We start from the raw sequence: 57,671 nt of genomic DNA, 5'->3' as shown, positions 1-57,671 counted from the left end.
CGACTATGCCGTTTGGCAGCGACAGGTGCTGTCCGAAGGACGTCTGGAAGCTGTGGTGGAATGGTGGCGTGAAGAGCTGTCTGGAGTACCGGAAGCCATCACACTGCCTTTTGACCATCCGCGGCCAAAGACCATGGACTATCAAGGGAGCGTGGTAACATTTACTGTGCCAGAAGAGCTGAACTCGAAGCTCAAGCAAATGGGACAGTCCCATTCCGCTACCTTGTTCATGGTGCTGGAAACAGTGTTTGCAGTGTTGCTGGCCCGCCTTGGGGCGGGCAGGGATGTGGTGGTGGCCAGTCCAGAGGCCGGACGTTACCGGCCTGAGCTCGAAGGCTTGATCGGGTTCTTTGTTAACACCTTGACGCTGCGCAACCGTGTGGACTTAACCAGTTCCTTTGAAGAGCATCTGCAGCGGACACGGGAAGTGGTGTTATCTGCCTTTGCTCATGCCCAAATTCCGTTTGAAGCGGTGGTACAGGCTCTGGAACCAGTGCGTTCCATGCAGCATGCGCCGGTGGCACAGGTGGCTTTTATTTTACAAAATACTCCTGAGGTGGAGTTTGAACCCCATTTAGGAGAAGTCGAGATCTCTGGTTTTACGCAGGCCCCGCCCCCGGCAGCAAAGTTTGAACTGGCCTTTGAGTGTGTGGAAACCGATGGTGGTCTTGAGGGCAATGTATTTTATGCCACACAAGTGTTTGACCAGCAAACGGTGGAGCGTATTGCTGCTCAATACTGCCGATTACTACAGCAGGTCGTGCAGGCCCCACAAGCTTGTCTTTATGATCACTCGCTTTTGGGTGAGGATGAGTTTGAGCATCTTCTGCACGGCTTTAACGACACACACGTGAGTTACCCAGAGGATCAAACGGTTGTGGAGTTGTTCGAAGCGCAAGCCCGCCTACGGCCTGACGCTGTTGCGGTGGTGGATGGGGAACACCAGCTGAGCTATGGCGAATTGGATGCGGCCTCCAACCGTCTGGCCCGGTATCTGATCTGTCAAGGGGTGGGACCGGAACAGGTGGTGGGGGTGTGTCTGGAACGCTCCGCCCAGCTGATCATCACCTTGCTGGCCATTTGGAAAGCAGGCGGCGCCTACCTGCCGCTGGATCCAGACTATCCGCCAGAGCGCCTCGCCTTTATGCTGAAAGATGCCAGGGTAAGGGTAGTCTTCACACAATGTAGCGTGATGAAGGTTAGTGCCCTGGGTGAGAAAGCAGGTGGGGGACATCTGGTCGTTCTGGATGATGTCGATGTTAGGCAAGAGTTATTGGCGTTCAACGGTAAAACGCCTACGCTGGATGGCCAACTCAACGCAAGTAGCTTCAGCTCTTTTGCCTATGTGATCTACACTTCCGGTTCCACTGGCACCCCAAAAGGGGTGATGGTCTGTCATAAAGGGCTTAGTAACCGCTTGGCATGGATGCAAGAAATGGTGCCGTTGGGGCCTGAGGATGTGCTTTTACAAAAGACACCTTACACCTTTGATGTCTCGGTCTGGGAGCTGTTCTGGGGAGTAACCTGCGGTGCGCGGGTGGTAATATTGGCGCCAAATGCTCACCGGCAGGTTGACCTAGTATGTCAGGCCATAGTGGACAACGGAGTGAGTGTAATTCACTTCGTGCCAAGCCTGTTTGAGCCCTACGTGGCGTCTTTAGAAGCCGGAGAGGAGCTTGAGAGCCTAACCTCATTACAGACGATATTTACAAGCGGAGAGGCCCTCAGTGCAACGTGCGTGAGACGGTTCCATGCGGTCGTTGCTAAAGCGGGGAAAGAGGCCGAGCTGATCAACCTATATGGGCCAACAGAGGCTACCATTGAGGTTTTATGTTATCCAACAACTGGCAGCGAAACGGTGATCCCTATTGGTGCTCCTGTAGCCAACACGCAGGCTTATGTGGTGGACCCATGGGGGCAGCCGGTCCCGATCGGAGTTTCTGGCGAACTGCTGATTGGCGGGGTTCAGGTGAGCCGCGGCTACCTAAGGCGTTCCGGTTTAACTGCTGAGAAGTTCATCGCAGATCCGTTTTCCGGCAAAGCGGGGGCGCGGCTGTATCGCACCGGGGATCTGGCCCGCTGGCGATCTGATGGCACGCTGGAATTCCTTGGCCGTATGGATACTCAGGTCAAAATCCGCGGCATGCGGGTGGAGCTGGGGGAGATTGAGGCGGCGCTGCAAGCGCAAGCGGGCATTGTTCAGGCTGTTGTTGTGGCACGCAGTTTTGAAGGGACCTCAAGAGAGGATGTTTCTCTCGTGGCCTATGTGGTGCCGCAAGGTAGGACGGAAGATCTGGTGGCCTGTGCGCTTGACCATTCGGTTGAGAGTGATGGAGAGACGGACCATCAGGCCATGTATATTTTGAGACTGGAGAGCGTGCTGGATGCGGCGCAGGTGCGCTCGGGTCTGGCCTCTACCTTGCCCGGCCATATGATACCTTCCCAGTTTGTCGGGTTGTCGTGCCTGCCACTCACGCCGTCAGGAAAAGTGGACCGCAAAGGCCTGCCGGATGTAGCAGGAACAACCGTGCAAGTGGGCTTTGTGGCGCCGCGAACCCAGCATGAAGAGCTGATCTGCCAAATCATGCGCGATGTGGTTGCCCATGATCGCCGTTCTCTGGAGCGGGTGGGACTTGATGATAACTTCTTCGAGATCGGGGGGCATTCTATTTTTGCCGCCCAGTTGGCGCTGCGGCTGGAAAAAGCCCTTGGTATGCACGTGCCGGTACGTCTTGTGTTTGAAAGCCCCAGTGCCCGCCAGCTGGCTACACGGCTTGAGGAGCGTTTTGACAAGCCGTTACCAGCTGTGGAGCCGGTGGATCGCAAGGCGCCCATTTCCGCCTCGTTCGAGCAAGAACGCATGTGGCTGGCCAATGCCCGCTTTGAAGGGCAGCCGGTCTACAATGAGGGCCTGCCGTTGATCTTGCGCGGGGCTGTGGACACACAGGCCCTTCGTCAGGCGGTACAAGGGGTGTTGGAGCGCTATGAGGTGCTGCGCACCCGGCTGGTCAGCCGCGATACCCGCCTGTGGCAGGAGATTGATCCGCCCGAAAGTCTGCAGAACGTGTTTGAGGATTGGTCACAAGAGGGGCAGCCATTGGAGGCGTTGCAAGAACGGGTGAGCCTCCCCCAAAGAAGTGGTCCACGTTTATGATTAGGAAAACGGAGGACTCGATATGGGAATCAAGAGACCCAAACCAGAAGAGATTGTCGTTAAACTGCGGCAAGTTGAAGTCCTGACGGGGCAAGGAATGGCGCGCATGGATGCGATCCGCCAGATCGGCGTTACCGAGCAAACCTATTACCGTTGGAAGAAGCAGTATGGCGGAATGGGTACGGAGCAACTCAAGGAACTGAAGCGGCTGCAGAAAGAAAATGAACGTTTGCGCCGTGCGGTCTCGGATCTGACACTGGACAAGCTGATCCTTACGGAGGCTGCAAAGGGAAACTTCTGAGCCCTGCTCGTCGCAGAGCCTGCATTAACCATATACGCAGTCAGGTGAAGGTTTCCGAGCGGCGTGTTTGTCGTGTTCTTGGTCAGCATCGCTCCACACAGCGTCGCTTCCCCAAAGGGCGAGCGGATGAAGATCAGCTGGTTGCAGATATGATTGAGCTGGCACGCCAATATGGCCGTTACGGTTACCGTCGCATTGCCGCTTTGCTCCGAGAGGCTGGATGGCAAGTGAACGATAAACGTGTTGAACGTCTGTGGCGACGAGAGGGGCTGAAAGTTCCCATGAAGCAACCAAAAAAGGGGCGGCTCTGGCTCAATGATGGGTCTTGCATACGTCTCCGGCCACAGTATCGCAATCACGTGTGGTCCTATGACTTTGTCCATCATCGCACTGATGATGGCAGGGCATTCAGAACGTTGAATATTTTGGATGAGTATACGCGTGAATGCCTTGCTATTCGGGTGAAGCGAAAGCTGAATGCGAGCGAAGTCATCGATGCGCTGACGGACCTGTTTATCCTGCGCGGCATACCTGCCTATATTCGTTCAGATAACGGCCCGGAGTTCGTGGCGGAGGCGGTTCAAAAGTGGATCAAATCCGTCGGAGCCCAAACAGCCTACATTGAGCCAGGATCGCCTTGGGAAAACGGATATTGCGAAAGTTTCAATGGGCGAATGCGTGATGAATTATTGAATGGAGAAATCTTCTACTCGCTACATGAAGCTCAAATAATCATAGAACGCTGGAGGAAACACTACAATACCAAACGACCGCATAGTGCTCTGGGCTACCGCCCTCCAGTTCCGGAAGTCATTATTCCGATAGACCAAAGGCCAACCATGCACTAACTTTCAAAGCGGACCACTCAAACGGGGCTGCTCAATAACACTCTGCCTAAAAAAGGTCGTTCTAGACAAGAGCGGAGCCAACAAGTCTGGGCTAGGTAACATCAATCTATATTTGTTGCTAGTCGGTTGCTGGTTGTCATTCATCGACATCTTGCAGGGCAAATATCTTAACAATATCATTGAGCAAGACCACCGGTCTGTTAAGCGCCTGACCAGAGCAATGATGGGTTTCAAAGCCTTCCATTCTGCCGAAGCTACACTTGAGGGAATTGAAACTGCTCATATGATCAGAAAAGTCCAGATCGGACAGCAGGACATTCCAGCCTATCGTCAGTTCATGGCACTCGCCGGATAATTCTGTCTAGACCATAGATTGAATCTGTGTTCACACAAAATTTGCGACATGTATGGATGCCTTAGTCAATGCGAGAGTTACTCAGACGTAAAAACCATGGGATCAAGTGCGCACGTGTATCAGGCCTTTTTGCAAGATTTTGTCCTCGCGGGCCGTTATGGATAAGCGCCGATCAGGTCCAATATCATAACCACGAGCTCAAAGCTCCGTGTCGCAAACTGGTTTTCCTGATCCGATCTTAGTGATCCTGGGTCCTTAACTGTCAGATGTCCCTTGCAATCCCTCCCGGCTTACCGACGAAACAAGCCACGTTCACACAGCCATGCTTGCCGGATCTCGATAGGTTTCTCCCTTTGTTATCATTGCCCATACTGTTCGCGCCATTTTATTTGCCAGCGCCACAGCGGCCACCAGAGGAGCTTTTCTTGCCAGCAAGGCCTCAAGCCACGGATGCCGGGGCGCGCCTTTTTTGCGGGCCCACCAAATAACTGTTGTCGCGCCAATAATCAGCAGCCTGCGAATATCACGCTGGCCGGCTTTAGACGTCTTCCCAAGCCGCGTTTTGCCCCCCGTTGAGTGCTGCTTGGGAACCAGGCCCAGCCAAGCGGCGAAATCCCGCCCGCGCTTGAACGTGGCCATTGCGGGGGCAAAAGCCTCTATCGCTATCGCGGTGATTGGGCCGAGCCCGGGAATGGTTTGCAGAATTTTTGCCGTACCACTGTTTCTGGCCAATGTCTGAAGTTTTTTCTCAAGCACCTTAATCTTTTGCGTATGCTCGCCAATCTGTTCAAAGTACAACCTCGCCATTTCATGAACAATCTCAGGAAGATGTCCCCCATCCGCTTCAAGACGCTGCCTCAGCTTCTCAACATGGACCGCGCCATGAGGGACGACCAGTCCATGTTCGGCCAAATGCGCCCGCAGCGCGTTAATCATTTGGGTTCGCTGGCGCACCAGAATCTCACGGGTGCGGAACACCATCGAACGGGCCTGTTGAAGTTCGCTTTTGACCTCCACAAAGCGCATGGTGGGACGGGCGGCGGCTTCGGCAATGGCAAAAGCATCGTTGGCGTCGTTTTTCTGGCGCTTAACAAAGGGTTTGACGTAAATCGGCGCAATCAAGCGAACCTCGTGCCCCAGCTTTCCCACCTCTCTTCCCCAATAATGGGAACTCGCACAAGCCTCCATTGCGACAAGACAAGTTGGCAGCTTACCCAAAGCCTTCAAAAAACCCGCACGAGAAACCTTCTTTGAAAATACGACATGTCCGTCTGCAGCGGCTCCATGCAGTTGAAAAACGTTCTTTGATAAATCAACTCCAACAACGGCAAGGTTCTTCATGGTTGCGTCCCTCTTTTTCCAAAAGCTACACTCTGCTCAGTATTGCAGAAATGCGCCGGGAGAGGCATCCATTCCATCACTACCTCTCTGTCAGCCCAAAGTTCTTTGATGGTTACGTATAGTTGTTGGGATCAATCCTTTTTACACCTATAGGGCCGTGCTCACCATTAGAAGTCAGTGTTTTTCTTTCTGCCTGAACCTCTTACCTTTGGGTGCAGATGTTGAAAGGGCTTGTCACGTTGACTGATAAAAGTGATAGAGGGCATTCACATAAAGCACCAGTTGTCTTTTCCCAAAGTCTTGGCTTGGACAAAATACCAGAAACTTTTGGTCTGGCAGTTGTATGTGCTGTTCGAAACGAAGCCTTGAGACTCGCGGATTTTCTAAGACATTACCGCGCAATTGGTGCTGAACACTTCTTTATCATTGATAACGGCTCTACCGATGGTAGCCTTGCGCAGTTGATAAGTGCGAAAGATGTAAGTGTTTTTTGCAGTTCAGCAAGTTTTAAGAAAACGAAGGGACGATGGTTTAAGCAGATTGCAGATAAATATCTCAAGCATAAATGGGTCCTGTTTGTGGATGCAGATGAGCTTTTCGTTTATCCCGGTTTTCCTGATTTCAAACTTGGCGAACTTATCAAATACTGGGAGGCAAATGGGGTGCAGTCTGTCTATGCTCCCTTGGTGGATATGTATTCCAAAGAGCCGCCGCAATGCATGTCCTATAACTCAGAGGAATCGTTGCTAGCCACTTACCCGTATTTTGATGGAATGGGCTACAGAATTCATGAAAGAAAAAAGTGCCGCCCTGATCAGCATCCCCATTTTTACATGCGTGGTGGTGTTAGGGAGCGTTTTTTTTATAACTCCAATAAAATATTATCAAAAGTAGAAGTGCAGATTCAGCACTCGATATTCAAGCTTGAATCAAGAAAACTTCGCAGGTTCTTGATGTGGCCACTCCGTCTACTTTTTAAAAGAAAATGGCCTTGTTCCCCTATTCTCAGCAAGGTTCCACTCCACTATTGGCGCAAATCAATGTCTACTGGAGGAGGAAGTTTGCATAGCTGTAACGGGGAAACTGTTATGGCAGATGATTGGTGCTCACTTTTACATTTCAAGTTCTTACCCGACTTTGAACAAGTAGTTGCAAGGGCCATTGAGCGGGGAGAGTATTGGAAAGGTGCTTCTGAGTACAAAGTTTATCAAAAAAAACTGGGAGACCTGAAAAAGCATGGGCTTATGCATCCTTGGTCGCGTCAGCTAACGTCTATGCAGGACCTGAAAGAAGAAGGTTTGATGCGCACAAGCGCGGGACTTGAAGCCTACCTTGACACAAACTCTGCGTCTGGTTTGGCCTCAGAGCCTGATAAAATGGCGATCGTGTGAGCATTGCCATCTATGAACACGCCCTGGATTGCAAAAGAGCTAGAGGGACGTGTTGCATAATACCATCTTTTAAACCAGAGATGGCCGTTCCCTTTTCAGTTTAGTTTTATTTCATGTTTTTTAAACACAATGCTACCCGTAGCGACTAATTTTACTAAGCGTTCATTTGAGAAATGTCTTTTCAGGCAATTATTCGATAGATTCTAACGTGAAGTGCAACATTTCGATTTTACGCAAAGCTTAGCTTAACGTCTTTGCCGGTCTCTTTAAAGAGGGCTTGCAGGGGTGTTTGCCAGCCGAGATACTTTCGTGGTGTCAGGTTATAGCTCATGACAATATCCTGCATCTCCTCCTCTGACAGATTATCGATGTCACAGTTTCGCGGTAACCAACGTCGCAATCGGCCATTGGCATTTTCAACCCCGCCCTTTTGCCAGGAGGCATAGGCATCACAGAACCAGGTGCTCATGCCCAACTTGTCCCTGAGAAGAGTGTGCAAGGCAAATTCAGTGCCGTTATCGAAGGTGATTGACTTGCGCCAGCCCTTGTCAAACCTGGATAGGATTTGGAGCATGGCATCAGCCGTTTTGGTTGCCGATTTGGTTTGGAGCCGTACCGCCAGCGTGACCCGTGACTTTCGCTCATGCAGCACAAGGATAGGGCGCGTGCGTTTGCAGATCATCAGGTCTCCCTCCCAATGCCCTAATTCTTCTCTTGTTTCAATGGACTGCGGCCTTTCATGGATTGAGTGGCGGTCTTTAATCGTATCGCGTGAGGGGCGGGTTTTTAAGGGCCTGCGACGCTTGCGGCTGCGGGCTAGGACCTGTTTACATACTGCGAAACCATAACCTAACAGCAGCTATGTGTAGGAAGCCTAAGTAACTGCAAGCTGTTTTGTCATAGCGGGTGGCAACCCTTCGGGCTGTTTTAAGTTTGTTGAAGCAGCGTTCAACTTGATTTCGCAAAACGTAGATGAAATGGTCTATTTCTATGGGCTCCTTACGACTTCGTCGTCCGGGTATTACGGCTGTGCCGCCATTGGCTTGGCAATGCTCACGAATACGATCCCCGTCATAACCTCGATCCGCGATCAAAACCTTGGCGGTAGGTCCACCTGCGTCATAAAGGATGTCATATCCTTTATAATCGGAGACTTCGCCACCAGAAATTTCAAGACGTATCGGGAGTCCCATAATATTGGCGATCAGGTGGACTTTCGTCGTAAAGCCACCTTTTGAGCGGCCAAAACCCTGTTTTTGAGTCCCCCTTTTGCGCCCGCCGCCTGCTGGTGGGCACGGATGACAGTGCTATCAATCATATGAACACTGGAAGGGAGTGAAGTACTGTCATTCAACACGGACAGGATCAATTCCCAGAGCCCTGCTTGGCTCCATCGGCGGAATTGTTGGTACACACTGATCCATTTCCCAAACTCTTCGGGCAAATCGCGCCACTGTGCACCAGTTCTGGCAATCCAAAAGATCCCATCAAGAACACGGCGGTGATCCTTTGGTTTACGACCACCTCGTCCCCGTATGGCAGCGACAAACTGCTCAAAAAACGCCATTCATCATCACTCATCAAGTGCCGTGCCAAGGTAACCTCTCAAAAAGATACCTTGAATCACAAACTGATGGATTTGTGAATCCTATTTGTAAACAGGTCCTAGATACCGCCACAGCTCATTCACTTTCTGACTGGAGCGGTATATGAAACTGTAAATCGTCTCAGGGCAAAGGCTTTGATGGCGCTCATTTCCCGTCTTGAGCCATGCAGACACCTGCTCCGGTGACCAGCCCTCCGCCAGTTGCTGAACAACAAACGTTCGCAGCTGCTCATTCTCTTCAAGGATCCCCTCACGCTGTCGACGCAGGAGATAGGCCCCATCAGCATGACGCGCGCTGTAGCTGCCACGCGGTAAACAGTTGCGTTTCAGCTCTCGACTGATTGTGGATACACTCCGACCAATAGCCCGTGCAATTGCACTGAGCGACAGCCCTGCCGCCCTGAAAGTTGCAATTTGATCTCTTTCTTCACAGCTCAGATGTTTGTAAACTGACATGGCAACGTTCCTTGCTGGCATAAACACCAAGGCCATTATGATATGGCCAAGGGACGTTGCACTTCACGCTAGAACTCACGCCATAAAACAACCGGGTCATATCTTCTCTCGGGACTAAACACAAAACATTTTATGGAGTAGTGCAATCTACCTTAACAAGAAGATCATTACTGACAGTCAAGTTTACATTGCAAATTACAAGATCAGAAATACAAACTGGCCATGATACATAACCTATACACGCCAAGTTTGCCGACTCTACACGAAAGATAAAATTTTGGAGACGCCTTTACTTAGAACCTGCAACACAAAACACCAAGTTTGTTTTCATCTCGTCCATACTAACGTCAGGAAAATTCTTTCGTACCCTTTTTTCAATCTCGGGTGTTAGGCGGTCCAATACCCCTTTGGGAGAAAGGCGATTTTCCCACGCTTCAATTTTGAAAAACTTTTGTGTGAGTTTGTGCAGGTCATTCATGCGAATGAGATTAAGGTCTGTGTGGAAACAATGATCACGAGGCACATCTTCAACAATACTAATGTGTCTCCAGTCGCAATATTCTAGGTGTTCTGGATTGTTTTCATCTAGAACAGATAGACTATGTGGTGGCATATGATGCCCACTCCACCCATAAAAATTATGATGGAGGAATATAACTTGCCCATCTACTGATAACAGTTTTGAGATATCCTCAAATACTTGTTCAATATCCAGTAAGTGTTCCGTTACGTTGTGAAGACAAATAACGTCAAATTTTCTTGTACCAATCAACTCTCGTGTAGAACATTGATGGAGTTGTATATCTGGAATTGCTGCCATGATTTCGTGCCCTGATTTTGGCGCAGCTACCCACTCCCTTATTCGTTTATTGCGCATATCTTTGGTATTTAGAGGCATTGCAGGATCGATACCGGTGTAAGTGCGCACTCCCGCACACAAAAAGCCAATGGCGTATCCACCATAACCACAACCAACATCCAGAACATTACGCCCGTGAATATAAGATTGAATTTTTCTAGGCCAAGTACAGTAACCAAGCTCAACGGCACTATCAATAAGTTCAGAATCATAATTTTTAAACGCGCGTCGAACATCCTTGCTGTAGTAAAAAAAAGCAACCTTTGCCTGTGATTGGTGATTATCCCAGTCATCTACGGGGGAAATTTTTTTAAGACGCTTTGCGGCCTTCAATCTTGAAAAGCTAGAAATTACAGAATGAGATTGAGTTGAATCAAGTACCTCTATTGCACCACGAGCCAATTCTTCCTGTTGTAATATCTTTAACTTCTTAAGCGTTCTTGAAGCACGTGTATGCTGAGGATTACTGGCTAATGTAATATTTAGATCACTTTCAGCTTCACTGAAATTCCCCTTAGCTATGTGTAGAAGAGCGGATATTGTTCGCATACCAAGATGTTTAGGGTGTCGTGATAGAAAATTAGGGCAATACTCATCACAATTCTGTATTGAGCCTTTGGTTGATTCAATAAGACAAAGAAAAAAAACAGCAGGATGATGCGGGTTGAAATCAGCTATCGGTCTCAACAGCTCCCTTGCCATCTCCAGATCTCCGTCAATCGCCGCTTTCTTACCACGCTCGAATTCTCTCATACTATTAATTGTTAGGGGCGGCATATGTACTGCATCTCCCGAATTGAATTATAGTTATGATATACTTAATTTGATGAGTATAATGTATTACAAACTTACATAACCCAAAATATAAGTATATATCTAATTAAATAGATTGGATACAAAATATAAACGTTGAATTACATTATCAAGCTGCAATTTTATATTTGGAAAACTAGGTTTAATTTTGCATTGGTGAAAACTGTGAAAGTTATATTATTGGGTGGCGACGGTTTTTGCGGGTGGCCAACAGCATTACATTTATCAAAACTTGGCCACGATGTCGTTATCGTTGATAACTTTTCTCGTCGAGAAATTGATAGCGAGTTAAATACTCAATCCCTTACTCCAATTAGAGAACTAAAGGACCGTTTAGAAGTTTGGTTCGAACTAACAGGCTTGGTCATTCGTTCTGTTGAGTTAGACATCGCAAGTAACTTTAAGCAATTACGGGACCTTATTGAACAGGAAAAGCCTAAAAGTATAGTTCATTTCGCTGAACAAAGGGCAGCGCCTTACTCTATGAAAAGTTGTATTACAAAAAATTACACCGTTTATAATAATATTCTTGGCACACATAATATACTCAATGCAATCGTAGAATCGCAGTTTGATATTCATTTAGTACATTTGGGTACCATGGGAGTATATGGATATGGGCATGAAGAACCTATTCCAATTCCTGAAGGATACTTAGATATAAAACTAAATACTACAAACGGGCGCGAAATAGAGGATTCTATCGTCTATCCGCCAAACCCTGGCTCCGTATACCACATGACTAAAACTATGGATGCATTGATGTTCCAATACTATGCGAAAAACGACAAGCTTCGTGTTACAGATCTGCATCAGGGGATAGTTTGGGGAACACAAACAGAGCTAACTAGTCTAGATGAATGCCTGATCAACCGCTTTGACTATGATGGAGATTATGGGACAATTCTGAACCGATTTCTAATGCAAGCCTCTGTCAATTATCCCTTAACTATTCATGGTACAGGAGGCCAAACGAGAGCTTTTATTCATATTTCAGACACCTGTAAATGCATTGAGCAAGCACTTATGCACCCACCGGCAGTGGGCGAAAGGCCATTAATCCTGAATCAGATGGCTGAAACTCAGACATTGTGTGATCTAGCTAAACAAGTGCAACTACTTACCAGCTGTGAGATAGATTATTTGCCGAACCCACGTAATGAAGCTGAACGAAACGATTTGAATGTCCGCAATGACCTTTTGCGATCGTTTGGCTGGACGCCGACTTTAATACAAGATGGTCTACTTTTAGAAATTACTCAAATTACTGACCGGTATCGGGATCGCGCCGACCTTTCAAAGATTCCATGTGTTTCTTATTGGACGAGAGACAAAGGACTAACTGAACCAATCCTATAACTTTAAATTGTGTCTGGGTTTATGTTTAAACGTATTCTTATTACTGGCGGCTGTGGGTTTATCGGGGTAAATCTAATTAGTGCCCTCGTAGAGGCGAACATTTCGGAAGAAATTATAGTTCTCGACAATGAAATTACGGGAAAATCAAGCTCGTTGAGGGGAGTAACTCACCAATTTATCAAAGGTGATATTAGGGATCATCATAGTGTTGATGATGCTATGATTGGTGTGGACGCCGTAGTTCATCTTGCCGCAGACACACGTGTCATAGACTCTATTAAAAATCCCACCTATAATTTTGAGGTAAACGTCAAAGGCACCTTAAACATCTTGGAGGCGATGCGTAAGAATGGGGTTTCTCAACTTATTAATTCATCAACAGGCGGTGCAATTATAGGATGCGTTACGCCACCCGTGCATGAAAAAATGCCTGTAAACCCGGCTTCTGCTTACGGTGCTGCTAAGGCGGCAGCTGAGGCATATTGTTCAGCTTATTCTCAAAGTTATGGTCTTGCAGTAACGTCCCTTCGTTTCTCAAATGTTTACGGTCCTTGTTCGCTGCATAAGGGAAGTGTGATTGCGGCATTTATGAGGAATATACTAAGTGGCGAGCCCTGTAACGTTTATGGCAATGGAGACCAGACAAGGGATTTTATTTTTGTTAACGATCTCTGTTTTGGGATTATAAGTGCTCTGCGCTTAAAGCTTAGTGGAGTTTTTCAGCTTGGTAGCGGACATGCAACTTCTGTAAATGAGATCATCACTCTTCTCAAAACTGTCACTGGTGTCAAACATGATTTCGAAGTTCGATATCACGACTTCAGAGCAGGAGAAGTCAGAGACAATTTTGCCGACATTTCTAAAGCGGCAAAGGCATTGCGATTTCATCCGAAGACGAGCCTAGAGATTGGTATGGGTAAAACTTGGGAGTATTTTTGGAAAAATCGGGAAGTCTTCAGAAGGGTGCAGCGACATAAGGTAATGCAAGATGCAAATTGATAACTTTGTTGTTGAGCCTTTTCCGTGTCTAACTGAATTCACAGACTACAAATCCAGCGCTAAGATGAGAATTTGTATTGCTACAGAAGAAATCCTCGGACCAGTTCGTAATGGTGGTATTGCCTCAACTTACTATCATTTAGCAAAAGGGTTGGTAGCGCATGGTCATGAGGTTCATGTCCTCTACCTTAAAGGTGAGGTTGTTGAAAATGAAACACCTCAGCATTGGGTGGATCATTTTGCAAGCTTTGGAGTTTCCCTTCATTATTTGATCCATACAACAGCGAAGATTATTGGTCCTTCACAGCAATGGCAGCAACGATATGGCGCTGCTTACGCTTGGTTAAAGGAACAAGATCGCTTCGATATTATCCATTCATCGGAATGGCGAGGGGGGCTGATTTATGCGTTAATGGCTAAAAAACTTGGCTTAGCTTTTCAAGATACTCTTTTCATTATTAAAACATCTTCTCCGCATATATGGAACCGTCACTATCAGATGCAGCCCATTGCTAAAAAAGAGCTTCTGCCAGCCTGTTTTGCGGAGCAAAAGTGCGTTGAACTAGGTGACATGGTTATTGGGGGTAGCGCTCACTTACTTTGTTTCATGAAACATGTGGGATATAAGTTACCAAAAGCAACCTACGTTCAACCAAACATACTTGATTTTTCTGAAGTGCCCGTTACAGATCTGCGCCCGATCAGAAAGGCAGGCGACATTGTGTATTCTAAGGAAATCACGTTCTTTGGTCGCCTTGAGATGCGTAAGGGTATCGAACTGTTTTGTAACGCACTCGACCTTTTAGAGCGCGACGGAGTTCTCCCAAACACGGTCAACTTCTTGGGGAAATATGGAGAGGCGCTTCCTAACCAGAAAAATGAAAAGGTTGAAGCCTACATAAAGCGAAAAGCTGCGGCGTGGAGCTTCAAAGTCAACTACTTCACTAACTTCAATCAACCAGAAGCACTTTCATTTATGTGTTCACGCGACATGATCGCAATAATGCCATCACTTATTGAAAACTCGACCATGGCAGTTTATGAAACACTGGAATGTAATATTCCATTTATTGCGACAAATGTAGGTGGTACGCCTGAGCTTGTGGCCGAAGAAGATCGAGCATCGTGTCTTATTTCTCCCAATGCTCACGATCTCGCCGACCGCATAAAAAAAGCGCTCAACGATGGGCAGAAAATTGCACACCCCAGCTTTAACAATCAAGAGAATTTGAAGACCTGGTATGGATTCCATGCTTATATTGCCGAAATATTTGATAAGCAGTCAGGCCGTTCAGCTTTAAAAAAAATCTTAGGCCAACCAAGTTCAAGATTACAAGGCGAACATAAAGAAAAACCTCCTCTTTTGGAAGCCATCATCTTACTACGAGAAGAAGAGGGGGTGATGGCCTTTGTAAAATCTTTGCAGTCGGACCCTCCTGATACAGTAAAACTCCTCTTTACCGATCTGTCCTTAGAGAGGATCGCAAAACAGATGTCAGACGAGTTGCAAGCAGCAGGAATAAATACTCTTGCAATTGATTATGTAGGGTTCCCTGCAGGAAAAGCACTCAACAATACTCTAAATGAAAGCACTATGGATGCTTGCATCGTATGCGATGGCACAGTTACGCAATTTGCAGGGGGGTTTTGTCGTGATTTACGAACTGCTGTACAAGCCAGTCAAGATATGCTTATTACAAGTTTTGTTGCCCTTCCTGACAACACTATTGCTATGCCAATTGGAAGTGATATCGTCTCAGAAATCGCCATAGGTAAATGTCTTGGTGCTGATGTAGTCTGTATTCCCAAAGGTTCTGCAAAGAATATTGGCGAATTATTACCCTACGACATTCGCTATGGTTTGCTACACGAGTACATTTTAAGGGCTGGTAACGACCATGGTCTTGAGCTGTTAGTTATTCCAGAATGTCTATTGCAAAGCTCCTCTTATGTGGACGAGCAAGAAGTACAGTCCCAAAACGCCAATACATCTTATCTTCGATCAATGCCACTCATTGAAAATAGAAGTATTTCCTATCGTAAACTTTCTCTATTACCATCCGCTCAACCCAATAACGTCCAACTTTCCCCAAAGCTCTATCGCGATAAGCGTCGTTCAAATGATGAACCTGTGTGGTTTGTGCATGCTGATAAGTCTCGTTCTATGAGTAAGCCGTACCCCAAAGTTGCCATAGGACTCGATGAAAAACGCTCACATCTGCATTGTGTCGCCTTAGGCGTGGGAGCTCGTTCTCTTTTCGTGAACGGAGCGGAACAGCCTCTCATATTGGTAAGTGAAAAGAGCGATGTTTCATTACATCGTTTTGAAATTCCAGCGAACTGGCAGGAAGCGGAGTGCTATAATATTAAGTTTTTCTTGACGAATAAAACATCCAGCTATGTCCGGTTTATTCGGATCATCAAGATTTCTAGAAATGTCTTTGCCGCCAACTCTGGTAGCCCAATACTTGATAGTTCAACAATAGAAGAGGTGCTGAACTGTAATGAGGAAGATATAATCGACGCTACCTCAAATAATCTGATTGATAATACACATATTTCCAGCGCTAAACAAAGCGCCTTACATAAAGTGGAAATAACGCAAGCCAATACAATACCAACAGGGGATTCCAGCATCATCACACCCAAAATTATTTTAGGAAAGAGGAATGAACAGCCTATGAAAAGTATTGTTAGAAAGATGGAACGCGTGGTCCGTGGATATACCGGGTCACCAGTTAAAGCGTCTATCCCTCCAAGAGAGCTGGGTACTGTAAATCCACACTTTATAGAAGGTTGGGCTTGGGACAGAAGTGACACATCAAGGAAGTTGAGCGTAGTCATGGAGCTTAATGGCAAACTGGTCGCCGAAGCCTACGCAGATCTTTATATCGAACGTTTTGGTACAAAGAATACAAAACTCGCCCAGCACGGATTTAGACTTTCCTTATCTCCTGAAATGAAAATAGAAAATGCCGAACTTATCATACGCGAAAAGGAAAGCGGAATGATCGTGCGCAATGGTAGGTTGCGTTATCTTTCTAATATGATGGTAGCGATTTGAGTGATCAGTCAATGAACGAGCTTCGACAGACCATTAAGTCAGATGCCTCTCCAACACAAAAACGTGTATGCATCATAACCGCTGATATTTTTGGTTTGGTGAAAAACGGTGGTATAGGAACAGCATACTATCACTTGGCCGTTTTTTTGCAGCGCATGGGCCACGAGGTTTCAATCTGTTTTGTCAATATGCTCGCGAAGAACCCTGAGAAAATGAGAATTGCCCGCGACCTCTATTCCAGCTTTGGGATCAAGCTCCATGGTGTAGTGCCGCAGCCGCTTGCTGAAACCGAAATGGCGCGTACCATGGCATTGCCTTACGCGGCTTATGAATGGCTAAGGGCAAATGAGAAGCAATTCGACCTGATTCATGTATCAGAATGGCGGGGCCTTGGCTATATTTCCCTGCTTGCCAAGAAACTCGGCATAGCATTTCAAAACATTCATTTTGTAATAAAAGGTTCTTCTCCAACTCTGTGGTTGGCGGAAGGAAATCAGCAGTTTCTACGTGAGAGCCGTCAACTAGGCTGGGTGTTTATGGAACGCCAAAGTGTAGAAATGGCGGATACATTCATTTGTGGTAGCAAGCATCTTTTATGCTGGATGAAGCAAAATGGTTACAATCTCCCAAAACAAAGCTACTTCTGGCCTAACGTTTTTTTAGATGATCTGGCAAAATCTAATTCCGAACCAATGCAACCAGCGACAACCACAGTAAATGAATGGGTTTTCTTCGGTCGTTTAGAACCACGAAAGGGGGTGATTTTATTTATAAATGCGATCAATTACTTAGTCTTGAAAGGTGTTTCACTGCCAGAGATAACTTTCCTCGGTGGCCCATCTCATAGGTTCGATGCAAAGAGGTTTATAAAAAATAACTGTGCTAGCTGGCAGACATCTATAACATATATAAGTGATCTTAACGCCATGGAGGCAGTTGAATATTTAAGCGGGGCAGGACGTCTAGCGGTTATTCCAGCCCTATTAGAGAACTCTCCTGTTGCAGTATATGAGTGTTTAGCTGCCCACATTCCTTTCATTGCCGCTGACACCGGTGGTACGGGCGAATTGATAGATGGAACTGATAGGGAGCGGATCCTGTTTAAACCACACCATCTTGCACTGGCTGAGAAATTACAATATTTCCGAGAGTTAGCGCCTACGCCAGCTAACAAACACCAAAGGCTCTTACAGTCATTAATAGTTTGGAAGAGTTGGCATGACCAAGAACTTTTTTTCCCTGCCAAACGGAATACTCCAGAGGTGGCACATCCCCTTGTGTCAGTATGTATCACACATTTTGATCGGCCCAAATTACTTTCTCAGGCACTTGAAAGCATAAAAAAGCAAACCTATCAAAATATTGAAGTCATTCTTGTTGATGACGGCAGTCGCTCTGCGGAGGCCATCTCTTATCTTCAAGATCTCAAAAAAAATTTTGCAGGAGTACCTTTGCGTATCATTTATCAGGAAAATAGGTATGTCGGCGCTGCCCGCAACACCGCTGCATACGCGTCCAGGGGTGAGTACCTTCTATTTTTCGATGACGATAATGTCATGATGCCGAATATGGTTGAAAACCTTGTCTACACAGCGACTTTAGGAGGGTGGGGCTGCCTTACCTGTAGCTCCATCCGTTTCAGTGGTAAAGGAAAACCGCTCACAATAGATAGTAGTCTAGGCACACAAATGCGCTTTATGGGACCGTCGAGAGCTTGGGCAACAAAGATAAATGTTGTGGGGGATGCTACTTGCCTTGTTAACGCAATTGTTTTTGAATCTCATGGCGGATATACTGAAAGATATCGTACGGGTAAGGATGACATTGAATTTTACAACAAACTTATTTTGGCACAAGAGAAAGTAGCGTATTATCCAGATGCCCTTTATTACTACCGAGTTGGCGAAAACTCTATGAAAACTCGGAATCACCTACAGGAAGAAGCTGACTTTCGTCAAATAACACCGTTTTTGGAAAAAATGGATACAGAAGAAAAAAGTCTTTTTCTGCTCCGTCATGAAAGTCCCGATCTTACAAGCCTAGGGCACGGTGAAAGCGGAAAGAAGTATACTCTTGGAAAATTTCGGCTAGCGATGCAAAGCCTCCGTAAACTCCTTAGGGCAGACGCTTGAAACTGTTAAGGCGAACAAAGAATCTTCATGAGCCGCTGATATAGGCCATATGTGAACGCGTATTGACAAAAAAATCATTCCGTACACGTAGCTTACATATGTGCTGGAAGCCAATGGTGAACTCAGAATCACACGCATAAGAAAAATTGGAAGGTTGGGTTTGCCGACCGCTACTTCCTTATACCAACGGCATTTATGATTGACCTACACTAGCCCAGTTTCTGTAGCCGATTGATGTGATTGTGTGGGGCTGTTGAACAAGCTTGTTCCAAGCGTTACAGGCAGCATCGACAATTTCCTGATAGTTTTCAAAGCTTCGATTAGAAAGCCAGTTTTGCCGTAAATACTGCCAAATGTTCTCAACCGGGTTGAGCTTCGGAGAACGGGATGGAAGCAATAAAATGGTTATGTTGTCAGGTAGTTTCAGTTTTGCTGTTGTATGCCAACCCGCCTGATCCATCAGGACCACCGCGTGTGCCCCTTTGGTAATGTTTCGGCTGATCTCTGCCAGATGTAACTGTATGACATTTGTATTGGCTTTGAGCAAAACAAGAGCAACCCCTTTGCCGAGGGCGGGGCAGATGGCCCCGAATACATAAGTTGATTGATAGCGCCCGTCGCTGGGAGCCCGTGGTCTCGTTCCTTTTTTTGCCCACCTTCTGGTGAGCCCATTTTTTTGACCAATGCGGGCTTCGTCCTGCCACCAGATTTCCATGGATGTTTGTGAGGGCAAGCGCGCTTTTATTTCTTTAAGCTGGGCATGGAAGTTTTTTTATATGTCTCCATAACTTGCTCGTCCTGTGCCGGGTGCTGTGGCCGAACGCTGACCCGAGAAAATCCCAGAACTCTGAGGAGGCTTGAAATAGCCCTGAGCCTCCCCCAAAGAAGTGGTCCACGTTTATGATTAGGAAAACGGAGGACTCGATATGGGAATCAAGAGACCCAAACCAGAAGAGATTGTCGTTAAACTGCGGCAAGTTGAAGTCCTGATGGGGCAAGGAATGGCGCGCTTGGATGCGATCCGCCAGATCGGCGTTACCGAGCAAACCTATTACCGTTGGAAGAAGAAGTATGGCGGAATGGGTACGGAGCAACTCAAGGAACTGAAGCGGCTGCAGAAAGAAAATGAACGTTTGCGCCGTGCGGTCTCTGATCTGACATTGGACAAGCTGATCCTTACGGAGGCTGCAAAGGGAAACTTCTGAGCCCTGCTCGTCGCAGAGCCTGCATTAACCATATACGCAGTCAGGTGAAGGTTTCCGAGCGGCGTGTTTGTCGTGTTCTTGGTCAGCATCGCTCCACACAGCGTCGCTTCCCCAAAGGGCGAGCGGATGAAGATCAGCTGGTTGCAGATATGATTGAGCTGGCACGCCAATATGGCCGTTACGGTTACCGTCGCATTGCCGCTTTGCTCCGAGAGGCTGGATGGCAAGTGAACGATAAACGTGTTGAACGTCTGTGGCGACGGGAGGGGCTGCAAGTTCCCATAAAGCAACCGAAACAGGGGCGGCTCTGGCTCAATGATGGGTCTTGCATACGTCTCCGGCCACAGTATCGCAATCACGTGTGGTCCTATGACTTTGTCCATCATCGCACTGATGATGGCAGGGCTTTGAGAACGTTGAATATTTTGGATGAGTATACGCGTGAATGCCTTGCTATTCGGGTGAAGCGAAAGCTGAATGCGAGCGAAGTCATCGATGCGCTGACGGACCTGTTTATCCTGCGCGGCATACCTGCCTATATTCGTTCAGATAACGGCCCGGAGTTCGTGGCGGAGGCGGTTCAAAAGTGGATCAAATCCGTCGGAGCCCAAACAGCCTACATTGAGCCAGGATCGCCTTGGGAAAACGGATATTGCGAAAGTTTCAATGGGCGAATGCGTGATGAATTATTGAATGGAGAAATCTTCTACTCGCTACATGAAGCTCAAATAATCATAGAACGCTGGAGGAAACACTACAATACCAAACGACCGCATAGTGCTCTGGGCTACCGCCCTCCAGTTCCGGAAGTCATTATTCCGATAGACCAAAGGCCAACCATGCACTAACTTTCAAAGCGGACCACTCAAACGGGGCTGCTCAGGTCCGTCTGTTGCTGCTAAAGCCGTAAACAGTGTTTCCCACTCACTCTTCTCAGCCTAACGAACAAACCTGTTATAGAGCGTCTTTCTGGGGCCATGAATTTCAGGAGTATCTACCCAACGATATCCAGATTTGAGAACATAAAAAATACCACTGACTACGCGGCGCTCATCCACCCGAGTTTTGCCCCGTGTTGGTCGGAAGGTAAGGTTTTATTTTATCAAACTGTTCTTGCGAAAGCCCAAAATGGGAACACGACAGTACTCTCTCCAGTTGGGGACCTTGAATCATAACTCAGTTTAAATGACAAACATTTATGGGTCCGGAGCTTAGATGACGCATCCAAACCTAAAGAACATTGGACAAAATGACGCAGTAAATTCACTGTTCTCGATCTAACGTTGCTTTAAAATGCTTGTATGGAATATTCTTGATTCTAATCTGCGGCATGATCTTAACTGAACTGTACGATTTTTATTGAGAGGTTGGTACTATGAATACACCTCTGCTTCGTTACACGCGTATAGCTGAAATTACTGGTGATGTAGCCAAAGTTTTGGTTTCACCCGAAAGGATTGGGGAGCGGCCGAAGCTGGACGATCTGGCTCTTATCTCCAATGAAAAAGGTGAGCCATCTCTTGCACAGGTAATACACCTTCAAGAAAATGAAGTCGTACTACAGGTTTTTTCAGGAACAAAAGGTCTATCAACACAGGCAAAGGTTTCCTTTAGTGGCAAACCAATGAAAGCCATTTGTTCCAAGAATATACTGGGAAGAGTCTTTCGAGGGGATGGAGATCCCATTGATTCAGGCCCAGCGCTCCGGCATGACCCCAAGATCCCCGTTAATTCTCCGGTTGTAAATCCCGTCAAACGCGTTCTCGCAAGCAAGATGATCCGTACACAAGTGCCCATGATTGACGTCTTCAACTGCCTAGTAGAGAGTCAGAAAATACCAATATTTTCTGTAGCGGGAGAGCCATACAATCAACTGCTTGCTCGAATTGCAGTACAAGCTGATGCGGATATCGTTATTTTTGGTGGAATGGGACTCATTTTCGATGACTACTACCTATTCCGCCAGACGTTTGAAGACGCTGGGATGTTCCCGCGTACTGTGATGTACATCAATCAAGCGTCCGACCCTATAGTTGAGCGGTTACTCATTCCGGACCTCGCTTTAAGTGTAGCGGAGCGCTTTGCAATTGAAGAAGGAAAACGGGTCCTTGTACTCCTGACGGACATGACAGCTTATGCAGATGCTTTAAAGGAAGTCGGCATCGCTATGGAGCGTGTTCCATCCAATCGCGGATACTTGGGAGATTTATACTCCCAATTTGCCAAACGCTATGAAAAGGCCTGTGATTACGATGGCGGTGGATCCGTTACAATTTTGTCGGTCACCACAATGCCGGGCGATGATGTGACCCACCCCGTACCAGACAATACAGGCTACATCACCGAGGGACAATTTTATTTGCGAGGGGGAGGTATCGATCCATTTGGGTCTCTATCACGTTTGAAACAACACGTAATTGGCACGGAAACCCGTGACGACCACGGACAGGTGATGAATACGATGATCCGCCTTTATTCAGGTGGTCAGGAGGCTTTACAAAAACAGATTATGGCATTTGAACTGACCGAGTACGACCACAAGCTTCTGCGCTTCGCAGACTTGTTTAAACAACGGTTTATTAACATCAATGTAGCCCTTGAACTAGAAGAAGCTCTGGACCTGTGCTGGCAGACGATGGCCGAGTGCTTTAACCGCTCTGAAGTTCTAATTAAAGAAAATTTGTTGGAAAAGTACTGGCCAGATCTAGAGGGGGAGGAGGATAATGACCAAGCTTCAACTCAATAAAGCAGTACTTTCCAAAAAGAAGATAGAGCTCAAAAACTACCAGAAATTTTTGCCTAGTCTTGATATGAAGCGTAAACAGTTATTAGCGCTGCAAAAAAAAGCTGAAAGAGATTTAAATAGTCTCACTCTTGATCAGCTAATACTCATCAATGACGTTGGCAGTAAACTTCCTATGTTATCGCAGGATATTCCCGATATAGGGGAGATGGTGAGCATAGAGAAAGTTGAGGTTTCTTGGGGCAATACGCTCGGGGTGAACCTGCCCGAAGTGAAAAAGGTAATCCTTTTCACCCATAACTACTCTTATTTTGCAACGCCCATCTGGCTGGACAGCTATATTAGGGAGTTTAAATGTGCTCTAGAGTTGTCCGTTCGTATCAAATACCAACGTCACCGCCTTGAGATTTTATCGAGCGCCGTTCGTAAGGCGACACAGAAGGTAAATTTGTTCGACAAGGTACTCATTCCCCGAACAAAAGAAGAGCTACAACGGATCAACATCAGTCTTGCCGATACTGAAAGAGCCGAAGTTGTTATCTCTAAAATTGCGAAGAAAAAGCGGCTCGCCATAACGCAAGGAGGGAAACTGTGACAGTCGTTTCCCTCAAAAAAGCTACTTTAATTTTCGATAGGGATCAAAGCCTGAACCTCATGACGCACCTGCAGAACCTTGGATGCTGTCATATTGTAAATTTATCAGGGCAAGAAAAAAGTGTTAAGCACCGGCAACCTCCCAGTCAATTGGAAGATTTTAAAAGTGCCATTGCCTATCTTGAATCTTTTCCCCACAAGCGAAAGCCCGCCAAAAGCTTTAAACACGGTTCCGCTGTAGATATTGTTTTGCAGGCGCGCTTAAACCAGAATCGCAAACGTGATGTAGAAGACAGGCTTGCGTTTCTCGAAGCTCGCATAAAGGATGTGAGTGTATGGGGGAACTTCCAGCTACCCGATGAGGGAGAGCTGGATGACCTACGCCTATGGTTTTACCAAATCCCGATCAGCGATATTGATCGGATTTCCTCGGACTTGATCTTGGAGGAGATTACGCGAAGCAACAGGGAAGTCTATCTAGTTGCCGTATCCCCAGCCGAACCACCAACGAAAGCAATGCCGCGTGAGCGCATCCACATGGGATCTCACTCTTTAGGCACATTGCAAAGCGAATACGATGCTCTTCAGGTCGAACTGGAAGACCTTGAAGACGAACGCCGGACACTCACCAAGTTCCTCTATCTTTTGCGTAAAAACGTTGCACGGGTGGGAGATAAGCATGCTCTTCTATCTGCTTTGGACTCCTCTTTAATAGAGCCTGATTTAGGTATAATTCAGGGGTGGATTCCCGAGGGTAATATTCAAGAACTTAAAGTTTTGGCCTCTGAGCATTGTTCTAGTCTGTACTTGGAAGCTCCTGAGGACGATGAGACTCCCCCAACTCTATTAGAAAATGCCGAGCCCGTTCAAAGTGGGGAAGAGATTGTCAAGTTCTATGAACTACCCGGATATGGTGGAACTGATCCTAGTATCCCTTTATTTCTATCTTTCATCTTGTTTTTTGCAATGATCATGGCCGACGCAGGATATGGCTTGGTGATGCTTGTTGCTACTCTGTATTACTGGCGAAAACTAGGGGAAAGCAGTGGCCAGAAGTCGTTCAGGCCGCTCTATCTGGCGTTAAGTCTCGCTACTATTTTGTATGGGGTACTGGCGGGAAGCTTCTTTGGAACAAGCCTTTTGAGTGATGGTATCTTCTCCCATCTGAAACTGGTGGACGTAACTGATATCACGATGATGATGACCATATCTTTGGCAATTGGCTCGCTTCATCTTGCCTATGCAAATTTCGCGGAAGCCATGAACCGTAGGCTATGGCGCAACCGGATTGCTCCTCTCGGATGGGTAAGCGTTATCGCAGGAGGGGGACTTATGGCTCTTCACTATCTCCTTGCTCCAAACATAATCGCTCAATGGGCAGGGTTTGGCCTTGGGGGGCTAGGCTTGGCAATGGTTTTCTTCTACGGAAACCCTATACCTGTTACCAACATCAAAACTGCACTTTTTCGGTTTCTTGGCGGCTTGGAATCTCTAACAAAACTCTCGAAATTATTTGGAGATATTCTCAGCTACCTTCGGTTATTTGCTCTTGGGCTTGCTGGTGTTTCTCTTGCAACAACATTCAACAGCCTTGCCATTCAAGTAAAAGACTCCGTTGAAGGGGCAGGGACCTTTCTGGCAATTATTATTGTTGTACTGGGTCATTCTCTTAATATCGTATTGGCTGCTGCCAGTGGCATTATTCATGGTTTACGCCTGAATCTCATTGAGTATTTCAATTGGGCTGTTGAAGTTGAAGGAAAACCTTTCATTCCTCTGAAAAAGAAAGAGATAGAACCATGATGGAAACTCTTGGTTGGATCGGAATATTCTCACCGCTTGCATTGGGCGCATTGGGCAGTGTCTGGGGCAGCTCTCTGGCCGGGCGTGCCGCAATTGGTGCAATGCTTGATGTAGAGAGCGGATATGGAAAATTTATTGCCCTTTCTGCCATGCCCTCTTCACAGATTATTTATGGTATCGTTCTCATGTTCACTTTGACAAGGCCAGTGACCGCTGAAGTCAGCAGTGGTTTATTTGCATTGGGTTTTCTCTCGGGCATGGCATTGTGGCTGAGCGGTATTCACCAAGGGTATTGCTGCGCGAGCGCCATCAATATTTCTAAGGAGAAACCCGAAGTCTTTGGTGTCAGCCTTGCCCCTGCTGCCATTGTTGAAGGATTTGCCGTGTTCATCTTTGTCTTCACACTCGTACTGGCAGGCAATCTCTAGGGGAGCTTTGCAAATGGCAATAAACAAAGACAAATCCTCTTCGGCTCCCCTTTCTCAAGGAGTGAATGAGCTTATTGACCGCCTGCGGGAGAAAGGAGTGCGTGCTGGTCAACAAGAAGCAGATAGGATTATCGAGCAAGCAAGGCAGAAGGCGAGCGCTCTTTTGAAGGAAGCCAATGACACCTCGCAACAGCTTTTGAAGGAAGCTCGTAGACAAGCAGAAGCTGAGAAAAAGGCTGCCCATGATGCCTGTGAAATTGCTGCAAGAGACACCATTCTTACCATGCGTGGCTTGATGGGGGAACGACTTGCAGAAGACGTCCGAAGGCTGGTACAGCAGAATTTACAGGCCCCAGACTTGCTTCGTTCCCTTATTCTAACAGTAGCGGGAAGGGCGGCCGTCCAAATACAAACAAGTGAAACAGAGCAGATAGATATCCTTTTGCCCAAACATGCGATAGGTCTTGAGGATATTCGAGAAAACCCCGGAAAACTGAAAGACGATCCATTAACTGCAACCGTTATCGGATTGACCAGAGACATGTTGAAGGAGGGGGTAGAATTCAAAGCCAACCCGAACAGCGAAGAAGGACTGCGACTTCGATTGATTGAACGGGAAATTGAACTGGACCTGAGCGATAAGGTTATTGCCGAGCTCTTACTAGAACATTTACAGCCGCGCTTTAGGGCTCTGCTAGAAGGTATTGTGCGTTAGGAGACTTGAACGGTGGATGCCCAGTATATTACTTGTATGAGTTCCTTGCCCATGCCCTCAAGTTTGGAAAAGCTACAGTATCCTCCAATTTCGACTATACGGTTAATGAAGCGCTTTAAGATGCTTCCTGAAGCAGATCAAGGCATTCTCGAGGATGTTCGATCATTACTGACGTGGAAGTGGGAGACTCTCGAAGATGCTCATTCCCATGGTGACTACCTGACGAAACTTTTGATCTTTTATACAAGTCTGTCTGACCAAGCTATGAAAGGACTGGTTAGACAACGTTTCGAACTAAGGACTGTTATTGCGGCGCTTCGATTGCGGAGAGCTGGAATAGAGGTCAAAAACTTAGGTAAAAACTGGGCGCCAAGGGATTTCGGCAAGCCTTTTGTGCGCAACTGGCATCTTTCCTACTTCGGAATGGAGATCCGCTATGGATGGCTTCCAAAGGCCACTGAATACCTAGAAAACCATCAGGATGCGGAGTGCGAAACTCTCATTCTACTCCACCAATGGAAAGCTCTGAAGACATTCACCCATGAACATGGGTACAGCCTCGCAGCAGCGGCAAGTTATATTTTGCAATGCGACATTGCTGAGTGTTGGCTCACTAATGATCGGCAAATAGCCATTGAAACCTTTCAAAACCACATTGGCAGGGCTGTAACCAAGTGTTCCGACCTTAAGGACTTATAAAATGGACACAACCAAATGGAATGCCCATGTTGTTGCCGTTGAAGACGGGCTTGTTACCATAGAAAGTGATGGAACCCAGCCGCTTATCAAGAATGAAGTCATTTATATCTGCCCTGCTTCTATGGAGGCTGAAGCGGACACATCAACAAATACTACAAAAATAATAGGTGAAGTCCTTAGAGTTCAAGGCAATCGTGCACAGGCGCAGATATTTGAAGCTGGATATGGATTGGCCATAGGCGATCCCGTTCTTCAATCAGGTGAAATGCTATCAGTTAAATTGGGTCCTGGGTTATTAGGACGTGTTTACGACGGGCTGCAAAATCCCTTATATGACCTTACAAGCAAATATGGCTACTTTCTTCCAAGGGGGCAACGTGAACCCGCACTTCCTCAAGAGAAAAAATGGTCTTTTCAGGCAATAGTGAAAGACGGAGACGAAGTGAAAGCCGGAGACGTCCTTGGAACCGTGCAGGAAGGGCGCTTTGTCCATAAAATTCTTGTCCCTTTTGATGTTTTGGAAACTCTTCAGGTGGCATGGATTCAGGAGGGAACCTTTTCAGTGAATGTTCCGATTATCTCTTTGGAGGCTTCCTCAGGCGGGTCAATTGAAATTACAATGGAACAATCATGGCCGGTTAAAAAGGCTATACCTGAAACACTCCTGAAGAGGGGGCTGGTCAAGCGAGAATATCCCAAAACACCAGTAGCAACGACGCTTCGCTTGATTGATACTTTCTTTCCAATAGCTCGGGGGGGAACAGCCTGTATTCCCGGCCCATTTGGTGCCGGAAAAACAGTCTTGCAATCACTAATTTCCCGTTACGCTGATGTTGATATTGTAATCGTTGTTGCCTGCGGCGAGCGAGCAGGAGAGGTGGTTGAAACTATCACCGAATTTCCGAAAATGGTTGACCCTAAAACAGGGGGATCTCTCATGGATCGGACTATAATTATTTGCAATACCTCTGCGATGCCCGTGGCTGCCCGTGAAGCCTCTATATACTCTGGTATTACCATTGGGGAATACTACAGACAAATGGGCTACAATGTCCTTTTGATTGCCGATTCCACATCCCGTTGGGCACAGGCCATGCGTGAAACGTCGGGCCGTATGGAAGAGATCCCCGGAGAAGAGGGGTTCCCTGCCTACCTCACGTCAGCCATAAAGGGCGTTTACGAGCGAGCTGGTATTATAACAAATCCGGATAACAGTGTGGGAAGCTTGACCATGATCGGAACAGTTTCGCCTGCTGGCGGCAATTTCGAGGAACCCGTTACCCAAGCCACGCTCTCTACCGTGAAAACCTTTCTGGGTTTAAGTGCTAACCGTGCCTATAAACGTTTCTACCCATCCATTGACCCACTTATTTCTTGGTCTCGCTATCATCAACAACTAGCAGAATGGTTTGAAACAAATATGGGGTCGGACTGGCCACGACAGGTTATCGAATTGATGGAGCTGCTACAGCGAGGGGATGATGTATTCCAAATGATGCAGGTTACTGGGGAAGACGGTGTTACTTTGGAAGACTTCATTACCTACCAAAAAGCGCTCCTAGTGGATATGACATACTTGCAGCAGGATGCATTTGATCCGGTTGATGTTTCCGTTCCTCTGGAACGACAAAAAGAGCAGTTGGAGCTTCTTTGCCAGATAGTAGAAAGAAACTACGCAATTGAAGAAAAGGAAGCTGTTCGCTCTTTCTTTACAAAACTTACAGGCATTATGCGCAATCTGAACTACGCCCCTTGGAAATCTAGCCCCTATAAAAACTATCGGGAACAAATAGGAGAGCTCCTATCAAGTGCCAGCCCCCAAGCGGCTTAAAGATATAGATTAGTTAATGTTTTTACTTAACTATATTAATTATATCATTGAAATATAAAACATAATAAACTTATAAATTCGGGGCAGCCAGATCAGCGTGCCCCGAAAATTTCAGCATATCAGCCTTACCTGTTCAGGGCCTTGTTTAGGACAAGATAGGCGATAGCAGACATAAACAATCCTACAAACCACGCATAAGTATAGATTGTCGCAAACAAAGGAGAGACGGCACCGATCAATCCGACACTTGCCAGAAAACCTGGTAGGTTGGGTAGGATACCGATGATCAACGCTCCAAGTCCTGCCCAATTCCATCCCTGATAAGCAGTATACATACCTTTCAGGCGGAACAGATCTGATACATTTAGCTTTGTTTTACGTAGGATATAGTAGTCTGCTAGCATTACGCCGGCAATTGGGCCAAGCAATGCGGAATAGGCAATGAGCCAACCGATAATATGGTTCACCAGTACCCAGGGGAACATAACAAGGCCTATAGCCGCAGTTATATATCCGCCCATGCGCAAATTGATATTCTTGGGTGCCAAGTTGGAAAACCCATGAGCTGGTGCTACGACATTTGCTGCAAGGTTAGTCGTCAGTGTTGCGACAACGAGCGCAATCAGAGCGACAATAATGCCCACTCCACCCATACGCTCAGCCAACTCTATAGGATCCCAAATAGCTTCTCCATAAATAACCACCGTCGCAGAAGTTACTGCAGAAGCGATGAACGCAAACAAAGCCATGGGGATGGGTAGGCCAACAGCTTGTCCGATAATTTGATCTTTTTGGCTTGTTGAGTACCTTGTAAAATCAGGAATGTTCAATGCCAACGTAGCCCAAAATCCCACCATACCTGTCAGACTTGGCCAGAATACCGTCCAGAATTGACCTTCTTTTGGTTGGCCTTGTGCAAATTGACTTGGCGTGGACAGCATTTGACCAAATCCACCAGCTTTCACATAAGCCCAACCCAAAAGGGCCAGCCCCATTGCTAGTAGGAAGGGAGCTGCATAGGTTTCTAGCCAACGAATAGATTCTGTGCCGTTTTTAATGAAATAAAGATGTAGCACCCAAAAAGCTAGAAAGCAGGTAAACTGGGCTGCATTAATGCCCAGAAATGGTAGGGGGTCTCCGGCTAAAACTCCGCTTAATAACGTGTTTAGAATGACATAGATAGCAGAACCACCAACCCATGTTTGAATGCCAAACCAGCCACATGCAACAATACCACGAGCAACAGCGGGAATTTTAGCCCCCACAGTACCAAAGGAACTTCGTAGCAACACTGGAAAGGGAATTCCATACTTCGTACCAGCATGGCCGATTAGAACCATTGGAATAAGTACAATAGCATTTGCAAGCAAAATAGTAAAAACTGCCTGATCCCAGGACATACCTGCTCCAATAAGGTAGGAGGCAAGTAAATAGGTAGGAATACAAACGACCATCCCAACCCAGAGTGCCGCTATAGAAACCCAGTTCCATGTGCGAGCCTGCGTGGATGTTGGTAGCTGATCTTCATTGTATAGCTCAACATTGATTTTGCTGAGCCTTTGATGAACTATCCCAAACTCATAGGTCGTAAGGTCACCCTCTCCATTCAACATAGTTGATTCTGTCATATCAAATAGTCCCCCTTGTTGAATTGCTGAGAGCACCAATCGCACTTTAAAGCGTGTTCCAGCAATATGAGCAGCTATTGAGCGCCCTAACCAGACTTTGCCTTATAAAAACCGGTTCCAAGACAAGTGTAGCCTAGCGCTTTAGTTAATTATATGGTCAAAATACAATCACTAATTAATCAACTATTGCAGCATTACTCTTGCTTGACAACTAATCTGGAAGCATTCGATACCTATTCAAGAAAACACTCTACCCCAATGTGTACTCCACTTATAAATTTGAGATCGATGGTTCAGGCAGATCAAAAACTAACCTCCCTTTCCGTGTCTATTGCCAATAAACTAGCGCGCACTCCGCCACGGGCTACCCACTTCATCGTAACACTCTTTGGAGATGTGGCATCAGCCCGAAACGATGAGCTGTGGGTGGGCACAATTATAAATTGCTGCGCCAGACATGGAATTAGCGCCAGCCTCGTGCGCACGGCTGTATCGCGGCTGGTTTCAGCCGGCAAGTTAAAGGCAAAGCGAATTGGCAAAAAAGGTTATTACCATTTAACAGAGACAGCAAAAGAGGAGTTTAACGCCGCTTCACAAATTCTCTATGCTCCCAAACCCGCGCCGGAAGGATGGATACTTGCAATTTCCAGCGGACAGGTACAGGAAATCCCCACGCACCCTTGGGCGCAACTGCGAGAAGGGATCTTCATCGCTCCTGATCAACTTGGCCTACGGCTGCCCAAAGGGCTGTGCGCTTTAAAAGCAAACGTAATCCAAGAAGCAGAAGATATGGCTCAACTCTCGGGAAAGATCTGGGATCTGAACGCAGTTGCTTCAGCTTACTACACATTTCTTGATTTCGCGGCAGATATTCTACAGCTGCAAGAAGAATTGGCACCTTTGGATGGAGCAACCTCACTTGATATCCGATTGAGATTGGTACATACGTTTCGGCAGGCCGCTTTGTATGATCCAAACCTTCCCCGATATGCTCAGCCTGATCAATGGCCAGGATATAAAGCTCGGCAAACGTTCCAAAAAATATACCTTCAGCTGAGTGAAAACTCCGACAATTATCTAGGACAAGTTTTTCGCGATTCTATCGGCCTATTATCTACTGAAACAGCTCAAACACGGAGAAGACTTAAGACATTACACGAATACCAGCAGGTAATAACTTGAAATAAAACAATTAATTTCCTTCAATTTATATGTCACGAAATTATGATAACTATGTCTTTTACTGTGACACATTATGTGTCTATACTTTATGTAGTGTTCAAACTCACAATTAGAAGCACCGTTGGTTTGGGAGGGTCAAAGGTGAAATTTTGATTGCGGTAAAGACACTTGGAATATCACTGCAGCCATCTACTTGCAGTAACACCGAGCGATATACATACTCAAAGGTATGTATATTTCGTACCTTTAATAGGAGAAGTTACTAGCAAGATCGAAAACTGGTCTGTGAGCTATCTGGTAGGGAGGAATATCATGTACGCACAGATAGTAAAGGCTCATATCGATACTTCCGACAAGGAAGAAACCACGCAAGAACGTGAGTTTCAAAAGCGCATTGCGCGTGGTGACAAAATTGAGCCGCGGGACTGGATGCCTGAAGGTTATCGGAAAACTCTGATCCGTCAGATTGGTCAGCATGCCCATTCAGAAATTGTTGGCCAGTTACCAGAGGGGAACTGGGTTACACGCGCACCAACGCTAGAACGGAAGGCAATCTTGCTTGCCAAAATACAAGATGAAGCCGGACATGGCCTTTACCTTTACTCAGCAGCCGAAACACTAGGCGTAAGCCGTGATGAATTACTTGAAAAACTGCATTCAGGTGAAATGAAGTACAGCTCCATCTTTAACTATCCTACCCTGAACTGGGCTGATATTGGGGCAATAGGATGGCTGGTGGATGGTGCGGCTATTATGAATCAGGTGCCGTTGCAGCGTACTTCCTTTGGCCCCTATTGCCGTGCAATGATCCGCATATGTAAAGAAGAAAGCTTTCACCAGCGGCAGGGGTACTCGATCATGATGAGCATGGCCAACGGGATACCGGAGCAAAAGGAAATGGCGCAGGACGCCTTGAATCGCTTTTGGTACCCCTCGTTGATGATGTTTGGCCCCTCAGACAAAGAATCTATCCATACCGCCAAATCTATTTCTTGGAAGATCAAGATTAATACAAATGACGAGCTGCGCCAGAAGTTTGTAGACCAGACAGCGCCACAAGCCGATTATCTTGGCCTCAAAATTCCTGATGAAAACTTGAAGTGGAACGACGAAAAAAACGGCTATGACTTTAGCGAACCCAATTGGTCAGAATTCTTTGAGGTGATCAAGGGAAACGGGCCATGTAACAGCGAACGAATGGCAGCCCGCGTCAACGCATGGAATGAGGGGGAATGGTATCGTGACGGCCTTTCGGCCTACGCGAAAAAAGCGGCATCCCGCCGCCCAGCGTCATAAGTGGGAGGATTGGAAATGTCGAAAGAGTGGCCTCTGTGGGAAGTGTTTATTCGAGGGCAGCATGGCCTCAATCACCGTCATGTAGGTAGCCTACATGCACCAGATGCACAGGTGGCCCTCAAAAGTGCTCGCGATGTTTACACTCGACGCAAAGAAGGAGTTTCAATTTGGGTTGTACCCTCAATGCAAATTACCGCTTCCAGCCCATCCGACAAGGGGCCGTTTTTTGATCCGGCAGAAACAAAAGTATATCGCCATCCAACTTTTTTCGACATTCCTGAGGAAGTGGGGAATATGTGATGGGAGTGAACATGCAGTCCATTACATCAGACCCAATGATTAGCCGTCCCGATTTATCTTCAAATTTTTTCGAGTGGCTCTGCAGGTTGGGGGACAATACGCTTATCCTTAGCCACAGGCTGTCCCAATGGTGTGGTCACGGCCCATCTTTGGAAGAAGATATAGCACTCACCAATATATCTCTTGACTTAATCGGCCACACCCAGATGTGGCTAACCTTAGCCGGAGAAGTCGAAGGTAAGGGACGAAATGCCGATACCCTTGCTTTCCTGCGTGATGCCTATCACTTTCGAAATATACTTATGGTAGAACTGCCAAAAGGTGACATGGCCTTTACTCTCATGCGCCAGCTCTTTTTCGATACCTTCCATTTCCACCTCCTCAATAACCTCACAGACAGTGCCAGTCCCCGCACCGCGGAAATTGCAGCAAAGGCCCTAAAAGAAGCCAGTTACCATCTGGAACGCTCTGCAGGCCTTGTCGTACGCCTTGGGGATGGTACGCGTGAGAGCCAGCAACGCATGCAATTGGCACTAGCACAGCTTTGGCCCTATACAATGGAAATGTTCATGGAAGATGACGTTGATGAAGCGATGGTAACAGCTGGTATTGCCCCACCACTTAAAAGCCTGAAAACAAGCTGGGAAAGCGCACTCCAGTGCATTCTAGAGGAAGCCACGTTAACTATACCCGACCATACTTCTTATGCCCACGCGGGCGGCAAAAAGGGCCGCCATACAGAACATCTGGGTTATTTGCTGGCGGAAATGCAGTTCTTGCAACGCGCCTACCCGGGGGTAAGCTGGTGAGTTCTATAACAGGCAGTTCACCTTGTACTGAGCAAATCCTTGAATGGCTCCATGAAGTCCCTGATCCAGAAATTCCAGTAATATCCATCATGGACCTTGGTATTGTTCGCGGTGTGTTCTTTGACGGGCAAGAAGCAATTATTGAGGTGACCCCGACTTATTCAGGCTGTCCGGCGACTTCCTTTATAGAGCTCAGTATTGAGACCCACTTACGTGCCAAAGGGATTAAGCATGTTCAGATAAAGCGACGGTTGTCACCTGCCTGGACTTCTGAATGGCTCTCAACGCAAGCACGACGAAAACTAAAAGACTTTGGCATTGCTCCACCCAAGGATGGAACAGCAATAAAAGCTCCTATGCAAGAACGAGCTGGTAAGCTCTTAGGAAAGGCAGGGTATGTTGTGGAATGTCCCCGATGCGGCTCTGTAAGAACTGAGAGGGTCAGCCAGTTTGGTTCCACTCCTTGCAAGGCAGCTTATTGCTGTACTGACTGTCTGGAACCTTTCGATTATTTTAAATGTATTTAGCCTTAGGGAGGAAATCTGAATGTCTCGTTTTCATCCCCTTCAAGTTACTGGAATTCGTAGGGAAACCCGTGATTCGGTTGTAGTCACTTTGAAACCAAGAGAGCAAGATACTTCAAAGTTCTTTTTTATTCAGGGACAATATCTGACTTTCCGCCGTCACTTTGACGGGCAGGAACTACGTAGGTCTTACTCCATCTGTAGCGGAGTTGACGAAACCCTTTTGAAAGTTGGTGTTAAGCGTGTGGACGGGGGAGCCTTTTCCACTTGGATTAATGAGGAGCTTCAAACCGGTGACATAATAGAGACCATGCCCCCAATGGGGAATTTTTTCTCCCCCATAGAAAGAAGCAAAACAAAATTCTATCTCGGATTCGCGGGAGGATCAGGTATTACCCCCGTTCTTTCGATTATAAAAACCGTTTTAATGCATGAGAAAAATGCGCAGTTCACATTGTTCTATGCTAACCGCAATGTAAGCTCAATTATGTTTCGTGAGGAGCTTGCTGATCTGAAAAATCAATATATGGACCGTTTTTCAGTTGTACATATTCTTGAGTCCGAACAGCAAGAAGTCGACTTTTTTTTCGGTCTTATCGACGCCTCAAAAATGAAGCGTCTTTTTGAAACTCTCATTGAACCCAGTGCCGTCGATATGGCTTTTATCTGCGGCCCTGAGCCGATGATGCTGACCATTGCTGACGGACTGCGCCGACATGGCCTGTCGGAAGACAAAATCAAGTTTGAGCTTTTTTCCTCCTCCCAGCAGGGTAAGGCCAAATCCCCTATTAAGGCCAAACGGGTAAATGGAAGAGAAGTGATCTGTGAGGTTTCGCTAACAATTGATGGCCTGACCCGCTCTTTCAAAATGCCCAAAGCTGGTGATCATATTCTTGATGTGGCCCTTACCCAAAAAATCGAGGTTCCATATGCTTGCAAAGCAGGAGTGTGCTCAACCTGCCGCGCCAAACTAATCGAAGGCGAGGTAGAAATGGAATCCAATCATGCATTGGAAGATTACGAAGTGCGAGCAGGTTATGTACTTTCCTGCCAATGTCTGCCGCTTACTGACAAAGTATCTCTAACCTATGACGAGTGATTTTGCGGAGGAGGGAATGAGCATGACGAGAATAGGGGGAAATCCACGCCGTCTTCAAAGTTATCTTTGCGGTGCCTGGGAACAGGGGGAAGGAGAGGGGCACCCTATAGCCCATGCCGCAACTGGAGCTGCGTATGCCCTTATCGGTTCCCAAGGACTGGACTATAAAGGTGCGTTGGAATGGGGGCGCAAAGTGGGAGGAGATGCCCTGCGCAAGTACACCATTCACGAACGGGCCTTGATGTTAAAGGCCATTGGCGTGAAGCTCTTGGAACGAAAGGAAGAGCTCTATCAAGAGAGTTTCGCCACGGGCGTTACAAGACGTGATGCATGGCCCGATATCGATGGTGGTATTGGGACTTTGCTCAGCTTCTCATCCAGAGCCCGTAGAGACTTTCCAAACACAAGTGTCTTAACTGAAGGTCCTGTGGAACAGCTGTCGCGAGATGGGTCATTCGTTGCGCAGCACATCCTCTCACCGTTAGAAGGAGTGGCCATTCATATCAATGCCTTTAATTTTCCGATTTGGGGAATGCTGGAGAAAATTGCCCCCGCTTTGATTGCTGGTGTGCCATGCTTAGTAAAACCGGCTTCTCAAACAGCTTATCTAACAGAGCTGGTGACACGGCGTATTCTGGAAATGGATATTCTGCCTAAAGGGGCTTTGCAGTTGATCTGTGGTAGCCCCACTAACCTTTTAGACCACGTTGGCGAGCAGGATATCGTCACATTTACAGGGGCTGCCTCTACAGGACATGCTATTCGCACCTTACCTGCCATTGTTGAAAAATCGGTTCGTTTTTCTATGGAGGCAGATAGTCTAAACGCAACTATACTTGGCAAAGATGTAACGAAGGACTCTCCTGAATTTTCCTTGTTCGTGAATGAGATTGTTCGTGAAATATGTACCAAATCCGGCCAAAAGTGCACGGCAATCCGCCGTATTTTGGTACCACGTAATCTTGAGTACCCGATTATCGAGGCTCTTAGTCAAAAACTCTCCAAAATCGCTGTTGGTCTGCCTCAGGATGATACAACTCGGATGGGATCTTTAGTGTCCTTGAAAGAACGAGATGCAGTCCGCAGACAAGTTCAGAAAATCCAAGTAGATGCTGATATTGTGAATGGTAGCATTGAGGACGTCAAACTTATCTCAGGAGATGCGGAATACGGCGCATTCCTTAATCCAGTCCTCTTGCATTGCAAGGATGCAATGAGAGCGAATGCTGTCCATGAGGTGGAGGCGTTTGGCCCAGTCGCAACTGTAATGGCCTATGATGAAACTGAGGAAAGTGTCGCAATTACACGCAAAGGGAAGGGCTCACTTGTCTCCTCTGTTTTCACCAATTGCCCAACGATTGCTGGTGAACTGACACGGGGACTGGCCTCTTATCATGGCCGAGTGCTCCTAGGGAATCGCACAAGCGCCAAGTCTTCAACTGGGCATGGTGCGGCTTTGGCTCAGCTTGTTCATGGAGGTCCGGGCCGTGCAGGAGGCGGTGAGGAGATGGGCGGTATACGTGCCGTGAAGCATTTCATGCAACGCAGTGCCATTCAAGGTGCGCCGCAAATGCTCAGCGCAATCATCGGAGAGTGGGTAAACGGCGCACCAGTGAGCAACGGAATCCACCCGTTCCGCAAACCCCTGAGCGATCTGACTGTCGGAGACCAGATTAGAACCCAATCTCGGGAAGTAACGCGGGAGGATGTGGAACGGTTTGCCCGGTTTACCGGCGACACTTTCTATGCGCATATGAACAGTGCAGCTGCAAAAGAAAACCCGTTTTTTGAAGAACGTGTTGCCCACGGATATCTCATAGTCTCTTTTGCCGCAGGTCTGTTTGTCGATCCCGACCCAGGTCCTGTTTTAGCCAACTATGGCGTGGACAATCTGCGTTTCCTTACGCCTGTTTACTTCGGTGATAGTCTGGCAGTTCAACTTACCTGCAAGCAAATAAACCCACGTGAAAACGCTGATTATGGGGAAGTTCGGTGGGACTGCCGTGTTACCAAACAAAATGGTGAAGTTGCAGCACAATATGACGTTTTGACAATGGTCGCGAAAACATGGCCGATTCCTGAAACGGTGTGCCAGCATTAACATTCCAGTAGTCAATTGGGGGCCGCTGGTTTTGCGGTCCCATACTAGAATTTGGACACATTAAGCTGAATTGTATTTCCAGAGGCTTCATACTGATTTATAAGCCTCTGCCATGGGTGACTTATCCCTTTTATCTGAAGTCTCTATGGCTCAAATATCTATTTGCTCTCCACGATCTCGAGGTTGGGCAAGGGTAGAGAACAGACGCGTTTTATCAGTTATAATGTTTATTCCCCAAAATGGCCTTTGTTTGCGGGATGCGATAACGTACAATTTCTTTGGCATCTGTGGATGCCCCGTGTTTTGCAAGTTGTTTTTCGAGCAATTTTGGCATGTGATCGGTTGCGGTCATCTGTCAGGCCTCGTTGTGCGGCGCTGCATTTGCCGCGGGCCGGTATGGAGATACGCAACTTGGCTCCAATACACATTTGCGGGCTTTTTGCCCGGTGCGAAAGACTGGTTATGCCAAGTCGGATCTAGTCGATCGTTTACCCTTACTGCTCAAAGCCCTCCTCACATCCCGACGGACCTGTCCTGAAGCACCTATTTAGCCGGGGACAGGTTTCGGTAGTCTTCATCTTTGACCAACATAGCCCACAATCTACGAGCCATTTTGTTTGCAAGCGCGATAGCCACCACCATACTTGGTTTTCTTTCAAGCATTCTTCCAAGCCATAAGCTTTCTGGCCTCCCCGTCCGCCGGGCAGCACCAATGAGTGCCATAGCTCCGATGATCAAAAGCCTTCGGATATCGCGCTGGCCCATTTTCGAGGTTCGGCCCAAGATCTGCCTTCCCCCTGTTGAATATTGTTTTGGCACAAGCCCCAGCCATGCGGCAAAGTCCCGCCCTCGGCGGAACGTGCTCATTGATGGGGCAAATGCTGTAACCGCCATGGCCGTTATCGGCCCTATTCCGGGCATGGTTTGCAATCTTTGCGCAGCCTTGTCCTGGTTCGCTTCTATTCGAAGCTGCTTTTCCAGGGACTGGATCCGGTTTGTGAGCAGTGCAATTTGCTCCAGGTAGATCTGACCGAGTTGAAGCACCACAGGAGGCAGGTCACTGTTCGGAGCATTCAAAGCCTCAGCCAGTTTCTTAACGTGTATCGCCTTTCTTGGTGCGAGGCAGCCAAACTCAGCCAAATGAGCTCTCAAGGCGTTGATCAACTGAGTACGTTGACGTACAAAAAGATCGCGGCTACGGAATAACACGGCGCGACTTTGCTGATCCTTTGATTTTATCGGAACCGTACGCATTGTGGGGCGCGACGCTGCTTCCGCAATGGCTTCCGCGTCAGCTGCATCGTTTTTTTGACGTTTTACAAATGGTTTCACATAGATTGGGGGAATCAATTTAACATCATGCCCCAGAGCGCGAATTTCTCGCCCCCAACTATGGGCAGTAGCGCAAGCTTCCATTGCCACAACACAAGGTTCTTGTTTGGCAAAGAACGGTAACATCTGCCCGCGTGACAATTTCCGTCGAAATAAAACCTTGCCGTCTGGTGCCGCACCATGAGCTTGAAAACTGTGCTTTGCCAAATCTAAACCTATAATGCTAACCTCTGCCATGGATGTCCCTTCCCAATCTTCGATTGCTTCAATCGTAAATATGGCACATTGCGATGCCGCCGGGTGGGGCATCCACTCCATCACATTTGCTGTTGAGTTCGGTTCCACTCACACTGGATGAGGGGATCAAATTATGGATGAGAGTGATAAGCAGAAGGAATTGAACAACGTCATCCGCATTGATGAGGCGCGGATCAAGGACCATCTTGGCGAGATGGTGCGTGGCACGGTTGAAGAGGCCTTGAATGCGATGCTGGATGCGGAAGCCGACCAATTGTGCGGGGCTGGACGCTATGAGCGCTCTGAAGGGCGCCGGGACACGCGGGCAGGCAGTTATGAGCGCTCTCTGCATACCAAGGCAGGGCCGGTGAAACTGAAGATGCCGAAGCTGCGCAAGCAAGCCTTTGAGACGGCCATCATCGAGCGTTACCAGCGCCGGGAAAGCTCGGTAGAAGAAGCGCTTATCGAGATGTATCTGGCCGGCGTCTCAGTACGCCGTGTAGAAGATATAACCGAGGCTCTGTGGGGCACGCGGGTGTCGCCAGGTACAGTATCCAACCTCAATAAGAAGATCTATGCCAAGATCGAGCAATGGTGCCAGCGCCCCATCGAGGGCAACCATCCTTACCTGTATCTGGACGGCATTGTGATGAAGCGCACTTGGGCTGGGGAAGTACGCAATGTTTCATTGCTGGTGGCTTCGGCTGTCAATTCAGAAGGATATCGCGAGATTCTGAGGTATTGTCAATTCTGGTGTATGAGCATTTGCTTAAGCAGCTTTCTGATCGGGTTGTTGTTGTTCAATTCCATCTTTGAAGTCGATGCCTGTGATGAGTTTGCCAAGATCGGCAAAGCCGCGTAGTTTTCGCCATCTTGTCTGCGCGCATTGCGCGAGTTTGAACATCATCTGCAGCATGCCATCGCGGTTGAGGCAGCCCTTAGCGCGTTTGGTGCGGTGTCTTATGGTAGCGAATGTGGATTCAATGGGGTTAGAGGTGCGGATGGACTGCCAGTGCATCTGCGGAAAATCATAGAACGTGAGGAGGTCGTGCTGGTCCTTGAGAAGGCATTCTACAGCCTTGGGATACTTACCCTCAAACTGTTCAACAAACAGATCAAAAGCTGTTTCAGCCGCTGCCTTCGTCGGCGCCATCCAAATATCTTTTACGGCAACCCTTGCCTTATCCTGCACCGACTTGGGCAGGTAGCCAACGATATTGTTTGTCTTATGCACCCAGCAGCGTTGGTGGCGCGTCGCGCTGTAGACTTGGTCAAGGGCAACCCAAAACCCCATAGCCCCGTCACCGGTTGCCAGTTTGGGCGCGTTCATGCCACGCTCTTTCAACTTTAACAGCACCTCCCGCCAGCTCTGCGTGCTTTCGCGCACACCATCCTCGATAGCAAGAAACTTCTTCTGTCCCAGCACATTAGATGTTTAGTCCCGCGAGCAGATGGAATCGGTTTAACATTGACTTCATCATTTCGGGAGGACTTATGGGACAGGTATTACACGGCAGCGCCACGACTACTCACGCGGTTCGATCAGCCATACAAAAATCGGATGCAACCATCAAAGAGTTGAGCCGGCGCTATAACATCAATCCCAAAACGGTGATGAAGTGGAAACATCGCAATAGCGTGGAAGATCAACCTATGGGGCGGAAGAATCCCCGCTCCACAGTCCTGAGCGTGGCAGAAGAAGCGGCGTGTGTCGCTTTTCGCAAGCACTCTTTATTGCCACTCGGTGACTGCCTTTACGCCCTGCAGGAAACGATCCCGCGTCTGACCCGCTCGTCCCTGCATCGCTTATTCCAGCGCCATGGGATTTCGCGCCTGCCACCACCGGATATGAAAGCGAACAAGAAACGCTTCAAAGCCTATCCAATTGGTTACTTTCATCTTGATATTGCTGAGGTTCGTACGCAAGAAGGCAAGCTCTATTTGTTCGTTGCCATTGACCGAACCTCAAAGTTCGCCTTTGTCAAACTCTTTGAAAAAGCCACCAGAAGGATTGCCAGTACCTTTCTGCGGGCCCTTATTGAAGCGGTTCCCTACAAGATCCATACCGTGCTGACCGATAACGGCACCCAGTTCACTGACCCCAAAGGGTACAGCTGGAACGCCAGTGAGGTTCAACATTTGCTCACAACAGGCCAGTTGTTTCGTGCTCATGCATTTGTTCTGGCTTGTGCCCAAAATGACATTGACCACCGGCTTACCAAACCAGCCCATCCGTGGACAAATGGCCAGGTCGAGCGCATGAACAGAACCATTAAAGAAGCAACCGTTCGGCGCTACTATTACCGCACACACAACGAACTAAGAGCCCATCTGGACACATTTATTCAGGCCTATAACTTCGCCAAGCGCCTCAAGGCTCTTCGGGGCCCAACACCCTTCGACTATATTACCAGACAATGGACACAAGAGCTGGACAGATTTATAAAACAACCACACCATCTGCTCGCGGGACTAAACATTTAATTTAAATTCTGAGAGCTGCAATAAAGCCCTAACGCGTACCGTTGGGTAGAATTCAAACAGCCAACAAGAATTATTCTAATTTTTCAAACGCCTGTCTACAACGCGGATTGCTTTGCCTTGGGAACGGGCAATTGTCTCTGGTAATTTGAACTGAACCCTCGAAGAAACCCCAATAACAGATTTAATATGATGGACCAACTCGCTCCCAGACGTTTTACGTGCTTCTTCACTGTGGAAACCTTCCGAGGGCTCAACCAAAATTGTCATCTGGTCCATACGCCCACGACGACTAAGTTCAATCTGGAAATGAGGCGAAATCCCTTTACACTTCAGAATTTGTTCTTCAATTTGGGTAGGAAACACGTTAACGCCGCGCAAGATGATCATGTCATCATTTCTCCCCGTAATCTTTTCTATCCGACGCATGGAACGTGCAGTTCCTGGTAAGAGACGTGTCAGATCACCGGTGCGATAACGGACCATAGGCAAGGCTTCTTTTGTAAGGGTTGTCAGGACCAGCTCACCCATTTCACCATCTGGCAGAATATGCCCCGTTTTCGGATCTATGATTTCGGGATAGAAATGATCTTCCCATATATGAAGGCCGTCCTTGGTTTCAACGCACTCATTCGCAACCCCTGGTCCAATAATTTCCGAAAGGCCATAGATGTCAACTGCATGCATGTTGAATGTCTGTTCTATTTCCTGGCGCATTGCGTTGGTCCAAGGTTCGGCTCCGAAGATCCCAGTCTTAATCGAACATGCTTTCGGGTCCAGACCTTGCCTGCGGTACTCATCCAAAATGGAAAGCATATAAGAGGGGGTAACCATGATAAGATCGGGCCTAAAATCCTCCAATAAAATAACTTGCCGCTCTGTCATGCCACCAGAAATAGGTACAACAGTACAACCGAGTTTCTCTGCTCCATAGTGAGCCCCCAGCCCCCCCGTGAATAGACCATACCCATAGGCGATATGAGCAATATCGCCGGCACGTCCACCGCTTGCATATATAGAACGGGCAACAACCTCGGACCAGACTTCAATGTCACTTTGAGTATACCCCACAACAGTTGGCTTACCCGTGGTTCCTGATGAGGCGTGAATACGTACGAGTTTATTTTGGGGAACAGCAAACATTGCGAAGGGATAGCTGTCCCGCAAGTCTTGTTTGTAGGTAAACGGAAACTTCTCAAGATCACCCAGCTCGGTAAAGTGATCCGGATGAATGTTATTTTTGTCAAATCGCCTCTTAAAGAACGCCGAGTTTTCATAGGCATGGCTGAGTGACCATGCTAGACGTGTTTCTTGCAGGGCAGAGATTTCATCTCGGCTTGCAACCTCAATGCGGTCCAGAAATTTACGATTATTTGTCACAGCAACCACGCCTCCTCCTATTAAAGAAGTATACGTTTTAATAGAACCACTTCACTGCTTAACCTCATGTACGCACGACCCCTTAATCAAATATCGGAAACCGCTTTTGGAGAAACGTTGTAGACATTCACGTAACCGTTAAGCTTGTATTCGATATCGTCTCATTCAAGCTGCGAGATATCCCTCGTAACTTTGCAATTACTGACCCGTCTTCACGAAGAATTTTAACACCATATATGCCTGAGCGCACTTTTCGGTAAACTGCTTTGGCAACTGCAAGGTCTTGATCAGACATTCCGTCGGAAGCACTCATCTACTTGCCCGAGAACTTGGGAGCACGCTTTTCTAAAAAGGCTGAGACACCTTCGGCATAATCATCTGTGTAGCCCGCATCTCTCTGGCAATCTCGCTCCATATCCAGATGCCTGTCAAATTCATTTGTCGCTGCGGCCTGTATCAAGCGCTTGGTTAGCCCAAGACCAACTGTTGGACCCTGCGCTAGTGTATTAGCCATAGCTGTAGCCTCGTTAAGCAAGTCTTCATCTGCTACCGCTTTCCAGATCAGTCCCCAAGACTCGGCAGTCTCGGCGGAAAGGGGGGCAGCTGTCAGTGCAAGTGCCTTTGCTCGAGGTTCTCCTAGAATGTGAGAAAGTGTCCATGTTCCCCCCACATCTGGAACAAGACCAATTTTCGAAAACGCCTGGATAAATCTGGCCGAACGCGCTGCAAAAACAATATCACAGGCCAATGCAATATTGGCACCTGCTCCAGCGGCAACGCCGTTGACTGCGCAGATGATGGGTTTTTCGAGTGACCTCATAAGCCGAACAGTCGGATTATAAAGTGTGTCCAGTGTATCTCCCAAATTTCGTCGCTTTGTACGTCGACTTGGATCTCGATCTCCAAGGTCTTGCCCGGCACAAAAACCACGCCCTGCACCGGTTAATAGGACAGCGCGAATATCTTTTTCAGAATGTGCCCTCTCAAGCTGAGCATGCAAAGCCAGATTCATATCAGTGTTGAAGACATTCAGTTTGTCGGGTCTGTTGAGCTTTAATGTTAGTACACCACTGTCAACCTTTGAAAGAACACTATCATTCATCATTTGAATTCCTCCCTCTCACTCCAAAGCCCTTATGCTGCACAAAACGGCATAAGGCCAAGCCTGCCGCCACGCGACACATTCAAGTCCTAACAATTATCGACTTTAAGGGGGGGAAGGCATCAGTCCGAGTCGAATTAACATTTTATGTGAGCGGAAAAGTCAAAGCACCCTTGAAATATAGGGGGTATCTCTATTCATTGAATTATTGGCTTTCAAACACTCAGAGCAGTCTATTGCATAAGAGATTCCATCTCACTCAACATTTTGTCAATAATGTCAGCAGCGCTCTTGATTTTCTTAATAAATCAAGCAGCTTCCCCAAGCCACACGGCTGTTTTCTCTGTATCTCCTTGCTTGACACAAGCGTTGTTCATAGCTCCCTCGCCACTAGATTGGCCCGTAAGAAATCCTCGTGCCCGTACCAGCTCCGAGTAAAACTATTTTGCCAAATGCAAGCCGTACCCCGTCGTCCAAAAAATACCTCAGGCAAAATCCGGTAGGGTTGTGCGCAGTGTTTCATCTCCGCTTGCGCCTATAGTGCATCATGACGACGCGGATTTACCAAGGTTTCCATTGCGGCCCAAAACCTAAAGCCTTTCGATATTATGTAGAAACATATCCTGCGGCCTTGAAGTAATTCCATCACTCCTGTGGGGTGAATAGGTCGCATATGTCTCCGATTGCGCTTATCAGCACCTCAAAGGTTCTGGCTTTCCTCTTTCTTTAGTGGGCCTTGAGTTTTGAAAAGACCATTTCAATGGGATTGAGATCGGGAGAATAGGGCGGCAGGAATAGAAACCAACAACCCTTTTTCTTCAGCGCTTTGGCTGTTCCGGGAGGCATTGCCAAATTAACTTAGATAAGTTGTTAGGTCGCATTATTGGCAGATTTTATACAGTGGTTTTAGTTGTATAGTCTGCCCATAGAGAATTCGCACCGTCCTACAAGAAAGCGAGAAAAGATTATGGGGCGCTTCAAGTTGGCTCGGCAAGTGCAACGGTTCCTCTCCAACCACGACCAGATTAACACCATTTTCCGCCCGCGTCGTTATAATCTATCCTCTCATTCCTACCGCCAGGCTAAAAATGATGCTCTCAAACTTTGGGCTGATTACACAGTCTCAATCAAAGCCTGATCCTTGTGAAAATTTGTGCTTTTCAGCCTCCACCAAACAACCTGATAATGCCATATAAACATATAGCGTTCACTGGAAACGAGGAGTTGAAACCATTCACATATTCAGAAACGGTCAGATCGGGCAAGTGGGCGTTCCAGCCTATCGTCAGTTCAAGGCGCACGCAGAATAACTGTGTCTAGACCATAGGGTCAGAGGAAGCTTACGACATGTATGGATGCCTTAGTCAATGCGAGAGTTACTCAGACGTAAAAACCATGGGATCAAGTGCGCACGTGTATCAGGCCTTTTTGCAAGATTTTGTCCTCGCGGGCCGTTATGGATAAGCGCCGATCAGGTCCAATATCATAACCACGAGCTCAAAGCTCCGTGTCGCAAACTGGTTTTCCTGATCCGATCTTAGTGATCCTGGGTCCTTAACTGTCAGATGTCCCTTGCAATCCCTCCCGGCTTACCGACGAAACAAGCCACGTTCACACAGCCATGCTTGCCGGATCTTGATAGGTTTCTCCCTTTGTTATCATTGCCCATACTGTTCGCGCCATTTTATTTGCCAGCGCCACAGCGGCCACCAGAGGAGCTTTTCTTGCCAGCAAGGCCTCAAGCCACGGATGCCGGGGCGCGCCTTTTTTGCGGGCCCACCAAATAACTGTTGTCGCGCCAATAATCAGCAGCCTGCGAATATCACGCTGGCCGGCTTTAGACGTCTTCCCAAGCCGCGTTTTGCCCCCCGTTGAGTGCTGCTTGGGAACCAGGCCCAGCCAAGCGGCGAAATCCCGCCCGCGCTTGAACGTGGCCATTGCGGGGGCAAAAGCCTCTATCGCTATCGCGGTGATTGGGCCGAGCCCGGGAATGGTTTGCAGAATTTTTACCGTACCACTGTTTCTGGCCAATGTCTGAAGTTTTTTCTCAAGCACCTTAATCTTTTGCGTATGCTCGCCAATCTGTTCAAAGTACAACCTCGCCATTTCATGAACAATCTCAGGAAGATGTCCCCCATCCGCTTCAAGACGCTGCCTCAGCTTCTCAACATGGACCGCGCCATGAGGGACGACCAGTCCATGTTCGGCCAAATGCGCCCGCAGCGCGTTAATCATTTGGGTTCGCTGGCGCACCAGAATCTCACGGGTGCGGAACACCATCGAACGGGCCTGTTGAAGTTCGCTTTTGACCTCCACAAAGCGCATGGTGGGACGGGCGGCGGCTTCGGCAATGGCAAAAGCATCGTTGGCGTCGTTTTTCTGGCGCTTAACAAAGGGTTTGACGTAAATCGGCGCAATCAAGCGAACCTCGTGCCCCAGCTTTCCCACCTCTCTTCCCCAATAATGGGAACTCGCACAAGCCTCCATTGCGACAAGACAAGTTGGCAGCTTACCCAAAGCCTTCAAAAAACCCGCACGAGAAACCTTCTTTGAAAACACGACATGTCCGTCTGCAGCGGCTCCATGCAGTTGAAAAACGTTCTTTGATAAATCAACTCCAACAACGGCAAGGTTCTTCATGGTTGCGTCCCTCTTTTTCCAAAAGCTACATTCTGCTCAGTATTGCAGAAATGCGCCGGGAGAGGCATCCATTCCATCACAATCGGATAAATTTGAGTGATGCACAAGGTCACAGATCATACTCCGCTATGCGGAGTATGATCTAACTGTATATGTTACGTCGTTACGAGGTTTTACCTTCAATAGCGTCAGTCTTTTTCGTCATAGCATCCGCAGCTATGCGAACCAAAACATAGAAGACAGGCGTCAGGATAATACCGAAGAAAGTAACTCCAAGCATTCCGGAAAACACTGCTATGCCTATGGCCTGACGCATTTCGGCACCAGCTCCGCTGGATACGACTAGCGGTATCACACCCATTATAAAGGCAAAGGATGTCATTAAGATGGGCCGCAAGCGTAATCGGCTGGCTTCAACAGCTGCCTGAACAATACTACGTCCTTGATCTTCCAGATCTCTCGCAAACTCCACGATTAGAATAGCATTCTTCGATGCTAGCCCTGCTAACACAAATAAGCTTATCTGGGTGAAGATATTATTCGTTCCTCCCGACAAGTAAACACCAACAAGTGCCGCAAGAATACTCAAAGGCACAATCAGGATCACGGCCAGTGGCAAAGCCAGACTTTCGTACTGCGCTGCAAGAACCAAGTACACAAGCAAAATACAAAGAGGGAAGACGAATAGAGCAGAATTCCCTGCCAGTATTTGCTGGTAGGTAAGCTCGGTCCATTCAAACTCCATTCCGGGAGGTAAAGTTTCCTCAAGGATTTTCGTTATTGCCGCCTGTGCTTCACCGCTGGAGTAACCGGGCGCAGCATTGCCGTTCAGGTCTGCAGAGCGGAATGCATTATAGCGAGATGCCGTGTCCGGACCAAAGGTTTCAGTGACAGTAAGGACTGATCCGAGGGGAACCATGTTCCCGTCAAAGTTTCTAGTCTCCAGCTTTACAATATCCTCGGGCTTGGAGCGGAACTGCTTATCAGCTTGTGCGATTACCTGGTAGGTCCGTCCAAAGAGATTGAAGTCATTTACGTAACTTGAGCCAAGGTAGATTTGCATGGTTCTGAAAATTTCATCTACCGGAACGCCCAGTTGCAACGCTTTGGCTCGGTCGACATCTGCAAACAGTTGAGGCATGTTGATGTTGTAACTGGAAAATACACCTGTCAACTCAGGTGCTTGCCATGCTTTTTGCTGAACTTGCTTCATAACGTCGTCCAACGCTTGATAGCCTTTATCGGTCCGGTCCTGCACTTGTAATTTAAAGCCACCAAGTGTTCCTAGCCCTTGAACGGGAGGAGCAGGGAAAATGGCGATAAATGCATCACCAATACCTGCAAATTTTTGTTGGAGCTTCTGAGCAATCGCAATTCCGTTTAATGACGGATCTGTACGCTTGTCAAAATCGTCTAGAGTAACAAAAACGATCCCGGCGCTGGAGCTGTTCACGAACCCGTTAACAGATAAACCGGGGAATGCAACTGAACCGGCGACGCCTGGTTCCTCAAGAGCAACCTCGGACATTTTCCGGATGATTTTTTCAGTACGATCTAAGGTCGCACCTTGGGGCAACTGAGCAAAGCCAATGAGGTATTGCTTATCCTGCAAAGGAATAAAGCCTGAAGGAACCATCTGAAAGCTTTGATAGGTCGCGACTAAAAGAACAGCATAGATTGCCATCATAATACCCTTGCGACCAACAAATCCTGAAACGCCACGGGCATAGAAATTCGTAGACCAGCCGAAGAATTTGTTAAATCCTCGGAACAGCCAGCCGAATAGTTTATCCATGATACGGGTGAGTAAGTCCTTGGGGTGGTCACTTCCTTTGAGAAGTAAAGAGGCTAGGGCAGGGCTTAAGGTCAGTGAGTTTATTGTTGATATAACAGTTGCAATGGCGATTGTCAGCGCAAACTGCTTGTAAAACTGGCCAGTTAACCCGCTAAGGAATGCAATAGGAACAAAGACGCCGATAATTACAAGTGAAGTGGCTATGATTGGGCCAGTAACTTCTTTCATCGCCTGTATTGTTGCATCGCGTGGAGTAAGACCTTCGGCAATGTTGCGTTCAACATTTTCAACCACCACAATTGCATCATCAACTACGATCCCAATTGCAAGGATTAGACCAAATAGCGACAGAACATTAATTGAGAACCCGAGAAGCAACATTAATGCGAAGGTTCCAATTACGGATACCGGAACCGCAAGCAACGGAATAATTGATGCACGCCAGTTTTGCAAAAACAGAACAACAACGAGTACAACAAGAACGAGGGCTTCTAGAAGTGTCTTAATAACTGACTTGATTGAATCACGTACGAAAACAGTAGGGTCATAAACGATACTGTACTCAAGATCATCAGGAAAATTTTGAGATAATCTCTCCATTGTCGCACGCACGCCACTGGAGATATCTAGCGCATTTGCGCCTGGTGCAGCGAAGATAGGAATTGCGACTGCAGGTCTGTTGTTCAGCAAAGAACGAAGGGCGTATTGCTGGGCACCCATTTCTATGTGCGCGAGATCACCAAGGCGCACCACTGTTCCATCTGCATCGCGTTTAACGATGACTTCTGCAAACTCTTCAGCGGTTTGTAGGCGTCCTTTCACATCCACTGGTAACTGAATTTGAATGCCATCATTATATGGGGCGCCGCCAATTTGTCCTGCTGCAACTTGCACGTTTTGGCTGCGTATCGCATCAAGAACTTCTGATGCTGTCAGTTTCTTTTCTGCCACCTTTCCCGGGTTAAGCCAAATACGCATCGCGTAATCACCAGAACCGAAAAGTCCTACATCACCAATACCCTGTACTCTGGAAAGTTCATCTCTCACATTGAGAGTCGCGTAATTGCGAAGGTAGAGTGAATCGTAGCGATCATTGGGTGATCTGAGATGGACCACCATAGTCAAGTCAGGTGAGCTTTTAACGACAGTTACACCTTGCCGCTGAACGACTTCGGGTAGTCTGGGAAGCGCCTGTGAAACGCGATTTTGAATTTTCTGCTGGACGAGGTCCGGATCAGTTCCAATTGCAAATGTAATTGTAATGGACAGATTGCCGTCAGTTGTTGCCAAGGAATTCATGTAGAGCATACCCTCAACACCGTTGATCTGCTCTTCCAAGGGGGTGGCGACTGTACTGGCGATAACAGACGGGTTAGCGCCGGGAAACCTCGCTTTCACGACGATACTTGGGGGTTTTACATCAGGATACTCTGCTATGGGGAGCTGAAACATTGCGGCTAGGCCAGCAATGAAAATTAACATCGACAGCACGGCAGCAAAGATCGGGCGATCGACGAAAAATCGCGGAAATAACATTGAATTGTTCCGAAATTATGAAGGAGGTGACCCTCCTTCTTGTGATCTTAGTTAACTGCGGTCTGCGCAGTGTTTATCTTTCGTGGAGTCACGACCATACCCGGACGAACGCGCATTAACGCCTCTGAAACAACCAGATCTCCAGTCTTTAGACCCGACTGTACGACTCTCTTTCCATTTACTGATACGCCCAGTGAAATCTGTCGGTAGGTCACAGTGTTTTTCTCATCCACCACGTAAACGAATTTACGGTCTTGGTCCGTACCAATCTGATTTTCCCCAAGAAGGATCAGGTCTTTTTGTGAGACATCTGCAATGCGAACTTGAGCAAATAGACCTGGCAAAAGACTTCCATCTTTATTTTCAAAAATTGCGCGGGCGCGGATGGTACCGGTCAGAGGATCTGCCTGATTGTCAAAACTTTTAATTGTACCTTGGAAGACTTGTTCTTCAATTTCTCCAAAATCGACAAGAACTTCCACAGCTAAGCTGGAAAGAGGGTGCCCAGTTTTGGTGGCTGCACGCACCAGTCCGAGGTAGGTTCGCTCATCCACATCAAAGTCAGCAAAGATTTGTTGACTTGACACGATTGAAGTCAATAAAGGTGCGGTGGCGCCAGCTTGTGCGATATTACCTAAAGTTAACTCCGCTCGACTTACCCGACCACTTATCGGGGTCTTAACGAACGCCCTTTCAAGATTGATCTTGGCTTGTTGAAGGCGGGCTTCTGCACTTTTTTCGCGGCTTAAGGCCCCTGTGTGGTCTGTGATGCGCTCATCAACAATACTAGTTGCAAGATGCCCTCTTTTTACAAGATCCTCGCCGCGAGCGCGTTGTTTTGCGGCCAACGTCACAGAGTGCCTGGCAACTGCGAGCTCTGCTTCCGCCTCAGCAACAGCTGCTTTATAAGGTTCTGGGTCAATTACGAATAAAATATCACCTGCTGATACTTCCTGCCCATCTTCAAAACGTACTTCTTCAATAGTGCCGCTCACCTGAGGGCGCAGGTCGACGGTTTCAACGGCTGCAAGGCGCCCCGTGAATTCTTTCCAAATAATTTCTTGAGAGGGGACAACTGCGAAAACCGACACTGGTGGAGGGGGGGGGGCTGCATTTGCGCTATCTGCCAACGCTTCTCCACCAGATGGATTCATAAGCAAACTAATACTGGACGCTGCGAGTCCAATAGCAACAATAGATGCGCTCACCGTTGCCTTAAAACTAATTTTTGTACCCATCGCACTTCAACCTTCTACCATTTGGAACAAACCGATCGGTATGTCGAAGGCGCTAGGTAAATATCCTTCCACTAAAATTCAATAGTTAATTTAAAATTTTCACTAGTGTAATGTGCATATGATACACCAAAAGATTTATAACATTAAAAGTAATATAGTAAGAATAGTCAGTTATTTTATGGAGGGACATTATCTAAATATCATTTAAATTTCGCAATTCCTTTTTCAGGCCAACAATTCTGTAGGCACCATCTTTCAGGTCGTTTTGAATAACCTGCAAGCTGTTTTGAATTTTTCCGTATATCAAAAGCCCTTGAATGTAATGTTGTAACATTCTGGAGAGTTGATCAACATCAGGATCTCCCTCCAATGCCCCAGATTTTTTTAGGGCGAGGATCATTGCACTAGTATACTCCAGTCCGTGTTCGAAAATTTCTATTGCAGCTTGTTTTACCAAAGGTTCATTTGGTCCTGCTTGACCGCCGGAGGTGAAGTAGGGGCACCCAGCTATTTCCTCATCATTCTCCTTACTCAGAGTGCTTTGCTTATCGAGTAAATATTGGAGGTAATTATCAAGATGCTCCATTGCAGTGAGGGAACTGGCTGCTACCTCTTCTAACTCCTGCCTAGTTTCCTGCCAATAGTGGCGCGTGGCTGCAAGGTATAGTTCTGCTTTACTATTGAAATGATGATAAAATGCACCTTTGGTTACACCTGCTTGCTGGCAGATTTCATTCACCCCCACACCACAATAGTTACTTTGCCAGATGGCGCTAATAGCAGTGGTCATTAATCGGGCGCGTGTTTCCTCAGCGTTTTTCATGTGGCTCCTGCTTCGAATAGTGAATTTTCTTTTTATCGTATGAAACAAAACTCAGTCGAGCTGAAATATCGACATTTTTAAAATGCGTTCAAGTAGCTGATATAGTTTAGTAGAAGAATTTTCTTTATGAAGTACTTCGGAAATTGGCGTTAAGCCCCAATATATGACCCTTTCGCCATTCGCAAAACGGGCGTTGATGCAGGTGCAAAAATTAAATCTAGTCCCAGATTGCCTGAATGATTGGTAGGGGTGTAAACGCTCGGAAATCGTTACGTCTATGGATTCTTGCATTGATTTCGGGCGCATCAGTCACCTGTGTTTACTCGAACAATTGCGCTATTGAATCAACTTAAAATCATGTCATGCTTCCTGATACCCAAATCCAAATAACAGCCCGCCATCGAGGGGAAGTATGGTTCAGTGAAGCTTCCCGATCTCGCTTCAGAACTTAAGTTTACTGGCCTAATTATTATATTGAGACAAAACCCCCGGTCGAGCAATCTAAGCGCATGAAATACATAGATGGCAATGCCGCTCTAAGGCATGTTTGCAACAGAGCCATGCGAAGACACTCGGTTTTAGGTTATCAATCACCTATAGCGTTCGAGAGACAACAGATAAATATTGAGCCGGTGTCTCTCCACTTTTCTTCGACCAGTCCAGACTGTGCCTAGTGTTTTGTTGCTTTGGCGTCGTCTTTCTCTTCAGTCTCAGTCTCAACCACAACCTCGGCCTCCGTTTCAACGTCAACCACATCCCCGGCGTGAGCCTCCGCTTCAGCCTTTGCCTTGGCTTCAGCCTGAGCTTTATACTCTGCCATTCTTTTGCGCACCGATAAGGGCGTAATGTCTGGCCAAGCCTCTTCAACATACTCCAGACATTCGGCTTTGGTACCTGTGGGGCCAACTTGTTTCCAGCCTAGAGGAATCTCTTTAAAGGACGGCCATAGAGAATGTTGCTCTTCGTCATTTATCAAAACGATATATTCAAACTCGTCTTCATCCATTGAGAAATTCCTTATGCTAGTTACAAACTCTGGCAACTTGAGCTTACGCGAAAATCGCGGCTGAGCTATGACACAGGCTGCGTATTGGCGTAGGTCTACATTTGGTCTAACTTTGTGCCTATAAAGGTGAGCATTGTGTTTATAGCACGTTCTTACCAGTCCTAATTTTCCGTAGAAGCGTAAATTTTTACTAAAGCCTTTCGATATTTTGTAGAAACATATCCTGCGGCCTTGAAGTAAGTCCAGCACTCTTGTGGGGTGAAGAGGTCGCATATGTCTCCGATTGCGCTTATCAGCACCTCAAGGGTTCTGGCTTTCCTCTTTCTTAAGTGGGCATTGAGTTTTGAAGAGGCCTTTTCAATGGGATTGAGATCGGGAGAATAGGGCGGCAGAAATAGAAACCAACAGCCGGCATTGCCATAATTTATAAAACTCTTGCAATCCGGGTCGTGTTCATAGATGGCAATGTCGGGCGGGGTGTTAGTCCTGGAGGAATTCTCCCCCAAACGACTGCTGGAAATTTTCCCATTGTCGCAGCGCTTCTGTATTTGTTGAAGGGGCATACTTAACCCTGACAGATTATCTGAGGTCAATCCGCGCTGTGTTTGCCCGACCTTTTGAGCGGCGCTTCGAGACTTTGGCAGGTGAACAGGATCACTTGGATTTTGCCAGATGCCTAGGGGGGCATGGTCGCGCCAGCAAACGCGGGCAGTATTTGCTTAACCTTCGGTCAAGTTTCAACTGGTAGTTGCATATCTTGGCTACAGATCCAATCCTGAGCATATCTGGGTCCCGACTTAGGGTATTGCCCACGGCGTTTGGCTCTCTCACCGCTTGACCCACAAGACGCTGCTCTGGTGAAGGCTACCAAAGGGACGGCCTCCAAAATGTGCAATAAAAATGAGGTGCCCGAAATCAGGTTCACCTTCAAATTATCACGGGAGCAACTGGCAGACTACAGCTTTGGGTGTGAGTATCATAGCTACAAATGGCGGTCCCATTATGATGGGCCTCGGTGGGCGCAAATTTACCAGTGGTTGGAAATTTTTTGGAACCCTATTGGCCGCAGCAGTGCCGGTCGGCGGTTATATTTACGTTCTTTATCTTGCCAAGATCCCTGAAAATTCGTGGCTGCCAACAGTGTTTATTCTGGCGGTTGGTACCTATTCGTGCATCCTCTACACCGAACGCTGGTGGCGAAAATTTGCCACCGATAAGCTTGCCGCAATCCATCGGGCCACCCTTTGGCAAGAAGCCGTTGCCCTTGACCTCGTCTATCAGGTTCATATGACGCCGGCCCGGCTGGCGATCCGATGTGGGGATCAAGAATACCATGAGCTTAACTGGCAGGATTTAATGTATATCATTCCCCATCCAGAGAATTGCGTTCTTGTGACCACACTGTACATTTATGTCATTCCCAATACGGCGTTGCCGCTGCCCCGTGACGCCTTCACCACCCAGATCTCTGTATGGACCAAGGCTGCCACGACCCGAGCCACAGACAACCGGAACCCGTTTTAGTCCCACGCTCTGTTGCGATCTGCTGGAAAGTCTTCACATTGCTTCTGAGCCCGCGATAGATAGCGCTCTTGCTTTTCGCACTCATAAGCTCAGTCCCGTAAAATTAAGTTAGGCGGAACTTACACCAAGCGCCTCAAGGCTCTTCGGGGCCTAACACCCTTCGACTACATTACTAGACAATGGACACAAGAGCCGGACAGATTTATAAAACAACCACACCATCTCCTGGTGGGACTAAACATTTAGTACCCAGTGGAACTCCTTCTGCGCCAAGCATAAGCGCAGCGGCAAGTGCTTGCTCATAAGCAATGCCTCCAGCTGCAAGACGAGCTTCTTTCTTTAAGGACCCAATGATAAAACCCACACCAACTGGTGTACCCCTGACTATTTCAAACTGCTTTTCTAGCCAATCGGGGTCACCATAGCCACCACTAATTGGACCAAGTCCCCCCGTACGGCTCACTGCCGCAGCCAGCTCCACTGCAAAAGCCATTGGGGCACAAGTCATTGAATCGCGGGTAGTGAAAAGCTCAGGAAGCCGGCTAAGCGGAACTGGCATTTAGCCCCCCCCCCAAGTCCGGTTAGGGCCTTTAGCCAGTCTATCATAAAGATATTGGAAGTATAAACTTATTGCTTCGCAGCGTTCGAAAACGAATGTCAAACACTTAGCGATTACTCTCGGAAATTTATGACTAAACTTTGTGGGGCAAAGCCTCATATTTTAACTGTATATGAGGCTTTGACTGTCAAGTTTACGCTGCACGAACACGCGAAAGAAACTCACCAACTGCGGTCTTGAGTGTTTCAGATTGTTTCGATAATTCTTCAGCAGAACTGCTTACCTGACTGGAAGCGCTGCCGACTTCTTGCGCAGACCTGTTTACACCCTCAATCTTTTCGCTGACTTCATGTGTTCCATTGGCTGCCCCTTGTACACTCCGGGTAATCTCCTGTGTCGTTGCACCTTGTTCCTCCATTGCAGCAGCAACGGCGGTCGAGGTTTCATCAAGCTGGTCTATGACTTCCCGTATTTCCTGAATTGAATGGACTACAGTGTTGGTTCCGCTTTGAACCGCGTCGATTTGCTGGTTGATACTCTCGGTCGCCTTAGCTGTCTGATTAGCCAGCTCCTTCACTTCACTGGCAACAACCGCAAACCCTTTGCCCGCTTCACCAGCTCTTGCTGATTCAATAGTGGCATTAAGCGCTAGGAGGTTCGTTTGCTCGGCAATTTCTGAGATCATCTTCACAATTTCACCAATTTGATCTGTGGTATTGGCAAGCTCCGCAATTTTTCCGTCTGTTGCGCTTACAACCGAAACCGCATGCTTGGAGGCTGTGGATGCCTGTGCAACCTGTTCATTTATTTCCTTAATGGAGAAGGACATCTCTTCTGAAGCCGCTGCAACAGTCTGGACATTTGCTGAAGCTTCATGAGACGCCTGAGATACACTGGAAGCCTGCTGACTGGTCCCCTCGGAGATCGCTTCCATAGACTGGGATGTATTGCTTAGCTCTGTTGCCGCAGAGGACACAGCCTCGATTATCCTGCCGATATTGCTATCAAACTCATCGGCCAATGCAGCTATTGCAGCTGCTTTTTCCCGCTGCAAACGTGCCTCAGCCTCAGCCTGTTGTTTTTCTAGTTCGGCCTTTTTTATAGCATCATTTTTAAAAGTCTGGACGCATTTGACCATCTCGCCGATTTCATTTTTGTCAGCCACTGGTAGCGCCACTTCATGATCTCCTTGCGCCAATCTGGTCATCGCAGAAATGAGCGTAGAGAATGTGGTTCTGATAGTTCGTAAAACTGTTACAGTAATTAAGCTGCCCATAAAGAAAATCGACAACGCTAAGAAGATCATAAAGTTACGGCTAAACTCGGCTTTTACCTTCAAATCCCGAATTGCCCCAAGCAAATCTTTATCCAGTTCATCTTCAAAGGCCTTCAGCTTTTCGATTTTTCTGGTTAAAGTCTCAAACCATACCTCTCCAGTGATACCACCTAAATCTTCCCCCTTAACTGATGAAAGGGCCACATTCCTTAGATCCACAACATCTCGGAACTCCGGAGAGGTTAGTAGTTCTTCAAAGAGTGCTTTTTGCTTATAGTCAGCCATATTGAGAAAAACGGTATCATAGGTATTTTGAATGGTAATCAGGGATTTAAGCTTGTCCATTGCTTGAGGCGTAAAACCGCCGGAGGAAAATGCCCCTGAACCAACTGCCCGTTCAATTCCAGCGCGCTCTTTACTTTGTAAGAAACTTGTATAACTTTCAAACTTCAACAAGATAGTGGCGTTTTCGGCTAAAGCGCCCATTTCACCTATCAGTTCAAAGATTTGGCCGTTCAGCTCAGTGTAATACCCCAAGGCCTTGGTTAAAGACACCGATTGGTTATCTACTTGCTTCCTTAAGGCATTCATTTGCGTTAGCTCTTCCAAAACGAGCTTCAGATCCTTTTCAAACCTGGCACCAAAGGCTGCACTGTCGAACTCACGCAGAAAGGTTTTCAGCTCATTGCGCTTTTCATTTGTCCTTAGGCGTTGATCATCAAGAGTTTTTGCGAACTTCTCACCTTTACTGGCTAGAAAACCGGAGGTATTCCCGCGCTCTTTTTGTTGCTCGTGAACCAGTGTGCTCAGTTCCACTGCAAGATTTGTAAGATGTTCCAGCTTAACCATTGAGCGATTTTGCTCAATTTCCTGTAGAACCTGTAACCCCGAAAAAAGAGCCATAGCCACCATGGGAGGGATGGATATAACAATTATCAAGTGTGAGAGTTTTCTACGCGATAAAAAGCGCATCAGCAAAATCCAGTTAAATTGAGGTAATAAATTTAGGCTTGCTAATCGGAAAAGTGTTAATGATTACTTAAATTCTACTGATATTCTACAACCTTCCCCCTTGGATGAAAGTATAATAAACGAATGTATTAGCCA

General features: G+C 47.3%; 41 protein-coding genes and 8 pseudogenes (1 of these 49 cut by a window edge). 27 read left to right on the top strand and 22 right to left on the bottom strand.

Features of this window, described 5'->3' with window-relative positions; all coding sequences use genetic code 11:
* The 3 genes and pseudogenes from P6574_RS09820 to P6574_RS09810 form a co-directional block, all read left to right on the top strand.
* On the top strand, positions 1–3,154 hold the 3' portion of the coding sequence (locus P6574_RS09820; protein WP_310622142.1) for an amino acid adenylation domain-containing protein. 836 nt of this gene lie to the left of the window's left edge; the window shows 3,154 of its 3,990 coding nt (coding positions 837–3,990); its start codon lies off the left edge, out of view; its stop codon occupies positions 3,152–3,154.
* A gap of 22 nt (positions 3,155–3,176) precedes the next feature.
* Positions 3,177–4,303, top strand: a protein-coding gene (locus P6574_RS09815; RefSeq protein ID WP_310619455.1) for an IS3 family transposase whose coding sequence is annotated in 2 segments (ribosomal slippage) — positions 3,177–3,441 and positions 3,441–4,303 — 1,128 coding nt in all. Because the reading frame shifts where the segments join, the coding sequence is not laid out codon by codon here.
* 142 nt (positions 4,304–4,445) lie between these two features.
* Positions 4,446–4,658, top strand: a pseudogene (locus P6574_RS09810) (DDE-type integrase/transposase/recombinase); the annotation flags it as partial.
* A gap of 312 nt (positions 4,659–4,970) precedes the next feature.
* On the opposite strand, the gene P6574_RS09805 reads toward P6574_RS09810, so the two are convergent.
* Positions 4,971–5,999, bottom strand: coding sequence for an IS110 family RNA-guided transposase (locus P6574_RS09805; protein WP_310619544.1), 1,029 nt, complete (start codon positions 5,997–5,999; stop codon positions 4,971–4,973).
* A gap of 239 nt (positions 6,000–6,238) precedes the next feature.
* Between P6574_RS09805 and P6574_RS09800 the strand changes: the two genes are divergently transcribed.
* Positions 6,239–7,390: a glycosyltransferase family 2 protein gene (locus tag P6574_RS09800; RefSeq protein ID WP_310620114.1), complete on the top strand. Its 1,152-nt coding sequence runs from the start codon at positions 6,239–6,241 to the stop codon at positions 7,388–7,390.
* Between the two features lie 229 nt (positions 7,391–7,619).
* Here the strand turns inward: P6574_RS09800 and P6574_RS09795 are convergent, their stop codons facing one another.
* The 4 genes and pseudogenes from P6574_RS09795 to P6574_RS09780 all read right to left on the bottom strand — a co-directional run bounded on the left by P6574_RS09795 (position 7,620) and on the right by P6574_RS09780 (position 11,064).
* Positions 7,620–8,246 carry an IS30 family transposase gene (locus P6574_RS09795; RefSeq protein WP_310622141.1) on the bottom strand — a complete coding sequence of 209 codons (627 nt, stop codon included), beginning with the start codon at positions 8,244–8,246 and terminating at the stop codon, positions 7,620–7,622.
* Positions 8,218–8,971 (bottom strand): annotated as a pseudogene (locus P6574_RS09790) (IS5 family transposase). The gene P6574_RS09795 and the pseudogene P6574_RS09790 overlap by 29 nt, the downstream one beginning before the upstream one ends.
* 67 nt (positions 8,972–9,038) lie before the next feature.
* Entirely contained in the window at positions 9,039–9,452 is a 414-nt protein-coding gene (locus P6574_RS22100; protein ID WP_405048091.1) for a transposase, read from the bottom strand.
* Between the two features lie 289 nt (positions 9,453–9,741).
* Positions 9,742–11,064, bottom strand: a complete 1,323-nt coding sequence (locus P6574_RS09780; protein WP_310620113.1) for a methyltransferase domain-containing protein — start codon at positions 11,062–11,064, stop codon at positions 9,742–9,744.
* 225 nt (positions 11,065–11,289) lie between these two features.
* On the opposite strand from P6574_RS09780, the gene P6574_RS09775 reads away from it, so the two are divergent.
* From P6574_RS09775 to P6574_RS09760, 4 genes are read left to right on the top strand one after another with little or no spacing between them, the layout of a single operon-like run.
* Positions 11,290–12,483: an NAD-dependent epimerase/dehydratase family protein gene (locus P6574_RS09775; RefSeq protein WP_310622140.1), complete on the top strand. Its 1,194-nt coding sequence runs from the start codon at positions 11,290–11,292 to the stop codon at positions 12,481–12,483.
* A 21-nt stretch (positions 12,484–12,504) separates the two neighbouring features.
* Positions 12,505–13,482 carry an NAD-dependent epimerase/dehydratase family protein gene (locus P6574_RS09770; protein WP_310620112.1) on the top strand — a complete coding sequence of 326 codons (978 nt, stop codon included), beginning with the start codon at positions 12,505–12,507 and terminating at the stop codon, positions 13,480–13,482.
* Complete coding sequence (locus P6574_RS09765) at positions 13,472–16,546, top strand: glycosyltransferase family 4 protein (RefSeq protein ID WP_310620111.1); 3,075 nt, start codon at positions 13,472–13,474, stop codon at positions 16,544–16,546. Before P6574_RS09770 ends, P6574_RS09765 begins: the two co-directional genes overlap by 11 nt.
* Before the next feature lie 11 nt (positions 16,547–16,557).
* A complete protein-coding gene (locus tag P6574_RS09760; RefSeq protein ID WP_310620110.1) occupies positions 16,558–18,678 on the top strand; it encodes a glycosyltransferase in 2,121 nt (706 codons plus the stop codon).
* Positions 18,679–18,871: 193 nt separating this feature from the next.
* Here P6574_RS09760 and P6574_RS09755 read toward each other — a convergent pair.
* Positions 18,872–19,432 (bottom strand): annotated as a pseudogene (locus P6574_RS09755) (IS630 family transposase); the annotation flags it as partial.
* Between the two features lie 172 nt (positions 19,433–19,604).
* On the opposite strand from P6574_RS09755, the gene P6574_RS09750 reads away from it, so the two are divergent.
* Positions 19,605–20,731 (top strand): IS3 family transposase gene (locus tag P6574_RS09750; RefSeq protein ID WP_310620109.1). Its coding sequence is split into 2 segments (ribosomal slippage): positions 19,605–19,869 and positions 19,869–20,731, totalling 1,128 coding nucleotides; the frame shifts between segments, so codons are not numbered across the junction.
* 93 nt (positions 20,732–20,824) lie between these two features.
* On the opposite strand, the pseudogene P6574_RS09745 reads toward P6574_RS09750, so the two are convergent.
* Positions 20,825–21,056: pseudogene (locus P6574_RS09745) on the bottom strand (transposase); the annotation flags it as partial.
* A gap of 202 nt (positions 21,057–21,258) precedes the next feature.
* Here P6574_RS09745 and P6574_RS09740 point away from each other — a divergent pair.
* The 7 genes from P6574_RS09740 (at position 21,259) to P6574_RS09710 (ending at position 28,696) form a co-directional block, all read left to right on the top strand.
* On the top strand, positions 21,259–22,629 hold the full coding sequence (locus P6574_RS09740) for a V-type ATP synthase subunit B (RefSeq protein ID WP_310620108.1): 1,371 nt from the start codon (positions 21,259–21,261) through the stop codon (positions 22,627–22,629).
* Positions 22,607–23,221, top strand: coding sequence for a V-type ATP synthase subunit D (locus tag P6574_RS09735; RefSeq protein ID WP_310620107.1), 615 nt, complete (start codon positions 22,607–22,609; stop codon positions 23,219–23,221). Before P6574_RS09740 ends, P6574_RS09735 begins: the two co-directional genes overlap by 23 nt.
* Positions 23,218–25,023 (top strand): V-type ATP synthase subunit I, encoded by a 1,806-nt coding sequence (locus P6574_RS09730; protein WP_310620106.1) that lies wholly within the window; start codon positions 23,218–23,220, stop codon positions 25,021–25,023. Before P6574_RS09735 ends, P6574_RS09730 begins: the two co-directional genes overlap by 4 nt.
* Positions 25,020–25,451, top strand: a complete 432-nt coding sequence (locus P6574_RS09725; RefSeq protein ID WP_310620105.1) for an ATP synthase subunit C — start codon at positions 25,020–25,022, stop codon at positions 25,449–25,451. Before P6574_RS09730 ends, P6574_RS09725 begins: the two co-directional genes overlap by 4 nt.
* 13 nt (positions 25,452–25,464) lie before the next feature.
* On the top strand, positions 25,465–26,166 hold the full coding sequence (locus P6574_RS09720) for a hypothetical protein (protein WP_310620104.1): 702 nt from the start codon (positions 25,465–25,467) through the stop codon (positions 26,164–26,166).
* A gap of 105 nt (positions 26,167–26,271) precedes the next feature.
* Positions 26,272–26,865 carry a hypothetical protein gene (locus P6574_RS09715; protein WP_310620103.1) on the top strand — a complete coding sequence of 198 codons (594 nt, stop codon included), beginning with the start codon at positions 26,272–26,274 and terminating at the stop codon, positions 26,863–26,865.
* 1 nt (position 26,866) lies between these two features.
* Positions 26,867–28,696: a V-type ATP synthase subunit A gene (locus P6574_RS09710; RefSeq protein ID WP_310620102.1), complete on the top strand. Its 1,830-nt coding sequence runs from the start codon at positions 26,867–26,869 to the stop codon at positions 28,694–28,696.
* A 125-nt stretch (positions 28,697–28,821) separates the two neighbouring features.
* Here the strand turns inward: P6574_RS09710 and P6574_RS09705 are convergent, their stop codons facing one another.
* Positions 28,822–30,324, bottom strand: coding sequence for an NCS1 family nucleobase:cation symporter-1 (locus tag P6574_RS09705; RefSeq protein ID WP_310620101.1), 1,503 nt, complete (start codon positions 30,322–30,324; stop codon positions 28,822–28,824).
* A 288-nt stretch (positions 30,325–30,612) separates the two neighbouring features.
* Between P6574_RS09705 and P6574_RS09700 the strand changes: the two genes are divergently transcribed.
* The 7 genes from P6574_RS09700 to paaZ all read left to right on the top strand — a co-directional run bounded on the left by P6574_RS09700 (position 30,613) and on the right by paaZ (position 37,635).
* Positions 30,613–31,506: a PaaX family transcriptional regulator C-terminal domain-containing protein gene (locus P6574_RS09700; RefSeq protein WP_310620100.1), complete on the top strand. Its 894-nt coding sequence runs from the start codon at positions 30,613–30,615 to the stop codon at positions 31,504–31,506.
* A gap of 312 nt (positions 31,507–31,818) precedes the next feature.
* Positions 31,819–32,802 carry a 1,2-phenylacetyl-CoA epoxidase subunit PaaA gene (paaA, locus tag P6574_RS09695; RefSeq protein ID WP_310620099.1) on the top strand — a complete coding sequence of 328 codons (984 nt, stop codon included), beginning with the start codon at positions 31,819–31,821 and terminating at the stop codon, positions 32,800–32,802.
* A 15-nt stretch (positions 32,803–32,817) separates the two neighbouring features.
* Entirely contained in the window at positions 32,818–33,102 is a 285-nt protein-coding gene (paaB, locus tag P6574_RS09690; RefSeq protein ID WP_310620098.1) for a 1,2-phenylacetyl-CoA epoxidase subunit PaaB, read from the top strand.
* Entirely contained in the window at positions 33,102–33,911 is an 810-nt protein-coding gene (paaC, locus tag P6574_RS09685; protein WP_405048090.1) for a 1,2-phenylacetyl-CoA epoxidase subunit PaaC, read from the top strand. Before paaB ends, paaC begins: the two co-directional genes overlap by 1 nt.
* A gap of 5 nt (positions 33,912–33,916) precedes the next feature.
* Positions 33,917–34,438 carry a 1,2-phenylacetyl-CoA epoxidase subunit PaaD gene (paaD, locus tag P6574_RS09680; RefSeq protein WP_405048139.1) on the top strand — a complete coding sequence of 174 codons (522 nt, stop codon included), beginning with the start codon at positions 33,917–33,919 and terminating at the stop codon, positions 34,436–34,438.
* Positions 34,439–34,457: 19 nt separating this feature from the next.
* The gene (locus tag P6574_RS09675) at positions 34,458–35,534 is read left to right on the top strand and encodes a 2Fe-2S iron-sulfur cluster-binding protein (protein WP_310620096.1); all 1,077 of its coding nucleotides are present in this window, start codon (positions 34,458–34,460) and stop codon (positions 35,532–35,534) included.
* 22 nt (positions 35,535–35,556) lie between these two features.
* A complete protein-coding gene (gene paaZ, locus P6574_RS09670) occupies positions 35,557–37,635 on the top strand; it encodes a phenylacetic acid degradation bifunctional protein PaaZ (protein WP_310620095.1) in 2,079 nt (692 codons plus the stop codon).
* Between the two features lie 543 nt (positions 37,636–38,178).
* On the opposite strand, the gene P6574_RS09665 is transcribed toward paaZ, so the two are convergent.
* The gene (locus P6574_RS09665) at positions 38,179–39,204 is read right to left on the bottom strand and encodes an IS110 family RNA-guided transposase (RefSeq protein ID WP_310622113.1); all 1,026 of its coding nucleotides are present in this window, start codon (positions 39,202–39,204) and stop codon (positions 38,179–38,181) included.
* A 133-nt stretch (positions 39,205–39,337) separates the two neighbouring features.
* Here P6574_RS09665 and P6574_RS09660 point away from each other — a divergent pair.
* A pseudogene (locus tag P6574_RS09660) lies at positions 39,338–39,940 on the top strand (IS256 family transposase); the annotation flags it as partial.
* A gap of 33 nt (positions 39,941–39,973) precedes the next feature.
* Here the strand turns inward: P6574_RS09660 and P6574_RS09655 are convergent.
* Positions 39,974–40,624: pseudogene (locus tag P6574_RS09655) on the bottom strand (IS256 family transposase); the annotation flags it as partial.
* 74 nt (positions 40,625–40,698) lie between these two features.
* On the opposite strand from P6574_RS09655, the gene P6574_RS09650 reads away from it, so the two are divergent.
* Positions 40,699–41,688: an IS481 family transposase gene (locus P6574_RS09650; RefSeq protein ID WP_310620094.1), complete on the top strand. Its 990-nt coding sequence runs from the start codon at positions 40,699–40,701 to the stop codon at positions 41,686–41,688.
* 75 nt (positions 41,689–41,763) lie between these two features.
* Here P6574_RS09650 and paaK read toward each other — a convergent pair whose 3' ends face one another.
* The 4 genes and pseudogenes from paaK to P6574_RS09630 form a co-directional block, all read right to left on the bottom strand.
* Positions 41,764–43,065, bottom strand: coding sequence for a phenylacetate--CoA ligase PaaK (gene paaK, locus P6574_RS09645; RefSeq protein WP_405048089.1), 1,302 nt, complete (start codon positions 43,063–43,065; stop codon positions 41,764–41,766).
* A 127-nt stretch (positions 43,066–43,192) separates the two neighbouring features.
* Positions 43,193–43,378, bottom strand: coding sequence for a hypothetical protein (locus P6574_RS09640; RefSeq protein WP_310620092.1), 186 nt, complete (start codon positions 43,376–43,378; stop codon positions 43,193–43,195).
* The gene (paaG, locus tag P6574_RS09635) at positions 43,379–44,170 is read right to left on the bottom strand and encodes a 2-(1,2-epoxy-1,2-dihydrophenyl)acetyl-CoA isomerase PaaG (RefSeq protein ID WP_310620091.1); all 792 of its coding nucleotides are present in this window, start codon (positions 44,168–44,170) and stop codon (positions 43,379–43,381) included.
* A gap of 642 nt (positions 44,171–44,812) precedes the next feature.
* A pseudogene (locus P6574_RS09630) lies at positions 44,813–44,980 on the bottom strand (transposase); the annotation flags it as partial.
* Between the two features lie 115 nt (positions 44,981–45,095).
* On the opposite strand from P6574_RS09630, the pseudogene P6574_RS09625 reads away from it, so the two are divergent.
* Positions 45,096–45,305 (top strand): annotated as a pseudogene (locus tag P6574_RS09625) (IS6 family transposase); the annotation flags it as partial.
* A 473-nt stretch (positions 45,306–45,778) separates the two neighbouring features.
* On the opposite strand, the gene P6574_RS09620 reads toward P6574_RS09625, so the two are convergent.
* The 6 genes from P6574_RS09620 to P6574_RS09595 form a co-directional block, all read right to left on the bottom strand.
* Entirely contained in the window at positions 45,779–46,807 is a 1,029-nt protein-coding gene (locus P6574_RS09620) for an IS110 family RNA-guided transposase (RefSeq protein ID WP_310620090.1), read from the bottom strand.
* Between the two features lie 163 nt (positions 46,808–46,970).
* Positions 46,971–50,138: an efflux RND transporter permease subunit gene (locus P6574_RS09615; protein WP_310620089.1), complete on the bottom strand. Its 3,168-nt coding sequence runs from the start codon at positions 50,136–50,138 to the stop codon at positions 46,971–46,973.
* A 47-nt stretch (positions 50,139–50,185) separates the two neighbouring features.
* The gene (locus P6574_RS09610) at positions 50,186–51,376 is read right to left on the bottom strand and encodes an efflux RND transporter periplasmic adaptor subunit (protein ID WP_310620088.1); all 1,191 of its coding nucleotides are present in this window, start codon (positions 51,374–51,376) and stop codon (positions 50,186–50,188) included.
* Between the two features lie 193 nt (positions 51,377–51,569).
* A complete protein-coding gene (locus P6574_RS09605) occupies positions 51,570–52,199 on the bottom strand; it encodes a TetR/AcrR family transcriptional regulator (RefSeq protein ID WP_310620087.1) in 630 nt (209 codons plus the stop codon).
* Between the two features lie 670 nt (positions 52,200–52,869).
* The gene (locus P6574_RS09600) at positions 52,870–53,205 is read right to left on the bottom strand and encodes an MbtH family protein (RefSeq protein WP_310620086.1); all 336 of its coding nucleotides are present in this window, start codon (positions 53,203–53,205) and stop codon (positions 52,870–52,872) included.
* A 161-nt stretch (positions 53,206–53,366) separates the two neighbouring features.
* Entirely contained in the window at positions 53,367–53,768 is a 402-nt protein-coding gene (locus P6574_RS09595) for a transposase (protein WP_310620085.1), read from the bottom strand.
* A gap of 337 nt (positions 53,769–54,105) precedes the next feature.
* On the opposite strand from P6574_RS09595, the gene P6574_RS09590 reads away from it, so the two are divergent.
* A complete protein-coding gene (locus P6574_RS09590) occupies positions 54,106–54,729 on the top strand; it encodes a hypothetical protein (protein ID WP_310620084.1) in 624 nt (207 codons plus the stop codon).
* A gap of 202 nt (positions 54,730–54,931) precedes the next feature.
* On the opposite strand, the gene P6574_RS09580 is transcribed toward P6574_RS09590, so the two are convergent.
* Positions 54,932–55,288: a beta/alpha barrel domain-containing protein gene (locus P6574_RS09580; RefSeq protein ID WP_310620083.1), complete on the bottom strand. Its 357-nt coding sequence runs from the start codon at positions 55,286–55,288 to the stop codon at positions 54,932–54,934.
* A 193-nt stretch (positions 55,289–55,481) separates the two neighbouring features.
* Complete coding sequence (locus P6574_RS09575) at positions 55,482–57,536, bottom strand: methyl-accepting chemotaxis protein (RefSeq protein ID WP_310620082.1); 2,055 nt, start codon at positions 57,534–57,536, stop codon at positions 55,482–55,484.
* Positions 57,537–57,671: the final 135 nt, after the last annotated feature.

Origin of the sequence: Pseudovibrio sp. M1P-2-3, from assembly GCF_031501865.1 — a bacterium.
GTDB classification, from domain to species: Bacteria; Pseudomonadota; Alphaproteobacteria; order Rhizobiales; family Stappiaceae; genus Pseudovibrio; species Pseudovibrio corallicola.
This window is presented reverse-complemented; position numbering and strand designations above follow the sequence as displayed.

Coding starts and splice junctions, on each gene's coding strand:
- P6574_RS09665 (WP_310622113.1), bottom strand. CDS start 39,204: ATGGCAGAGGTTAGCATTATAGGTTTAGATTTGGCAAAGCACAGTTTT.
- P6574_RS09590 (WP_310620084.1), top strand. CDS start 54,106: ATGAGGTGCCCGAAATCAGGTTCACCTTCAAATTATCACGGGAGCAAC.
- P6574_RS09805 (WP_310619544.1), bottom strand. CDS start 5,999: ATGAAGAACCTTGCCGTTGTTGGAGTTGATTTATCAAAGAACGTTTTT.
- P6574_RS09710 (WP_310620102.1), top strand. CDS start 26,867: ATGGACACAACCAAATGGAATGCCCATGTTGTTGCCGTTGAAGACGGG.
- P6574_RS09605 (WP_310620087.1), bottom strand. CDS start 52,199: ATGAAAAACGCTGAGGAAACACGCGCCCGATTAATGACCACTGCTATT.
- paaG (WP_310620091.1), bottom strand. CDS start 44,170: ATGATGAATGATAGTGTTCTTTCAAAGGTTGACAGTGGTGTACTAACA.
- P6574_RS09765 (WP_310620111.1), top strand. CDS start 13,472: ATGCAAATTGATAACTTTGTTGTTGAGCCTTTTCCGTGTCTAACTGAA.
- P6574_RS09600 (WP_310620086.1), bottom strand. CDS start 53,205: ATGGATGAAGACGAGTTTGAATATATCGTTTTGATAAATGACGAAGAG.
- P6574_RS09620 (WP_310620090.1), bottom strand. CDS start 46,807: ATGAAGAACCTTGCCGTTGTTGGAGTTGATTTATCAAAGAACGTTTTT.
- P6574_RS09715 (WP_310620103.1), top strand. CDS start 26,272: ATGAAGCGCTTTAAGATGCTTCCTGAAGCAGATCAAGGCATTCTCGAG.
- P6574_RS09580 (WP_310620083.1), bottom strand. CDS start 55,288: ATGCCAGTTCCGCTTAGCCGGCTTCCTGAGCTTTTCACTACCCGCGAT.
- P6574_RS09615 (WP_310620089.1), bottom strand. CDS start 50,138: ATGTTATTTCCGCGATTTTTCGTCGATCGCCCGATCTTTGCTGCCGTG.
- paaA (WP_310620099.1), top strand. CDS start 31,819: ATGTACGCACAGATAGTAAAGGCTCATATCGATACTTCCGACAAGGAA.
- P6574_RS09770 (WP_310620112.1), top strand. CDS start 12,505: ATGTTTAAACGTATTCTTATTACTGGCGGCTGTGGGTTTATCGGGGTA.
- P6574_RS09735 (WP_310620107.1), top strand. CDS start 22,607: ATGACCAAGCTTCAACTCAATAAAGCAGTACTTTCCAAAAAGAAGATA.
- P6574_RS09700 (WP_310620100.1), top strand. CDS start 30,613: ATGGTTCAGGCAGATCAAAAACTAACCTCCCTTTCCGTGTCTATTGCC.
- P6574_RS09575 (WP_310620082.1), bottom strand. CDS start 57,536: ATGCGCTTTTTATCGCGTAGAAAACTCTCACACTTGATAATTGTTATA.
- P6574_RS09725 (WP_310620105.1), top strand. CDS start 25,020: ATGATGGAAACTCTTGGTTGGATCGGAATATTCTCACCGCTTGCATTG.
- P6574_RS09780 (WP_310620113.1), bottom strand. CDS start 11,064: ATGAGAGAATTCGAGCGTGGTAAGAAAGCGGCGATTGACGGAGATCTG.
- P6574_RS09650 (WP_310620094.1), top strand. CDS start 40,699: ATGGGACAGGTATTACACGGCAGCGCCACGACTACTCACGCGGTTCGA.
- P6574_RS22100 (WP_405048091.1), bottom strand. CDS start 9,452: ATGTCAGTTTACAAACATCTGAGCTGTGAAGAAAGAGATCAAATTGCA.
- paaZ (WP_310620095.1), top strand. CDS start 35,557: ATGACGAGAATAGGGGGAAATCCACGCCGTCTTCAAAGTTATCTTTGC.
- paaB (WP_310620098.1), top strand. CDS start 32,818: ATGTCGAAAGAGTGGCCTCTGTGGGAAGTGTTTATTCGAGGGCAGCAT.
- P6574_RS09705 (WP_310620101.1), bottom strand. CDS start 30,324: ATGACAGAATCAACTATGTTGAATGGAGAGGGTGACCTTACGACCTAT.
- P6574_RS09760 (WP_310620110.1), top strand. CDS start 16,558: ATGAACGAGCTTCGACAGACCATTAAGTCAGATGCCTCTCCAACACAA.
- paaC (WP_405048090.1), top strand. CDS start 33,102: ATGGGAGTGAACATGCAGTCCATTACATCAGACCCAATGATTAGCCGT.
- P6574_RS09675 (WP_310620096.1), top strand. CDS start 34,458: ATGTCTCGTTTTCATCCCCTTCAAGTTACTGGAATTCGTAGGGAAACC.
- P6574_RS09740 (WP_310620108.1), top strand. CDS start 21,259: ATGAATACACCTCTGCTTCGTTACACGCGTATAGCTGAAATTACTGGT.
- P6574_RS09595 (WP_310620085.1), bottom strand. CDS start 53,768: ATGCCCCTTCAACAAATACAGAAGCGCTGCGACAATGGGAAAATTTCC.
- P6574_RS09610 (WP_310620088.1), bottom strand. CDS start 51,376: ATGGGTACAAAAATTAGTTTTAAGGCAACGGTGAGCGCATCTATTGTT.
- P6574_RS09640 (WP_310620092.1), bottom strand. CDS start 43,378: ATGAGTGCTTCCGACGGAATGTCTGATCAAGACCTTGCAGTTGCCAAA.
- P6574_RS09720 (WP_310620104.1), top strand. CDS start 25,465: ATGGCAATAAACAAAGACAAATCCTCTTCGGCTCCCCTTTCTCAAGGA.